At 63.8% G+C, this 54884-nt stretch carries 55 protein-coding genes and 1 tRNA gene (1 of these 56 running past the window's edge); 27 read left to right on the top strand and 29 right to left on the bottom strand.

Going from position 1 to position 54884, the window contains the following annotated elements; translation table 11 throughout:
* Together RUH75_RS07000 and RUH75_RS06995 are read right to left on the bottom strand one after the other, a co-directional pair.
* Positions 1-224, bottom strand: partial view of an ArsC family reductase gene (locus RUH75_RS07000; RefSeq protein WP_313803557.1) — the 5' portion only. 133 nt of this gene lie to the left of the window's left edge; the window shows 224 of its 357 coding nt (coding positions 1-224); its start codon is at positions 222-224; its stop codon lies off the left edge, out of view.
* Positions 225-241: 17 nt separating this feature from the next.
* Positions 242-622, bottom strand: a complete 381-nt coding sequence (locus RUH75_RS06995) for a RidA family protein (RefSeq protein ID WP_313803554.1) — start codon at positions 620-622, stop codon at positions 242-244.
* Between the two features lie 206 nt (positions 623-828).
* On the opposite strand from RUH75_RS06995, the gene RUH75_RS06990 reads away from it, so the two are divergent.
* Positions 829-1380, top strand: coding sequence for a thermonuclease family protein (locus RUH75_RS06990; RefSeq protein WP_313803551.1), 552 nt, complete (start codon positions 829-831; stop codon positions 1378-1380).
* Positions 1381-1417: 37 nt separating this feature from the next.
* Here RUH75_RS06990 and RUH75_RS06985 read toward each other — a convergent pair whose 3' ends face one another.
* The 8 genes from RUH75_RS06985 to RUH75_RS06950 all read right to left on the bottom strand — a co-directional run bounded on the left by RUH75_RS06985 (position 1418) and on the right by RUH75_RS06950 (position 6864).
* Positions 1418-1918 carry a glycine zipper 2TM domain-containing protein gene (locus RUH75_RS06985; protein WP_313803548.1) on the bottom strand — a complete coding sequence of 167 codons (501 nt, stop codon included), beginning with the start codon at positions 1916-1918 and terminating at the stop codon, positions 1418-1420.
* A 250-nt stretch (positions 1919-2168) separates the two neighbouring features.
* Positions 2169-2369: a hypothetical protein gene (locus tag RUH75_RS06980; protein WP_313803545.1), complete on the bottom strand. Its 201-nt coding sequence runs from the start codon at positions 2367-2369 to the stop codon at positions 2169-2171.
* 18 nt (positions 2370-2387) lie between these two features.
* Positions 2388-2642, bottom strand: coding sequence for a DUF2442 domain-containing protein (locus RUH75_RS06975; RefSeq protein WP_313803542.1), 255 nt, complete (start codon positions 2640-2642; stop codon positions 2388-2390).
* Positions 2626-2868 (bottom strand): DUF4160 domain-containing protein, encoded by a 243-nt coding sequence (locus RUH75_RS06970; RefSeq protein ID WP_313803539.1) that lies wholly within the window; start codon positions 2866-2868, stop codon positions 2626-2628. Before RUH75_RS06970 ends, RUH75_RS06975 begins: the two co-directional genes overlap by 17 nt.
* A gap of 3 nt (positions 2869-2871) precedes the next feature.
* Positions 2872-3291 (bottom strand): hypothetical protein, encoded by a 420-nt coding sequence (locus tag RUH75_RS06965; protein ID WP_313803536.1) that lies wholly within the window; start codon positions 3289-3291, stop codon positions 2872-2874.
* A gap of 231 nt (positions 3292-3522) precedes the next feature.
* Positions 3523-4578: a ribonucleotide-diphosphate reductase subunit beta gene (locus RUH75_RS06960; protein WP_313803533.1), complete on the bottom strand. Its 1056-nt coding sequence runs from the start codon at positions 4576-4578 to the stop codon at positions 3523-3525.
* 4 nt (positions 4579-4582) lie between these two features.
* Complete coding sequence (locus RUH75_RS06955) at positions 4583-4843, bottom strand: hypothetical protein (protein WP_313803530.1); 261 nt, start codon at positions 4841-4843, stop codon at positions 4583-4585.
* A gap of 83 nt (positions 4844-4926) precedes the next feature.
* Positions 4927-6864 (bottom strand): ribonucleoside-diphosphate reductase subunit alpha, encoded by a 1938-nt coding sequence (locus tag RUH75_RS06950; RefSeq protein ID WP_313803527.1) that lies wholly within the window; start codon positions 6862-6864, stop codon positions 4927-4929.
* A gap of 518 nt (positions 6865-7382) precedes the next feature.
* Between RUH75_RS06950 and RUH75_RS06945 the strand changes: the two genes are divergently transcribed.
* From RUH75_RS06945 to RUH75_RS06925, 5 genes are all read left to right on the top strand, one after another.
* Positions 7383-8030: a glutathione S-transferase family protein gene (locus tag RUH75_RS06945; protein ID WP_313803524.1), complete on the top strand. Its 648-nt coding sequence runs from the start codon at positions 7383-7385 to the stop codon at positions 8028-8030.
* A gap of 97 nt (positions 8031-8127) precedes the next feature.
* Complete coding sequence (locus RUH75_RS06940) at positions 8128-9648, top strand: fumarate hydratase (RefSeq protein ID WP_313803521.1); 1521 nt, start codon at positions 8128-8130, stop codon at positions 9646-9648.
* A gap of 185 nt (positions 9649-9833) precedes the next feature.
* Positions 9834-10244, top strand: coding sequence for an endonuclease domain-containing protein (locus tag RUH75_RS06935; protein WP_313803622.1), 411 nt, complete (start codon positions 9834-9836; stop codon positions 10242-10244).
* On the top strand, positions 10241-11155 hold the full coding sequence (locus RUH75_RS06930) for a DMT family transporter (protein ID WP_313803518.1): 915 nt from the start codon (positions 10241-10243) through the stop codon (positions 11153-11155). The genes RUH75_RS06935 and RUH75_RS06930 overlap by 4 nt, the downstream gene beginning before the upstream one ends.
* Positions 11156-11247: 92 nt before the next feature.
* Entirely contained in the window at positions 11248-12468 is a 1221-nt protein-coding gene (locus RUH75_RS06925) for an MBL fold metallo-hydrolase (RefSeq protein ID WP_313803619.1), read from the top strand.
* Between the two features lie 65 nt (positions 12469-12533).
* Here the strand turns inward: RUH75_RS06925 and RUH75_RS06920 are convergent, their stop codons facing one another.
* The 3 genes from RUH75_RS06920 to RUH75_RS06910 form a co-directional block, all read right to left on the bottom strand.
* Positions 12534-13001: a hypothetical protein gene (locus RUH75_RS06920; RefSeq protein ID WP_313803515.1), complete on the bottom strand. Its 468-nt coding sequence runs from the start codon at positions 12999-13001 to the stop codon at positions 12534-12536.
* A gap of 95 nt (positions 13002-13096) precedes the next feature.
* Entirely contained in the window at positions 13097-13594 is a 498-nt protein-coding gene (locus RUH75_RS06915; RefSeq protein ID WP_313803512.1) for a DUF3617 domain-containing protein, read from the bottom strand.
* A gap of 147 nt (positions 13595-13741) precedes the next feature.
* Positions 13742-14278, bottom strand: a complete 537-nt coding sequence (locus tag RUH75_RS06910; RefSeq protein WP_313803509.1) for a DUF3617 domain-containing protein — start codon at positions 14276-14278, stop codon at positions 13742-13744.
* A gap of 52 nt (positions 14279-14330) precedes the next feature.
* On the opposite strand from RUH75_RS06910, the gene uvrB reads away from it, so the two are divergent.
* Together uvrB and RUH75_RS06900 are read left to right on the top strand one after the other, a co-directional pair.
* Entirely contained in the window at positions 14331-16514 is a 2184-nt protein-coding gene (gene uvrB / locus RUH75_RS06905; RefSeq protein WP_313803506.1) for an excinuclease ABC subunit UvrB, read from the top strand.
* Between the two features lie 50 nt (positions 16515-16564).
* Entirely contained in the window at positions 16565-17224 is a 660-nt protein-coding gene (locus tag RUH75_RS06900) for a glutathione S-transferase family protein (RefSeq protein WP_313803503.1), read from the top strand.
* Here the strand turns inward: RUH75_RS06900 and RUH75_RS06895 are convergent.
* Positions 17218-17544 (bottom strand): hypothetical protein, encoded by a 327-nt coding sequence (locus RUH75_RS06895; RefSeq protein WP_409592332.1) that lies wholly within the window; start codon positions 17542-17544, stop codon positions 17218-17220. The two genes, RUH75_RS06900 and RUH75_RS06895, sit on opposite strands and share 7 nt — an antisense overlap.
* A gap of 20 nt (positions 17545-17564) precedes the next feature.
* Positions 17565-18506, bottom strand: coding sequence for a prolyl aminopeptidase (pip, locus tag RUH75_RS06890; RefSeq protein ID WP_313803500.1), 942 nt, complete (start codon positions 18504-18506; stop codon positions 17565-17567).
* Between the two features lie 128 nt (positions 18507-18634).
* Here pip and RUH75_RS06885 point away from each other — a divergent pair, with 128 nt between their 5' ends.
* The 3 genes from RUH75_RS06885 to RUH75_RS06875 all read left to right on the top strand — a co-directional run bounded on the left by RUH75_RS06885 (position 18635) and on the right by RUH75_RS06875 (position 22902).
* Positions 18635-19393: a methyltransferase domain-containing protein gene (locus RUH75_RS06885; protein WP_313803497.1), complete on the top strand. Its 759-nt coding sequence runs from the start codon at positions 18635-18637 to the stop codon at positions 19391-19393.
* 60 nt (positions 19394-19453) lie between these two features.
* A complete protein-coding gene (locus RUH75_RS06880) occupies positions 19454-20122 on the top strand; it encodes a 2OG-Fe(II) oxygenase (protein WP_313803494.1) in 669 nt (222 codons plus the stop codon).
* 107 nt (positions 20123-20229) lie between these two features.
* Complete coding sequence (locus RUH75_RS06875) at positions 20230-22902, top strand: TonB-dependent receptor (RefSeq protein ID WP_313803492.1); 2673 nt, start codon at positions 20230-20232, stop codon at positions 22900-22902.
* A gap of 46 nt (positions 22903-22948) precedes the next feature.
* Here RUH75_RS06875 and RUH75_RS06870 read toward each other — a convergent pair whose 3' ends face one another.
* Entirely contained in the window at positions 22949-25558 is a 2610-nt protein-coding gene (locus RUH75_RS06870; protein ID WP_313803490.1) for an EAL domain-containing protein, read from the bottom strand.
* A gap of 204 nt (positions 25559-25762) precedes the next feature.
* A complete protein-coding gene (gene dnaN / locus RUH75_RS06865; protein ID WP_313803488.1) occupies positions 25763-26875 on the bottom strand; it encodes a DNA polymerase III subunit beta in 1113 nt (370 codons plus the stop codon).
* 169 nt (positions 26876-27044) lie between these two features.
* Here dnaN and RUH75_RS06860 point away from each other — a divergent pair, with 169 nt between their 5' ends.
* The 3 genes from RUH75_RS06860 to RUH75_RS06850 all read left to right on the top strand — a co-directional run bounded on the left by RUH75_RS06860 (position 27045) and on the right by RUH75_RS06850 (position 29463).
* A complete protein-coding gene (locus RUH75_RS06860; RefSeq protein ID WP_313803486.1) occupies positions 27045-27536 on the top strand; it encodes a hypothetical protein in 492 nt (163 codons plus the stop codon).
* Between the two features lie 155 nt (positions 27537-27691).
* The gene (gene rlmN, locus RUH75_RS06855; protein ID WP_313803484.1) at positions 27692-28966 is read left to right on the top strand and encodes a 23S rRNA (adenine(2503)-C(2))-methyltransferase RlmN; all 1275 of its coding nucleotides are present in this window, start codon (positions 27692-27694) and stop codon (positions 28964-28966) included.
* A 71-nt stretch (positions 28967-29037) separates the two neighbouring features.
* Positions 29038-29463: a hypothetical protein gene (locus tag RUH75_RS06850; protein WP_313803482.1), complete on the top strand. Its 426-nt coding sequence runs from the start codon at positions 29038-29040 to the stop codon at positions 29461-29463.
* Between the two features lie 59 nt (positions 29464-29522).
* Here the strand turns inward: RUH75_RS06850 and RUH75_RS06845 are convergent, their stop codons facing one another.
* Positions 29523-30029: an outer membrane protein gene (locus RUH75_RS06845; protein ID WP_313803481.1), complete on the bottom strand. Its 507-nt coding sequence runs from the start codon at positions 30027-30029 to the stop codon at positions 29523-29525.
* A 301-nt stretch (positions 30030-30330) separates the two neighbouring features.
* Entirely contained in the window at positions 30331-30840 is a 510-nt protein-coding gene (locus RUH75_RS06840) for a porin family protein (protein WP_313803479.1), read from the bottom strand.
* A gap of 292 nt (positions 30841-31132) precedes the next feature.
* Between RUH75_RS06840 and RUH75_RS06835 the strand changes: the two genes are divergently transcribed.
* The 7 genes from RUH75_RS06835 to RUH75_RS06805 all read left to right on the top strand — a co-directional run bounded on the left by RUH75_RS06835 (position 31133) and on the right by RUH75_RS06805 (position 35967).
* Entirely contained in the window at positions 31133-31834 is a 702-nt protein-coding gene (locus RUH75_RS06835; RefSeq protein ID WP_313803477.1) for a cytochrome b/b6 domain-containing protein, read from the top strand.
* On the top strand, positions 31831-32583 hold the full coding sequence (locus RUH75_RS06830) for a molybdopterin-binding protein (protein WP_313803475.1): 753 nt from the start codon (positions 31831-31833) through the stop codon (positions 32581-32583). Before RUH75_RS06835 ends, RUH75_RS06830 begins: the two co-directional genes overlap by 4 nt.
* Before the next feature lie 32 nt (positions 32584-32615).
* On the top strand, positions 32616-33857 hold the full coding sequence (locus RUH75_RS06825; RefSeq protein ID WP_313803473.1) for a cyclopropane-fatty-acyl-phospholipid synthase family protein: 1242 nt from the start codon (positions 32616-32618) through the stop codon (positions 33855-33857).
* Between the two features lie 109 nt (positions 33858-33966).
* Positions 33967-34299 (top strand): hypothetical protein, encoded by a 333-nt coding sequence (locus tag RUH75_RS06820; protein ID WP_313803471.1) that lies wholly within the window; start codon positions 33967-33969, stop codon positions 34297-34299.
* Positions 34300-34374: 75 nt separating this feature from the next.
* Positions 34375-34797, top strand: a complete 423-nt coding sequence (locus RUH75_RS06815) for a DUF350 domain-containing protein (protein WP_313803469.1) — start codon at positions 34375-34377, stop codon at positions 34795-34797.
* A gap of 3 nt (positions 34798-34800) precedes the next feature.
* Positions 34801-35658, top strand: coding sequence for a serine protease (locus RUH75_RS06810; RefSeq protein WP_313803467.1), 858 nt, complete (start codon positions 34801-34803; stop codon positions 35656-35658).
* A 33-nt stretch (positions 35659-35691) separates the two neighbouring features.
* Positions 35692-35967 carry a DUF3297 family protein gene (locus RUH75_RS06805; RefSeq protein ID WP_313803465.1) on the top strand — a complete coding sequence of 92 codons (276 nt, stop codon included), beginning with the start codon at positions 35692-35694 and terminating at the stop codon, positions 35965-35967.
* Between the two features lie 20 nt (positions 35968-35987).
* On the opposite strand, the gene RUH75_RS06800 is transcribed toward RUH75_RS06805, so the two are convergent.
* From RUH75_RS06800 to RUH75_RS06785, 4 genes are all read right to left on the bottom strand, one after another.
* On the bottom strand, positions 35988-36659 hold the full coding sequence (locus RUH75_RS06800; RefSeq protein ID WP_313803463.1) for a CHAP domain-containing protein: 672 nt from the start codon (positions 36657-36659) through the stop codon (positions 35988-35990).
* A gap of 86 nt (positions 36660-36745) precedes the next feature.
* Complete coding sequence (locus RUH75_RS06795) at positions 36746-37276, bottom strand: CHAP domain-containing protein (protein ID WP_313803461.1); 531 nt, start codon at positions 37274-37276, stop codon at positions 36746-36748.
* Between the two features lie 107 nt (positions 37277-37383).
* Entirely contained in the window at positions 37384-38454 is a 1071-nt protein-coding gene (gene recF, locus RUH75_RS06790; protein ID WP_313803459.1) for a DNA replication/repair protein RecF, read from the bottom strand.
* A gap of 40 nt (positions 38455-38494) precedes the next feature.
* Positions 38495-38980 carry a hypothetical protein gene (locus tag RUH75_RS06785; protein ID WP_313803457.1) on the bottom strand — a complete coding sequence of 162 codons (486 nt, stop codon included), beginning with the start codon at positions 38978-38980 and terminating at the stop codon, positions 38495-38497.
* Between the two features lie 168 nt (positions 38981-39148).
* On the opposite strand from RUH75_RS06785, the gene RUH75_RS06780 reads away from it, so the two are divergent.
* Positions 39149-39679 (top strand): peroxiredoxin, encoded by a 531-nt coding sequence (locus RUH75_RS06780; protein WP_409592331.1) that lies wholly within the window; start codon positions 39149-39151, stop codon positions 39677-39679.
* Here RUH75_RS06780 and RUH75_RS06775 read toward each other — a convergent pair whose 3' ends face one another.
* Together RUH75_RS06775 and RUH75_RS06770 are read right to left on the bottom strand one after the other, a co-directional pair.
* The gene (locus tag RUH75_RS06775; RefSeq protein WP_313803453.1) at positions 39680-40621 is read right to left on the bottom strand and encodes a dienelactone hydrolase family protein; all 942 of its coding nucleotides are present in this window, start codon (positions 40619-40621) and stop codon (positions 39680-39682) included.
* A 77-nt stretch (positions 40622-40698) separates the two neighbouring features.
* The gene (locus RUH75_RS06770) at positions 40699-41094 is read right to left on the bottom strand and encodes a gamma-glutamylcyclotransferase family protein (RefSeq protein ID WP_313803451.1); all 396 of its coding nucleotides are present in this window, start codon (positions 41092-41094) and stop codon (positions 40699-40701) included.
* 305 nt (positions 41095-41399) lie between these two features.
* Here RUH75_RS06770 and RUH75_RS06765 point away from each other — a divergent pair, with 305 nt between their 5' ends.
* On the top strand, positions 41400-41585 hold the full coding sequence (locus tag RUH75_RS06765) for a PspC domain-containing protein (RefSeq protein WP_313803449.1): 186 nt from the start codon (positions 41400-41402) through the stop codon (positions 41583-41585).
* Positions 41586-41887: 302 nt separating this feature from the next.
* Here RUH75_RS06765 and RUH75_RS06760 read toward each other — a convergent pair whose 3' ends face one another.
* Positions 41888-42628 carry a DUF72 domain-containing protein gene (locus RUH75_RS06760; protein WP_313803447.1) on the bottom strand — a complete coding sequence of 247 codons (741 nt, stop codon included), beginning with the start codon at positions 42626-42628 and terminating at the stop codon, positions 41888-41890.
* 66 nt (positions 42629-42694) lie between these two features.
* Entirely contained in the window at positions 42695-43366 is a 672-nt protein-coding gene (locus tag RUH75_RS06755) for a peptidylprolyl isomerase (protein ID WP_313803613.1), read from the bottom strand.
* A 239-nt stretch (positions 43367-43605) separates the two neighbouring features.
* On the opposite strand from RUH75_RS06755, the gene RUH75_RS06750 reads away from it, so the two are divergent.
* Together RUH75_RS06750 and RUH75_RS06745 are read left to right on the top strand one after the other, a co-directional pair.
* Positions 43606-44643 carry an NAD-dependent epimerase/dehydratase family protein gene (locus tag RUH75_RS06750; protein ID WP_313803445.1) on the top strand — a complete coding sequence of 346 codons (1038 nt, stop codon included), beginning with the start codon at positions 43606-43608 and terminating at the stop codon, positions 44641-44643.
* Between the two features lie 39 nt (positions 44644-44682).
* Entirely contained in the window at positions 44683-46209 is a 1527-nt protein-coding gene (locus tag RUH75_RS06745) for a hypothetical protein (RefSeq protein WP_313803443.1), read from the top strand.
* Between the two features lie 203 nt (positions 46210-46412).
* On the opposite strand, the gene RUH75_RS06740 is transcribed toward RUH75_RS06745, so the two are convergent.
* Positions 46413-46488, bottom strand: a tRNA-Glu gene (locus RUH75_RS06740).
* A 120-nt stretch (positions 46489-46608) separates the two neighbouring features.
* Positions 46609-48375, bottom strand: coding sequence for a single-stranded-DNA-specific exonuclease RecJ (gene recJ, locus RUH75_RS06735; RefSeq protein WP_313803441.1), 1767 nt, complete (start codon positions 48373-48375; stop codon positions 46609-46611).
* Positions 48376-48513: 138 nt separating this feature from the next.
* Here recJ and RUH75_RS06730 point away from each other — a divergent pair, with 138 nt between their 5' ends.
* Together RUH75_RS06730 and RUH75_RS06725 are read left to right on the top strand one after the other, a co-directional pair.
* Positions 48514-50610, top strand: a complete 2097-nt coding sequence (locus RUH75_RS06730; RefSeq protein ID WP_313803439.1) for an autotransporter assembly complex protein TamA — start codon at positions 48514-48516, stop codon at positions 50608-50610.
* Positions 50610-54797, top strand: coding sequence for a translocation/assembly module TamB domain-containing protein (locus RUH75_RS06725; protein ID WP_313803437.1), 4188 nt, complete (start codon positions 50610-50612; stop codon positions 54795-54797). Before RUH75_RS06730 ends, RUH75_RS06725 begins: the two co-directional genes overlap by 1 nt.
* Positions 54798-54884: the final 87 nt, after the last annotated feature.

The following is a 54884-nucleotide window of genomic DNA, read 5'->3' as shown; positions in this document are numbered from 1 at the left end:
GCGTCGATATGCGCCTTGTCGCCGGCATCCAGTGCCTTGAAGGTCGTGCCGGAACGGTTGAGGATCGTCTCCCACCCATGTTCCTCGACCCAGCCGCGCAGCGCGGTTTCGTCGACGCCCGACACCTTGTAATCGTGGAAGCTGTAGGACTTGCCGCTATTGTCGAGGAAATTGCGCGCCTTCTTGATCGTGTCGCAATTCTTGATGCCGTACATGGTCAGCATGGCCGTGATCCCCCAAATTATCCGCGATATGCGGTGACTTCGATCTCGATCTTCATCTCCGGCTTGATGAGGCCGGTGACGACGCAGCTTGCCGCCGGGCGGATGTCTCCGAAAATCGGGGCGGTCGCTTCGCCCAGCACGTCCCAATAGGCCGCGTCGGTGATGTAATAGGTCACGCGGACCACGTCGGCGAAGGAGAAGCCGGCCTCTTCCAGCGCCTTGCCGATGACCTTCAGCGCGTTCCTGCCCTGGTCGACGACCGATTCAGGCATGGTCTTGGTTTCAGGATCGGTGCCGGTGGTGCCGGCGACGAAGCACCAGTCGCCCTGGACGAGAGCGCGCGAATAGCCGACCTGCGCCTCAAAAGGCGAGCCGGAGGAAATGAGCTGGCGGGGCATGAGGATTCCCTTTGTCAGATCGAAGAGAAATGGGGCGGAAAGGATCGTCGCGGCTCTTGCCCCGTTGGTGGCAAGCTGTCCAGCGCCTTTTGCTCGGCGGGAACGGCGCGGGCGGCTGAGCCGTTGGGTGGGGGAAGCAGCCGGGCCTGTCCTTGATCGGGGTCAAAACAGGAGACGGCACGGCAAAGTCCCGTTAAGGCCGCGTCATGAAATGGGACAGGCAATCGGAGCGGCGCCGCGTCCAGACGGCGTGGCGGGCAGAAGCGCGGCGGGGGCGGCGGAAAAAACCCGCTTTCGCGGTGCTGGTGCTGGGCGGCGTGCTGATCGGCGGCGGGCTGGGCTGGCTTGGGCCGGATTTGATGTGGCAGCTTTCCCGGCGGGAAGTGACGGCGCCGGTGGTCAGCGACACGCTCTCGGCACGGTTCGGTTTCTGTCACACGGGCGGTGGAACCAATTGCGTCGTGGACGGCGACACTTTCTGGTTCCACGGGGAAAGGGTGCGCGTGATGGATATCGACGCGCCCGAAACCCATGATCCGCGCTGCGCGGAGGAAGCCGCGCTGGGAGCAAGGGCGACGCGACGATTGCAACAGTTGATGAACGCAGGCCCCTTTTCACTGGAAAGCGGAGATCGGGACAGCGACCGTTACGGGCGAGCCCTGCGCGTGGTGACGCGGGGCGGGGATTCGCTGGGCGAGATGCTGGTCGCGGAGGGGCTGGCGCGCGAATGGGACGGGTCGCGGCATCCCTGGTGCTGAAGCGGAGGGAGGGGATTTCCCCTCCCCCTACTTTGCATCAACGGCAGCTGAGACTGCCGCGATCGATTTCGCGGCCGAGCAGCGCGCCGGCCCCGGCGCCGATCAGGACGCCCGCGGTGTTGGAATAGCCGCGGTCGAGCTGGCCGCCGAGCAGACCGCCCAGCGCCGCGCCGACGATCAGGCCGGTGGTGCCGTCCGAGCGGCGGCAATAATAGCGGTCGTCATAGCCGCGATAGATGCGCGTGCCGCGCGTCACGACAATCGGTTCATAGCCGCCGCGATAATAGCGGTCGGGGCGGTAATAGCGGCCATAGCGCCGGTCCGGGCGATTCCAGTCATAGCTGTAGATGACGCGGCCGGGGCGGCGCCAGCCTTCGTGGCGGCCATTGTCGTGGCGGCCGCCACGATCCCAGTCGCGATCGCGGTCATGGCCGCGACCCTGGGCCCAGGGCGGCGGATCGGCGGCGGCGGGGGCTGCGCCCAGCGCCACGGCGCCGAGCGAAAGCGCGGCGAAAGCCGTTTTCAGGGTGAACTTCATCAGATGCTCCCTTGGTTATGATGGGTGCAGAACATCCGAAGCCCCACAAACGTTGCATGAACGGAACAAAACGGTCCGTTCATCCGTCGGACAGGTGCGTGATTGTTGGATTTGGGTGACATAGGTGACACGATGCCATCACGAAGAAGCGCCGGGTTCCTGTTTGTCTGCCATGTCAAAGAGCCGCGCCGGGCATAGCGGGCTTTGGGGGCTGTAGGACAGGAAATAGGATCGGCCGGGGGCGGCTTTTCTAAAGGACGCTGTTGATGGCGGCTTTTTGCGGGTCGGCAGAGGTGTCGGGCGCGGAAGCGCTTCCCTGTCCTGTCGCCTTCTGGCTCTCGCCGTCGTCGGAGGCGCCGACGAACTGGATCGCCGTCAGGATCACCAGAATGGCCCAAAGCAGCGCCATCCAGCGGCTGGTGAAGAGGGAGGAAAGGCGGACGCCGAACATGGGTGGAGGATAAGCGGCTTATGCAGCTGCTTTGCGCGAGCGGGTCTGATCGCCACGGCCCGCAAGCAAGCCGGCGATGGAAATATCCTCGTCAATCTCCTCCCAATGAAGACCGGCCCGGCTGAGTTCGACCTGCGCACGCTGCTCTGGCAGCGCATGGAGCAGGCGGGGGAACCAGGCGAGCGGAACGCCGAGCGTACGGCCATCGTCAAGATCGACCCAGAAACTGTCTGCGTCGAAACGGACGGCAAGGGGTTCAGGAGAAGAAGTCATTCCAGGCGCTTTCTATCTCTTCGCGTTTTTCCTCTATAACATGGGAAAGCTGCGTAAGCACGTGCGCGGAGAAACCCCGGCTTTCGGCCACCGTCACATCGGGCCAGAGCCAGAATTTGGCGTTGTTCCTGTCCTTGCGCACATGGATATGCACCGGCTCGCGCGGATCGCCTTCGTTAGCGTAGAAGTGGAAGCGATAGCCGTTCCAGTCGAAGACCTTGGGCATGGATCAATCTACGCTTGATGGAAGTGACGACTCATTTTTGCGGATATCTCCCTGAAACTGTCTTGGAGAGGGCTCCAGATGAGAAATGTAACAACTCCCTTGCTGCCCCCAATCAAAATAGAGCCCGCCCATGTTTGAAGAAATGCTACTCGCTTCTGCCGGGCTTACATCCAATGTTTGGGACAGTAATTTTACGGGTTTTTTGTCACCAAGCAATGTCACGAACACATTCAGTTGATGGCTACCACTCTTAAAACGAAATTCCGAATTATCCGGAGGCAAAAGAAAATGGTGGTTTGTCACTACTCCAACATCACCGATGTGCAATCCGCTTCCTCTTACCAACCGATCTTCGCCATATACCCAGATGTTGAAGCTTTGTAGAGTTTCTTGCCTTGTGAGTGTAACAAACATGTTCTCCACGACCCGCCCCCGTTTCGAGTTGGAGATTAGCAAAGTCCGTAGAAAGATTTTCGGCCTGCCATTTGAACCTTCATAACGCGAACCGTCCGGTCCAAAGAAAATCACAGAGGGCCGAGTCATGCGTACCCGCCCCCTGCGAAAATAAGTCAGCCACAAGGTTATGGTAGATATTAAGAGCGCACTCCCCGAAATCCCTATCGCAACAAACGGGCTTGGCTCAAACACTCAAATTTACTCCGCCGCGATCCCCGCTGCCTTGAACATGTCCGGGTCGCCGCCCTCATCCGCATTGGCCGCGTCGCTGCTCTTGAGCTTGGTGCGGCGGTCGAAGGCATCCCACACATCGTTCCACTGGCCGCGCGTCGCTGCCTTCGAATATTCCGTCGCGCGGGTTTCGAAGAAATTGGCGTGCTCCACGCCGTTCAGCAGCGGGGTCAGCCAGGGGAGCGGATGCTCATCGATCATGTAGATCGGCTTCAGGCCCAGCTGGCCGAGGCGCCAGTCGGCGATGTAGCGGACATATTTCTTGATGTCCTTGGGCGTCATGCCCGGCACCGGGCCCATTTCGAAGACGAGGTCGATGAACGCATCCTCGATCCGCACCGTCTTCTGGCACATGTCCATAATGTCTTCCTTGACCGAAGCGGTCAGGCAGTCACGCTCCTTCACGAAGGCATGGAACAGGCGGATGATGCCTTCGCAGTGCAGCGTCTCGTCGCGGACCGACCAGCTGACGATCTGGCCCATGCCCTTCATCTTGTTGAAGCGCGGGAAGTTCATCAGCATGGCGAAGCTGGCGAAGAGCTGAAGCCCCTCGGTGAAGCCGCCGAACATGGCGAGCGTCTTGGCGATATCCTCGTCCGTGTCGACGCCGAAGGTCGCCAGATAATCGTGTTTGTCCTTCATCTCCTTATATTGCATGAAGGCCGAATATTCGGTTTCGGGCATGCCGATCGTGTCGAGCAGGTGGCTGTAGGCCGCGATATGGACCGTTTCCATGTTGCTGAACGCGGTCAGCATCATCTTGACCTCGGTCGGCTTGAACACGCGGCCGTATTTTTCGTGGTAGCAATCCTGCACTTCCACGTCGGCCTGGGTGAAGAAGCGGAAAATCTGGGTCAGCAGGTTGCGCTCATGGTCGCTCAGCTTCTGCGCCCAGTCGCGGCAATCCTCGCCCAGCGGCACTTCCTCCGGCAGCCAGTGGAGCTGCTGCTGGCGCTTCCAGAATTCATAGGCCCAGGGATATTCGAAGGGCTTGTAGACCTTGCTGGCTTGAAGAAGAGGCATGGCTTTACTCCGGCGCGATAATGTAGCCGCCCATGGCGAGAATGCCGATCAGGGCGACGAGAAATCCGAAACCGGTCAGGCCCCACGCATGGATGCGGGCCATGATCCGGTCGAAACTGTTGAGCGGAAGCGGATCGGCGCCCATCGCCTTGAAAATCACGGCTTCCGAGAGGGGAGCGCTGTCTCCGGCCTTGTGTCGCAGTTCCGATATGCCCTCAAGGACCATTACCAGACCCAAAACCGTCATCATGACAAAGGCCATCATCGCTCTTCTCCCCCTATTCGATCAGGGTACAGCCCCGATCGGTGGTTCCGGCAGGCGGGCGGGTCGCTCTGCCGGTGAGGCGATCACTGGCAGGCGAGACACTCGTCATAATCCGTGCTCCCGCCCCCGATCTCGAATTTGGGGGCGTCGATCGTGTTGTCGGCCTCCACCCCGCCCGCGAAGCCGGCGCGCTGCACCGATTTCGAGCGGAGATAGTAGAGCGACTTGATACCCAGTTCCCAGGCGCGGAAGTGGAGCATGAGCAGGTCCCATTTCTCCACGTCGGCCGGGATGAAGAGATTGAGCGACTGCGCCTGGTCGATGAAGGGCGTGCGGTCGGCGGCCAGTTCGAGCAGCCAGCGCTGGTCGATCTCGAAGCTGGTCTTGAACGTGTCCTTTTCTTCCTGGGTCAGGAATTCGAGATGCTGGACCGAGCCGCCCTTTTCCAGGATCGAGTTCCAGACGGCGGTGCTGTCCTTCGCCTTTTCGACCAGCAGCTTTTCCAGATAGGGATTCTTGACCGCGAAGCTGCCCGACAGCGTCTTGTGCGTGTAGATGTTCGCCGGGATCGGTTCGATACACGCGCTGGTGCCGCCGCAGATGATGCTGATCGACGCCGTCGGGGCAATCGCCATCTTGCAGCTGAAACGCTCCATCAAGCCCATGTCGGCGGCGTCCGGACACGGCCCGCGCTCGACCGCCAGCTGCATGGAGGCTTCGGCCGCCTTTTCGCTGATATGCTTGAAGATGCGCAGGTTCCAGCTTTTCGCCATCGCCCCTTCGAAGGGAAGGCCACGGGCCTGGAGGAATGAGTGGAAGCCCATCACCCCCAGGCCCACTGACCGTTCACGCGCCGCCGAATATTTCGCCCGCGCCATTTCGTCCGGCGCGCGGTCGATATAATCCTGCAACACATTGTCGAGGAAGCGCATGACGTCCTCGACGAAACGGGGGTCCTTGTTCCATTCGTCCCAGGTTTCCAGATTGAGGGACGAAAGGCAGCAGACCGCCGTCCGGTCATTGCCGAGATGGTCGCGACCCGTCGGCAGTGTGATTTCGGAACACAGGTTGGAAGTCGACACCTTGAGCCCGAGTTCGCGGTGATGCCGGGGCATGGTGCGGTTCACGGTGTCGTTGAAGACGATATAGGGTTCGCCGGTGGCGAGGCGGACCTCCACCAGTTTCTGGAACAGGGCGCGGGCGTTGACGCTGCCGCGCACCGACTGGTCCTTCGGGCTGCGCAGCGCGAATTCCTTGCCGTCGCGGACCGCTTCCATGAACTCGTCGGTCAGGAGGACGCCGTGGTGCAGGTTCAGCGCCTTGCGGTTGAAGTCGCCGGACGTCTTGCGGATTTCCAGGAACTCCTCGATCTCCGGATGGGAGATGTCGAGATAGCAGGCGGCCGAGCCACGGCGCAGCGAACCCTGGGAGATGGCGAGCGTCAGGCTGTCCATCACCCGGACGAAGGGGATGATGCCGCTGGTCTTGCCGTTCAAACCGACCGGCTCGCCAATGCCGCGGACATTGCCCCAATAGGTGCCGATGCCGCCGCCGCGCGAGGCGAGCCAGACATTCTCGTTCCAGGTGTTGACGATGCCTTCCAGGCTGTCGTCGACGCTGTTGAGGTAGCAGCTGATCGGCAGGCCGCGACCGGTGCCGCCGTTCGACAGGACGGGCGTGGCGGGCATGAACCAGAGGCGCGAGATATAGTCGTAGACGCGCTGGGCATGGTCGGCATCGTCGGCATAGGCGGCGGCGACGCGGGCGAACAGGTCCTGATAATCTTCGCCGGGCAGCAGATAGCGGTCCTTCAGCGTGTCCTTGCCGAATTCGGTCAGCAGCGCGTCGCGGCTGTTGTCGGTCTTAACGGGAAAGCGGCGCTCCTGGACGGTGGACGAGGATGCCGGCGCCGCAACCGCCTTGGCCGGGGCTTTCTTCTTGTCGGCCACTGCTTCCACCACTTCGTCAATCACGGTTGCCACGTCGCCTGCACCTACCTGTTCGCTATCCCGAAAATCCATAACGAGCCCCCGAATGTTCCTGTTCCGTTCGATTCGGTCAAGCCCTGCCGGCCGGGCCGACAATATAGCATCAACCGACCCGTGCCGGGGAGACGGAAATGGGTTTCCCGGACCGGATCGCAAGGGCAAAAACACCCTCCCTCCGGGAACCGGCCCGGTTGGCGCAATCACAATCTGTTGGGTAACCCCCGTTAACCCGATACAAGGGATAGTGCCACAGCTTCATTTGCTTGCAAGGGGGTAAATGACAGTTCGGGGACTCGGTTCGCCGCTGGCGCGACTCATTTCATCGGTGGTTCCGCACGTCGCATCGCAGCGACGCGCGGACTTTCCTTGGCTGCGGAAAAGGCAAGAGGAACAATTGCCGCTATAAAATAAATTTGGCTTGCCACGGAAATGCTTGAGCGCGGCGATTCAACCCATGGCGCTTCATGACGGCGGCATGACACGATATGGTGTGGGAAACGGCAAAAAGCCGATCCCGATCAACTTCAGGGGTCACAAGAAGAGGTGCCGACATGATTCTCTATTACCATCCCCTCTCCTCCTATTGCTGGAAGGCGTTGATCGCCCTTTACGAGAATAAGACGGCGTTCGAGCCGCGCCTGCTGGAAGACGCGGCCGTCGTGGAGGCCTGGAAGACGCTCTGGCCGATCGGGAAATTTCCAGTGTTGCGCGATGAGGCACGCGACCGGACGATCGCGGAAAGCAGCATCATCGTCGAATATCTCGGGCTGCACTGTCCGGGGCCGTTCCGCCCGATTCCCGAGGATGCCGATGCCGCGATCGAGGTGCGGCTGATGGACCGGCTGTTCGACAATTATGTGATGACGCCGATGCAGGCCATCGTCGGGGACCGGATTCGGCCGGAGGGCGTCGCGCGCGATCCCTATAGCGTGGGGGAAGCGCGGCGGATGCTGGGCAAGGCCTATGTGCTGCTGGAAGAGCGGATGGCGGGACGGCGCTGGGCGGCGGGGGACGACTTCACGCTGGCCGATTGCGCGGCGGCGCCGGCGCTGTTCTATGCCGACAGGATCGAACCGATGCGGAGCGGCTTTCCGGGGCTGGCCGCCTATATAGAGCGGCTGGAGGCGCGGGAGAGCTTTGCGCGGGTGCTCAGGGAGAAGGAGCCGTGGTGGCATATGTTCCCCTTTGCCAATGGGTAAGGGCGGCGCACTGGACTCCGGCCGCAATCCCTACTAGCCGCTCCCCTGCATGGAACCGCCGTGCAGGGCGGGCCACAAGATATAGGGACCAGGGTAGATGACCGTCATCAAGACCGCCGATCTGATCGAGAGCGTTGCCGATGCGCTCCAGTTCATCAGCTATTATCATCCGATGGATTATATCCGCGCGCTGGGCAAAGCCTATGACGCAGAGGCCAATCCGGCGGCCAAGGACGCCATCGCCCAGATCCTGACCAACAGCCGCATGTGCGCCGAAGGGCATCGCCCGATCTGTCAGGACACCGGCATCGTCAACGTCTTCGTCAAATGGGGCATGGACTGCCGCCTCGATGACAATAGCCGCTCGATGCAGGACGTGGTCGATGAGGGCGTGCGCAAGGCCTATCTGAACCCGGAAAACCGGCTGCGCGCGTCGATCCTGAAGGACCCCGCCTTCTCGCGCGTCAATACGAAGGACAACACGCCCTGCGTGCTGAATGTCGAGATGGTGCCGGGCAACAAGGTGATCGTCGACGTCGCGGCCAAGGGCGGCGGCAGCGAGAACAAGACCAAGTTCAAGATGATGAACCCGAGCGATTCGATCGTCGACTGGGTGCTGGAGATGATCCCGCAAATGGGCGCGGGCTGGTGCCCGCCCGGCATGCTGGGCATCGGCATTGGCGGCACGGCGGAAAAGGCCGTGGCGCTGGCCAAGGAATCGCTGATGGACCCCATCGACATGGGCGAGCTGAAGGCGCGCGGGCCGCAGAACGATATCGAGAAGCTGCGGATCGAGATTTTCGACAAGGTCAATGCGCTGGGCATCGGCGCGCAGGGTCTGGGCGGGCTTTCCACCATCCTCGACGTCAAGATCTACGACTATCCCTGCCATGCGGCGGGCAAGCCGGTGGCGATGATCCCCAATTGCGCGGCGACCCGCCATGCGCATTTCACGCTCGACGGGTCGGGTCCGGCCTATCTGGAGGCGCCGAAGATTTCCGAATGGCCGCAGGTGGACTGGAAGCCGAGCAAGGAAGCGATCCGGGTCGACCTCGACAATCTGACGCCGGAAGTGGTGCAGAGCTGGAAGCATGGCGACCGGCTGCTGCTGAACGGCAGGATGCTGACCGGGCGCGATGCGGCGCACAAGCGCATCCAGGACATGCTGGCGCGCGGCGAGGAACTGCCCGTCGATTTCAAGGGCCGCGTGATCTACTATGTCGGCCCGGTCGATCCGGTACGCGATGAAGTGGTGGGACCGGCCGGGCCGACCACCGCGACGCGCATGGACAAGTTCATGGACATGATGCTGGAGCAGGGCCTCGCCGCCTGCGTCGGCAAGGCCGAGCGCGGGCCGGCGGCGACGGACAGCATCGCCAGGCACAAGAGCGCTTACCTCATGGCGGTCGGCGGCGCGGCCTATCTGGTGGCGCGGGCGATCAAGGCGGCCAAGGTGGTCGGCTTCGAGGACCTGGGCATGGAAGCCATCTACGAGTTCGAGGTGCAGGACATGCCCGTCACCGTCGCCGTGGACAGCGAGGGGCAGAATGTCCACCGCCTCGCCCCGCTGGTGTGGCAGGAGAAGATCAGGAAAGAGCATCTGCTCGAAGGGGCGTAAGGGCCTGCCGCTAGAGCACGCTGCTTTAAATCCGACGCCTGCCGCGCACTCTAGTTCTTTGTTATCGCATCGTTTCAAGCGCAAAACCGGTTCCCGCTTTTGCGCACGATGCTCCAAATCCTCCCCATGCAGTGCATGGGGAGGGGGACCATTTGCATGACAAATGGTGGAGGGGAAAAGGCGCGATGCCTCCCATAAGAAAGACCGTTGCACAGGCGCGTGGCCTGCGGCGTACATTGACGCCACCCGAAATCGCCCTGTGGCAATGGCTACGAGGGCGGCCGGAGGGGCTGAAATTCCGGCGGCAGCATCCCGTTGGGTCCTATGTGCTGGATTTTTTCTGTGCCTCAGTGCGACTGGCGATCGAGATTGATGGTAGCCATCATGATGGCATGGAACAGATCACGCACGACCAGAGGCGCGATGCCTGGCTGCGCTCTCAAGGGATTCGGGTGCTGAGGATTAAAGCTGGCGATGTGCTCAGCGAGATCGACAGCGTGACGCGGTATATATTGGGCCAGTGTCACCCATTTCCCCTCCACCATCCTTCGGATGGTCCCCCTCCCCCCGCTACGCGCGGGGAGGATTTGAGATGACATTCCCGATCTGGTTGCCGGCTACCCTGCTGGCGGGGGCCACGCAGGCCTGGCGGACGGCGGTGCAGCGGCGGGTGAGCAAGGAGCTGTCGGTCAATGCGGCAGGGCTGGTGCGCTATCTATATGGCTTGCCTTTCACGCTGATGCTGCTCGGCGGGTATCGGCTGCTCCTTGCCGCGCCCCTGCCCTCCCCCAATCCGCTTTTCCTGCTATTCTGCGCGGCCGGCGGGCTGGCGCAGATCGTCGCCACCAATCTGCTCATCATGGCCTTTGCCCATCGCAACTTCGTCGTCGGCACCGCTTATTCCAAGACTGAGGCGGTGCAAGGCGCGATCCTGTCCTTTTTGTTGCTGGGAGAGCGTCTGCACCCGCTCGCCTGGGCAGGCATAGGCAGCGGCGTGGTCGGCGTGATGCTGCTGTCGACGGGCGGAAAGCGCATGGGGGCGGTGGATTTCCTGAAGGCGCTGGGACAGCCGGCGGCCTTGTGCGGGATCGCGTCCGGCTTCTTCTTCGCGCTGACGGCCATCGGCATCAGGCGGGCGACGCAGGAGGTGGGCGGCGGCGATCCGATATTGGCCGCGCTGATCGTGCTGGTGGTGACGGTCACGATGCAGACGGGGATGCAGGGCGGCTATCTGCTGCTGCGCGAGCCGGAACAAATGGATGGACTCTTCCGCAGCTGGCGCGTGTCGGGGCAGGTCGGGCTGCTATCCTCGCTGGGGTCGGCCTGCTGGTTCACCGGCTTTGCCACCGCGCCGGTCGCGCTGGTGCGGATCGTCGGCCAGATCGAGGTCGCCTTCACCCTGGGCTTTGGTCATTTCTATCTGGGCGAGCGGATGACGCGCAGCGAGGCGATGGGCCTGCTGCTGGTGGCCGGCGGAGTCGTGCTGGCGCTGATGGGGGCGCTGTAGCGACGGCCTGTTCAGTCTGCGATCCGGACAGGACCCTTGCCGCCGCAGCGATCCGCGCTATGTCCCTCCCCGTCATCATAGCGGGAGACGGCATGGGCCGCATCGTCGGGAAAATCGTGAAGGGTCTGGGCGTTGCGCTGCTGTTTCTGGTGGTCGCGCTGTGCCTGGCGGTCACCATTGTTCCACCCTTTCTGGATCGTATCTATTATCAGGGGCCGGTCAGCCGCCATTATGACGGCGCGCGCTTCTTCAATCCCGATGGCGAGATTCATTTTTCCGCGCCGCCGGGAAGCAGCCGGCGCGGCTTCATCGCGCGCTGGCTGATGGGACAGGACGATCGACCCGCCTGGCCTGACACCGTGGCCGTGAAGCCTTCGCGGCCGCCCGCCTTCGCCGCGCCACGCGGCATGGTGGCGACCTGGGTGGGGCATGCGACGGTGCTGGTGCAGGCGGCGGGGCTGAATATCCTGACCGATCCGATCTGGTCGGACCATGCCAGCCCCTTTCCGCCGCTGGGGCCCCGGCGCGTGGCGGAGCCGGGGGTGCGCTTCGACGATCTGCCGAAGATCGACCTCATCATCATCAGCCACAATCATTATGACCATATGGACATTCCCACGTTGAAAAGGCTGTGGGAACGGGATCGGCCGAAGATCATCACCAGCCTGGGCAATGACGCGATCCTGAAGGCCAACGGCATTCCGTCGACGGCGCTCGACTGGGGGCAGTCGGTAAGCGGGGCGGCGCTGAACGGGCTGGGCGGCGCCACGGTGATCCAGTGCGAAAATTACGAACATTGCCCGGATTATCGCGTTCATGTGCTGCGCAACCATCATTGGAGCAGCCGCTGGGGCACGGATCGCAGCCGGGCCTTGTGGTCGAGCTTCGTGATCAGCACGCGGGCGGGCAATGTCTTCTTTGCCGGCGATACCGGCGCGGGGGACATGGCATGGCCGGAGGAAGCGGCGCGGCTGGGGCCGATCAGACTGGCGATGATCCCGATCGGGGCGTTCCGTTTCTATCCGGGGCAGATGCAGTCGGACTCGCATATCGGGCCGGAACAGGCGGTGCAGGTGTTCGAGAAGCTGAAAGCATCGACCGCCATTCCCATCCATTGGGGGACGTTCCGGCTGTCCTATGAGAAATGGGGGACGCCGCCCGCCATGCTGGAGCTTTATCTGCGTTGCGAAGGGATTGCGCGGGAACGCTTCGCGCCGCTCAGGATCGGGCAGTCGATTGTGGTGCCGGGCTATTCGGCGGTGCCGCGGGGGGAAAAGCGTTGCGACCGGCGGGCGATTGCGCGGCTGGAATAGCAGGGCCTGGGCGACGGGTGGCGGTTGCGGCTGTTGGTCAGAGGCGGACCTTATAATCGCCCGTCCTAATGACCCGCCGCCAGCATGGCGCGATAATTGTCCACCGTCATCATGGCGAGATATTCGGCCTGCATCTCCTGCGTCAGCAGTTCCACCATCTGCCGTCCCTCGATCCACAGTTCGATGACGCCGAAGGCCCCGCCCCGCTTGCAATATCTGGCGGGCCAGCCTTCGCGGGTGGCGATGGCCAGCACCTCCTCCTCGCTCAGCACCGTGGCGATGGCGGCGTGGGTGGCGGTGTAGCCGGTCTGCTCCTTCGGATCACCGAAACCGCCGGCATCGTCCTCTTCCTCGCGCAGGATGGTGCCGAGCGGATAGACCTCTATCGCCGTGCCGCGATCGTCACCGGCCAGCGCGATCCAGCTGCCGGGGGTGACGGGCGGGAAGGGAAAGGCCTCCCCGCGCCAGAATTCTGCGATGACCTGCGCGACATGGCGCGGGTCCTGAGCCGCGATCGAGAGATGGAACAGCATGGGACGACTCCTCCATGGGAAGGAAATGCCGTCTCCGACCATCGCATGAATCGCAGCTCAGCGCATTTTCATTTCATCCCCTGCGATATCGCCGCTCAGGCCTTGGCGCATTCCCCGGCGCGCTTGCCGGTGACGTCATGGGTGGTCCGCAGCACGGGGCTGCCGCCCTCCGTCCTGGTCATGGTGCTGCCCAGCGTCAGCGTGTCGGCGGTGAAATTGCCCTCCAGAACGATTTCCGACGTGCCTTTGCCGGATGTGCAGGCAAGCGTCGCGATCAGCCGGCCCTTGCGGATCAGCTTGTCCTTATAGGTGCAATCCTTGCCTTCTTCGCCCGCCAGTGCATTGGCGTCGGGCACGCCGGCGGCGTCGACGGCGATGCAGGCCTTGTCCTCACTCACCTGCTTCAATGCGGCCTGATATTCGGCCGGGGTGACGGTGGGGGTGTTGTATCCGGTGGTCTTGCGGGTCAGCGTCCATTCGCCGGCCTTCATGAATATCGGTGCTTCGGCGGCTTCGGGCGCGGGTTCCGGCTTGCTGCCACAGGCGGCCAAGCCAAGAGCGAGCGGCAACGCCGCCAGCGCAACTTTCTGCATATCCTCTTCCCCTGTTCTCTGACTGGAACGCGGCGAGGCTCGCGCCAAGTCACGCAAAGAGCAAGAGGAATCTGAATCCGATCAACGCTTCCCATTCGTTGCGCTTGCCCAGCGCGCAGCCGCGAAGCCAGCACGCCGGGCTCTCATTCACTTGGCCGCGCAGGTCGATCCGATCCACTTGCCCGACGTCCTGGCCTTCATGCTCATGTTCATGCCGTTGGGGGCGCCGGTCATCTTCATGTCCATGTGCATTTCATAGCTTTCCGGCGCATAATCGCCGGACATGACGGCGTTCATCGTGCCGCCCTGCGATTTGCAGCTGATCTCGCCCTTCACCGAGCCGCCGCTGGCGTCGAAGCCCTTATAGGTGCAATCCTTGTTCTCCTGGCCTGAGAACATCTTGCCGCTGGGGTTGGCCGCTTCCTCCGGCGAGACGCAATATTTGATCGAGGTGCGGCTCATCATCTTCTTCATCTGTTCTTTCATCTGGGCGCCGCCGCCCGGCATATTGGGCATGTCGATGTCGACCAGCTCATAGGTCCCCTCCCACTGGCCGGGCTTGAGCTGGACCTTCTGGACTTCCTGCCTGACCTCCTCGCGGCTCTGCGGCTCGCTGGACTTTTTCTCGCCGCAGGCCGCCAGCAAAGCCGTTGCTCCCATCAGGCCCAGTACCGTTTTGCGCATGGATAATCCTCCCTGTTGCACCCCGCTTGGGCCGGGACCATATCAAGCGGCGATGACAATTCAAATCCGCACCACGCTGGACGAGCCGCAGACCGGCGACGGCTTCGTCCCCCACCGTCCCGCGCGCCCGGAAAAGAGCGAGGGCGGGCGACCGTTCAAGCTGGTGTCGGACTATGAACCGTCGGGCGACCAGCCGACCGCCATTGCCGAGCTGGTGGACACCGCGTTGCAAGGCGAGAAGGATCAGGTGCTGCTGGGCGTCACCGGCTCCGGCAAGACCTTCACCATGGCGAAGGTGATCGAGGCGTTGCAGCGGCCTGCCCTCATATTGGCGCCGAACAAGATTTTGGCTGCGCAGCTTTATGGGGAGTTCAAGAGCTTCTTCCCTGAGAATGCCGTCGAATATTTCGTCAGCTATTATGATTATTACCAGCCCGAAGCCTATGTGGCGCGGTCGGACACCTATATCGAGAAGGAGTCCAGCGTTAACGAGGCGATCGACCGGATGCGCCACTCTGCCACCCGCGCGCTGATGGAGCGGGACGATGTGCTGATCGTGGCATCGGTATCCTGCCTCTATGGCATCGGCTCGGTCGAGACTTATTCGGCCATGACCTTTGCGATGAAGAAGGGCCAGATCGAGGATCAGCGGGAGATCATCCGCAAGCTGGTCGCGCTCCAATATAAGCGCAACGACGCGGCCTTCGCGCGCGGCAATTTCCGGGTGAAGGGAGATAATCTGGAGATTTTCCCCTCCCACTATGAGGATACGGCATGGCGGGTCAGCTTCTTCGGCAATGAGATTGAGGAGATTGTCGAGTTCGATCCGCTGACAGGGAAGAAGATCGCATCGCTCGATTATGTGAAGGTCTTTCCCAACAGCCACCACGTCACGCCGGGGCCGACGCTCAAGCAGGCGATGGAGGCGATCCGCTTCGAACTGGCGGAGCGGCTGAAGGAACTGACCGGCGAAGGCAAGCTGCTGGAGGCCCAGCGGCTGGAGCAGCGGACCAATTTCGATCTGGAGATGATCGCGGCGACCGGCAGCTGCGCGGGGATCGAAAATTATTCGCGCTTCCTGACCGGCCGCCTGCCGGGCGAGCCGCCGCCGACTTTGTTCGAATATCTGCCCGAGAACGCGCTGCTGTTCGTGGACGAGAGCCACCAGACCGTGCCGCAGATCGGCGCGATGGCGCGGGGCGACCATCGGCGGAAGATCACGCTGGCCGAATATGGCTTCCGCCTGCCGAGTTGCATCGACAATCGGCCTTTGCGCTTCAACGAGTGGGACGCGATGCGGCCGCAGACGGTTTCCGTGTCAGCGACCCCCGGCCCCTGGGAGATGGAGCAGACCGGCGGCACCTTCTCCGAACAGGTCATCCGCCCGACCGGGCTCATCGACCCGCCGGTCGAGATCAAGCCGGTGGAGGATCAGGTGGACGACCTGATCAACGAATGCCGCAAGGTCGCTGCGCAGGGGTATCGCACGCTCGTCACCACGCTGACCAAGCGGATGGCGGAGGACCTGACCGAGTTCATGCATGAGGCGGGGATCAAGGTCCGCTACATGCACTCGGATGTCGAGACGCTGGAGCGTATCGAACTGATCCGCGACTTGCGGTTGGGCGTTTATGACGTGCTGATCGGCATCAACCTGCTGCGCGAGGGGCTGGATATTCCCGAATGCGGGCTGGTGGCGATATTGGATGCGGACAAGGAGGGTTTCCTGCGCTCCGAAACCTCACTGATCCAGACGATCGGGCGTGCGGCGCGCAACGTCGAGGGGCGGGTGATCCTCTATGCCGACCGCGTGACGGGCAGCATGGAGCGGGCGCTGGGCGAAACCTCGCGGCGGCGCGAGAAGCAGATGGAATATAATGCCGAACATGGCATCACGCCGCAGACGGTGAAGAAGAATATCAGCGACATCATCGCCCATGTCGCATCGAAGGATCAGGTGACGGTCGAGACGGGGCTGGAGGACCGGCCGCATCTCGTCGGGCACAATCTGCGCGCCTATATCGAGGATCTGGAGAAGAAGATGCGCGCGGCGGCGGCGGATCTGGAGTTCGAGGAAGCCGGGCGGATACGCGACGAGATCCGCAAGCTGGAGGCGGAGGAACTGGGCCTGCCCGCCGAGCAGCAGGTGGCGGCGCCAAGGGGACGCGCAACCGAAGGCAAGCCGGGGACGCGGAAATTGCGCTATGGAAAGGTGCAGAAGAAGTTCGGGCGGTAAACGCGCGGCATGTCTTCGCGACGCCGCCGTCCAACCATGGGAACGACAGCATGACCGTCACCATCAGCGTTTTCGAACAGTCCCCCGATCGCGGCAAGGGATTGGCGCGCGACATGCCGGTGCGATGGGCACTGGAGGAAGTGGGCTGTCCCTATGACGTCCGGCTCGTCTCGTTCGAGGCCATGAAGCAGGCGCCGCATCTGGCGCTGCACCCGTTCGGGCAGATTCCGACTTATGAGGAAGGCGATCTGCGGCTGTTCGAGTCAGGGGCCATCGTGTTGCATGTGGCGGAGCGCCACGCGGGCCTGTTGCCGGCGGACGGCGATAGCCGCGCCCGCGCGGTCGCGTGGATGTTCGCCGCGCTCAGCACCGTGGAGCCGCCGATCGTCGAGCGTTCCATGGCCATGCTGATGGAAAGCGGCAAGAGCTGGCATGCGCAGCGCCTGTCCATGCTGGACGATCGCGTCCGCCAGCGGTTGGGCGCCCTGTCCCGGCGGCTGGGCGATGCCGACTGGCTGGAGGGCGGGTTCAGCGCCGGGGACCTGATGATGGTGTCGGTGCTGCGCAGACTGGCCTCTTCTGGCCTGCTCGACGAATATCCGAACCTGTCGGCCTATGTCGCGCGCGGCGAGGCACGCCCCGCCTTCCAACGGGCGTTCGACGCCCAGTTGGCGATCTTCAACGCGCTTTCGCAGGGTTTCCCTCAATAGGTCCGGCTGGTGACGTTCGCGGTGCCGTCGGCCTGAATTTCGATCAGATGGGCGGTGCCATTGTCGCACTCGGCCTTCCAGCCGCGGATGCCGGGGCGGACTTCGGCACGTTCGGATGTTTTGACGCTGGGGCAAAGGGCGCCCGACGCCTTGATCGCCTTTTCCAGCACGCCATTGCGCAGCCCTTCATCCAGTTTGGCCACCTCGGCCGCGGCGCCCGTTTCGGGGGCAGGCCGAGGCCGGGGGGCAGGCGGGTTATCGTCGTTCTTGCCGCAGGACATCAGGCTGAAAACCGCCGCCAGCAGGATCGTCTTTCGCATTACAGGCCTTTCGAAGTTGCTCACGCCGCGAAGGCGTCGGTGGCGCGGATCAGGGCATCCAATATGCCCGGTTCGTTGAATGCGTGGCCCGCGCCTTCGATCATGTCGAACCGGGCTTGCGGCCAGGCACGGTGCAATGCCCATGCCGTCTCCGCAGGGCAGGCCATGTCGTAGCGGCCCTGCACGATCACGCCGGGAATGGCCGCCAGCTTGCCTGCGTCGCGGATCAACTGGCCTTCCTCCAGCCAGCCGCCATGGACGAAATAATGATTTTCGATGCGGGCGAAGGCGAGCGCGAAATCATCGGCCTCATGGGTGGCGGAGAGCGCTTCGTCAGGGAGCAGCCGGATGGTTTCACCTTCCCAGACGCTCCATGCCTTGGCGGCGGCGATCTGCCGCGCGCGGTCGCCGCCGGTCAGGATGCGGCGATAGGCGTGGAGCAGGTCGTCGCGCTCCGCCTCCGGAATCGGGGCGACGAACCGCTCCCATTTGTCGGGATAGATGCGGCTGGCGCCCTGCTGATAATACCAGTCGATCTCCTGTCTGCGGATGGTGAAGATGCCGCGCAGCACCAGTTCCGTCACGCGGTCGGGATGGGTCTGGGCATAGGCGAGCGCCAGCGTCGAACCCCAGCTGCCGCCGAAGACCAGCCATTGGTCGACGCCCACCATCTCCCGCAGGCGTTCGATATCCGCGACGAGGTGCCAGCTGGTGTTCGCCTCCAGTTCCGCATGGGGCGTCGAACGGCCACAGCCGCGCTGGTCGAAGAGCAGGACGTCGTAGCGCCGCGGATCGAACAGGCGGCGGTGATCGGGCGATATGCCGCCGCCGGGGCCGCCATGAAGGAAGACCGCGGGCTTGGCGCCCGGCGTGCCGGCACGTTCCCAATAGAGGCGGTGGCCGTGCCCCACGTCGAGATGGCCGGAGGCGAAGGGTTCGATCAATGGGTAGAGCGTGCGCATGGGCCAAGGTGTAGAAACTCTGGCGGGCAATGCAATCGACAGACGCGCGATCCGTTTCGACCAGCGACGCTTGAGCGGAGGCGAACGGCGGTGCATCTTCCCCCATATCCAAAACAGGAGGGTTTCCAATGCGTTCCGCCCTTGCTTTCTTTTGCGCCAGCCTCGCCCTTGCCGCCCCGCTCGCGGCTCAGGCAAAGGCGCCCGACTATGCCGCCGCCATCGCCGATCCCAAACGCCCGGCCGAGGCCAAGGCGCTGGATGAAGGGCGCAAGCCTATCGAAACGCTCGCCTTTCTGGGGCTGAGGCCCGGCATGAAAGCGGCCGATATCGTCACCGGATCGGGCTATTGGGCGGAGATCATGGCCAATGTCGTGGGGCCGAAGGGCAAGGTGACGGGCTTTGAACCCAGCCAGTTCACCAGCAAGCCCGAAGGCCAGCAGAAATGGCAGGCTCTTCAGGCGCGACGGCCGGAGGTACGGTGGGTCAGCTATCCGTTCGAGGGCTTTGCCGCGCCCGCGAACAGTTTCGACTTCACCATCCTCAACCTCAATTATCACGACCTCTACTCGCAATCGGAGAAGTTCGGCATTCCCTTCACCGATCCGGCGGCCTTCGTGAAAACCCTCTATGCCGCGACAAAGCCGGGCGGGGTCGTAGGCGTGATCGATCATGCCGGGCCGGCGGGCGACACGCGGGCCATCGTCGGCAAGCTGCACCGGATCGATCCGGCGGTGGTCAAGGCCGACTTCACCAAGGCCGGGTTCGTGCTCGACGGGGAAAGCCCGCTGCTCGCCAATCCGCAGGACGACCACAGCAAGAATGTGTTCGATCCGGCCGTTCGCGGCAAGACCGACCGCTTCCTGTTCCGTTTCCGCAAGCCGAAATAAGGGGTTTTGAGCGCAAGCGACGGGATGACAGGGTAGAGCGGCGGCGTCACTCTGGCGGGCATGGACCTGTCCGATCTCGATCGTCATGGCGCCGCGCGCCTGCCTGCCCTGCTTTCCCCCGATCAATGCGCGGAGCTGATCGCGCTGTGGGAACGACCCGGCCTCTTCCGCAAGGAGGTGGTGATGGCGCGGCATGGCTATGGCAGCGGGCGCTATCGCTATTTCGACTATCCCCTGCCCGCGCCGGTCGCGGCCTTGCGCGAAGCGCTTTACCCGGCGCTGGCAAGGCAAGCGAACCAGTGGGCGGCAATGCTGGGGAGCGGCGACATCCATCCCGCGCGCCATGCCGATTTCCTGAAGGCGGGCGCGCTCGGCGGGCAGGACAAGGCGACGCCGCTGCTGCTGCGCTATGAGGCGGGGGATTGGAACGCGCTGCATCAGGATGTCTATGGGCCGCATGTCTTTCCGTTGCAGGCGGCGATCCTGCTGTCCGCGCCGGAACGGGATTTCACCGGCGGCGCCTTCGTCCTGACCGAGCAGCGGCCGCGCATGCAGTCGCGGCCGGAGGTGGTGCCGCTCGCCCAGGGCGACGCGGTGGTCTTTCCGGTGCGGGAGCGGCCGGTGATCGGCGCCCGTGGGATACACCGGGTGCAGATGCGGCATGGCGTCAGCCGGCTGCTGTCGGGCGCGCGCTACACGCTGGGGATCATCTTTCATGATGCGGCATGATTTGGTCGATTACATTTTGCGACAAATCTTTATGGGGCTTGCCAGAATCTTGCGACAACTCCCCCCTAGAGGGGAGACTTCAGCATCTTGAATATTAGGGGTGAAAAGTGCGCCGTTCCTTCGCATGTCTGCTGTTTCCGTTGATGATGAGTGCGGCGCCGGGCGCGCTGATGGCGCAGACCGAGGAGCCCACCGGGCCTGCGGGGCAGATCGACGAGAGCGAGGAGATCGTCGTCACCGGCCAGCCCGAGCGCGGCGCGGTGGTCGGCAACATCAAACCGGAGCAGCAGCTTTCCCCCGCCGATGTCCGGGCGCTGGGCGTCACCTCCATAGCTGAGATGATCACCGAATTGTCGCCGCAGACCAACGGCACGCCGGTGATCCTGCTCAACGGCAAGCGGATTTCGAGTTTTTCGGAGATTCAGGACATTCCGTCCGAAGCGGTGGCACGGGTCGACATCCTGCCCGAACAGGTCGCGCTCAGCTATGGCTATGCGCCGACGCAGAAGGTGGTGAACATCGTACTGCGCCAGCGGTTCCGCGCCGAAACCGTGGACCTGCGCGCAGGCACGACGACGCAGGGCGGGCGCGACAACGGCTCGGTCGAAGGCGGGCTCTTGCGCATCCGGGGCGATAATCGCTTCACCCTCGACATGCAGTACAAGACCGCCGCTTCGCTGCTGGAAAGCGAGCGCGGGGTGGTGCCCAATGCACAGGGCGAAGTGGTCCGAACGCCATCGGGGCTGACCGCTTTCCTCGCCGGTCCCGACAGCGTGAGCGGTGCCGAACTGGCCCATCACCGCACGCTCAACCCGGCGACCGAAAGCTTCGCCACCAACGCCACGCTGGCCCGTGCGCTGGGCAAGGTGTCGATGACCATCAACGGGCGGCTGGAACTGTCGGAAAATGACAGCCTGCAAGGCTATCAGTCGGCGCGGCTGGGACTGCCGGCCGGCAATCCCTTCTCGCCCTTTGCGGAGGATGCCACGCTGACCCGCTATCTGCGCGATGCAGGCGAGTTGGGGCAGCAGATCAAGGGCACGACCGGCCATGTCGGCGTGACGCTGAACGGACTGTTGGGCGGTGGCTGGATATGGTCCTTCACGGGCAATGGCGATTATTCCAACACCCGCACCACGACCGATCGCGGCCTGTCGACGGGGGACATCCAGAGCGAGATCAATGCGGGCGGCAATCCCTTTGGCGGCTTTTCGTCCGACCTGCTCTCGACGCGGGTGATCGACCGGGCGAAGGCCGAGTCCCAGTCCGTGCAGGGCGACCTGCTGCTGTCGGGATCGCTGTTCGACCTGCCCGCGGGCGCGGTGACGACATCGATCCGCCTGGGCGGGTCGGCCAATGGCTTCGACAGCTGGTCGATCCGGTCGGGGGTGGAACGCGATTCAAGCTACAACCGGGAAATCGGCAGCGGCCAGATCAGCTTCGACTTGCCGATCACCAGCCGGTCGAAGGGCGTGCTGGGCGCGGTGGGCGATATCGGCGTCAATGTGAACGCGGCGGCGCAGCATTATTCCGATTTCGGCACGCTTTCGACTTTGGGCTACGGCCTGCGCTGGCGGCCGGTGCCGGCGGTCCAGCTGCTGATGTCCGCCAATCAGGATCGGGCGGCGCCGACGGGGACGCAGATCACCGATCCGCTGATTTCGACGCCGAACGTGTCGGTCTTCGACTATGCCACCGGTCAGACGGTGTTCGTGACGCAACTGAGCGGCGGCAATGCGAGCCTTAAGGAAAGCGTGCGCGATCAGTTTCGCCTCAGTGCCAATATCAAGCCGTTCGAAAAGCCCAATCTGACGCTGACGGCCACCTATACCAACAGCCGGACGAGCAATCCGATCTCCGCCTTTCCGACGCCGACCCCGGCGATCGAGGCGGCCTTCCCCCAGCGTTTCCTGCGCGACGAGGACGGCAATCTGGTGCAGATCGACGCGCGGCCCGTCAACTATCTGCGATCACAGAGCGAGCAGTTGCGCTGGGGCTTCGACCTTTCCATCCCGCTCAAGTCGCATATCCAGAAGGTGGTGGAGGCCTGGCGCGCGGCGGGCGCCAAGCCCGAGGAACGGCCCAAGGAATTGCAGGACCTGCGCGGCCTGTTCGGCAATCGCGGGCCGGGCGGGGGTCAGGGCGGTCAGTCTCCTCAGGGCCAGGAAGGGGGCGACCGGCCGCGTGGCGACGGGGAACAGGGTGGCAACCCCGGCTTTGGCGGCGGCCAGCGGGGCGGCGGCTTTGGCGGGCGGGGTGGCTTTGGCGGCGGCGGGCGTGGTCCCGGCGGTGGCGGCGGGCGGCTGAGCTTCAGCCTGTATCACACCTGGCATTTCACCGAGAGCATCCTGATCGCGCCGGGCGCGCCGGAACTCGACCTGCTGAATGGCGACGCCACCGGATCGTCGGGCGGACAGCCGCGACATGAGCTGAATGCGCGCATGGGCTATACCAATAACGGTCTGGGCGCGCGGCTCAGCGTCGATTGGGAGAGCGGAACCCATGTCGACGGCGCGCTCGGCGGGGCGTCGCGGCTGGATTTCGGCAGCCTGGCGACGGTGGACCTGCGGCTCTTCGCCAATCTGGGACAAATGCCTGCGCTGGTGAAGGCCCATTCCTTCCTGCGCGGGGCGCGGGTGTCGATCGGCATCGACAATCTCTTCAACCAGCGGCGCAGCGTGACCGATGCAACGGGGGCAACGCCGGTGCGCTACCAGCCGGGCTATCTCGACCCGTTGGGACGGGCGGTGACGATCAGCTTCCGCAAGCTGTTCTTCTGAAGGATGTTGGGCAGCCCCGCCTGATCCCGTGCCTGCGCGCGACGCTTCAGGACGCCAGCGACCGGGGTATCGCGCGAAGATTGCCGGGATTGATCGACTGGGTGAATTCCACGCCCAGTCGATCGTCCTTGGACCAGCGCGCAATGGCATTGACGGTCTGGTTCTCGCCCAGTTCGATCGCGAACAGCGTGCCTTCGGGAACGTTCCACAACCCTTCCAGCTGCGCGCCGGTGGCCGAGATATTGCGGATGCGGCCGGTGTAGACATGGCCGTCATGGTGCACCGATACCGTGCGCAGCATGGTCTTGCGTTCCGGGCGGCTCGACTGGAAGCCCTGGAGCGTGGCGATACCGCCATGGAGGTGCAGCTGGACCAGCACATCCGCCGCCGGCAAGGGTCGCCCATAGACATAGCCCTGAATATGGCTGCATCCCAATTGCCGGATCAGCGCCAGTTCGTCCTGCGTTTCCGCCCCTTCCGCCGTGGTGTCCATGCCCAGCGCTTCGGCCAGGCTGACGATCGCCTTGATGATCGCGCTGTTACGGCTGCCCTTGATCGCGGCGCCGCGCACGAAGCTCTGGTCGATCTTGATCTTGTCGAACGGCGCCTTCTTCAGATAGCCGAGCGAGGAATAGCCGGTGCCGAAATCGTCAAGCGCCAGCCGCACACCCAACGCCTTCAGCCGCGTGAACATCGATTCCGTGCCGTCATCATCGTTCAGGAACACGCTTTCGGTGATTTCCAGCTCCAGCCGCGTCGGCGCCAGACCGGATGCGGCGAGCGCGTTCATGACGATGGAGGGCAGGCCCGGATTGGCGAACTGGATCGGCGAGACATTGACCGCGACGCGCACCCCCTCTGCCCATTGCGCTGCATCGTGGCAGGCGGTGCGCAATACCCATTCGCCGATCGGGCCGATCAGTCCGCTATCCTCCGCAATCGGCACGAACAGGCTGGGGGAGATCGCGCCGCGCACCGGATGCTGCCAGCGCAGCAGCGCTTCATAGCCGGTGATCTGCTCCGTCCTGGAGGAAACGACGGGCTGGTAGACGAGGTGCAGGCCGTTTTCGACCAGCGCCTTGCGCAGATCCTCCTCCAACTGGCGGCGATCCTCGGCATCGGCGTGCATTTCGGGCGAATAGAAGCGGTAGACGCCGCGCCCGTCGCCCTTGGCCGCATAGAGGGCGAGATCGGCGTTGCGGATCAACGCGTCGGCGGTGACCCCGTCCTGCGGGCAGAAGGAAATGCCGATCGATACGCCGATGACGACCGCCGTGCCCTCCACCGTATAGGGTTGCGAGACGTCGGTGATGATCGCGCGCGCCAGATGATCCAGCGTGATCTTGTCGGGGCGGCCGGGCAGCAGGATCTTGAATTCGTCGCCGCCCTGACGGCCGACCAGCCCCTTGTCCCCGACCACGCGCTGGATGCGCTGGCTGACCTGCCGCAGCAGCGCGTCGCCCGCCGGATGGCCAAGCGTGTCGTTCACCGTCTTGAACCGGTCCAGGTCCAGCATCATCAGCGTGCAGTCGCGAGGGCATCCGTTCCTGCCCGCCACCGCCTGCTCCAGCGAGCGCATCATCTGCACCCGGTTGGCAAGGCCGGTCAGCGAGTCATATTGCGCGAGCCGCGTCACTTCCGCCTGGCTGCGACGCATTTCGGTAAGGTCGGTGCCGCTGCCCCGAAAGCCGTGGAACTGGCCGAATTCGTTGAACACCGGCTGGCCGGAGATCGACCACCAGCGCTCGTCCTTCGCCATGGCGGCGCGGATCGGAATATCGGCAAAGCCGGTGCGTGCCGACAGATGGAAGCCAAGCGTGCGTTCGCCATCGCCATCCTGCCGGTCGCCGGGGCGAATGATCTCCGTGATGGGGCGGCCGATCAGCGCCTCGCTGCTGAGGTCAAGCGTGTGCGCCAGCGTGTCGGATATATAGGCGATGCAGCCCTGACGATCGGTTTCCCAGAACCAGCCGCGACCCGATTGCTCATATTCATGCAGCAACCGGTCCGAGCGCTGGGCGCGCAGGTCGCGCCGGTAGAAGGCAATGGCACGATTCATGTCCTGCGTAGCCTGGCGCAGCGCGGCGACCAGCATCACCGCGATGCAGCTGATCAGCAGACCAAACTGCGCGAAATCCGCGCCGTGCAGCACGGAGGCGATCAACAGGCCGCAAAAATAGCTGACGCCCAGCAATCGCCGGTCGCCGAAGATCGACACCGCCATCAGCGCGACAGCCATTTCCGCCGCCAGATTGCGCGATACGGCCCCGGCGATCAGCAAGGGTCCCAGCATCAGGCTGAAGCTGAGGCCCGACAGCAGGACCATCGGCAGCATCAGCCATTTCTGATGATGCGGTCGCAGACGCTGAAACCGCGCGCCGCGCGGCGCGACGATCGCAATGCCGTCGATCAGCAGCATAAGGGACAGCGCCATGGCATGGCCGGCATTGCCCTCTTCGTAAAAGGGCACGTGCAGCAGGGCGGTGATGCATAGCTTGCCCAGCAGCACCAGCGGCCAGAGCCGGGCGATATGGACGAACGTACCGGAGATCCAGGACATATCGACCACCGCCCCGCCCTCGACCAGGCCGAGAGCGGCGACGAGGTCCGTTCGTCGCGATTGCAATTCCGCCAGATTCGCGCGCAAGAAAGCCATGCACTCTGCGTAACGAGAAGATATTGAAAGAAACTTACTGGGATTGGAGGGAGGTAGCAGCCCCAAAACCGTCATCCCAGCGAAGGCTGGGATCTCAGGCGGGAGCGCACGACCTGGCCGCACGAGATCCCAGCCTTCGCTGGGATGACGGATGTTACTGACGTTTGCTTCTGGTCAACCGTCGCCGTTAGCGACGCCCCCCCCTTACACCCGCATCGGCATCAGAACATAGAGCGCCGGGCTGCGATCGTCCTCGCGGATCAGCGTCGGCGCAGCCGCGTCGGCCAAGTGCAGTTCAACCAGATCGCTGTCGATCTGGTTCAATATGTCGAGCAGATAGCGGGCGTTGAATCCGATGTCGAAGCCCTCGCCCTGAAAGGCGCCGGGCACCTCTTCGGCCGCCGTGCCGTTTTCGGGGCTGGTGACCGACAGGGTGATCTTGTCGCGGTCCAGCGTCATCTTGACCGCGCGGGTCTTTTCGGTGGCGATGGTGGCGACGCGGTCCACCCCTTCCTCGAAGCTGCGCGGGTCGATCTTGAGCAGCTTGTCGTTCGCGGTCGGGATGACGCGGCTATAATCCGGGAAGGTGCCGTCGATCAGCTTGCTGGTCAGGATCGCGCTGCCCAAGCCGAAGCGGATCTTGCTGGCGGAGAGGGTGATCTGAACCGAACCCTCGACCTCGTCGAGCAGCTTGCGCAGTTCGCCAATGCATTTGCGCGGAATGATGATGCCCGGCATGCCGTCGGCGCCGTCCGGACGCGGCACGGTGACGCGGGCGAGGCGGTGGCCGTCGGTCGCGGCGGCCTTCAGCACCGGCTGGCCCTCATCCGAGACGTGGAAATAGATGCCGTTCAGATAATAGCGCGTCTCTTCGGTCGAGATGGCGAAGCGCGTCTTGTCGATGATCTGCTTCAGCGTTTCGGCCGGCAGTTCGAAGCTGGTCGGCAGGTCGCCTTCCGCGATCACCGGAAAATCGTCGCGCGGCAGGGTCGACAGGTTGAAGCGGGCGCGGCCGGCCTGGATCAGCATCTTCCCCTCGGCCGCGTGGAGCGACACCTGGCTGCCTTCGGGCAGCTTGCGGGCGATGTCGAACAGGGTGTGGGCGGAGATGGTGGTCGCGCCGGGCTGTTCCACCTGCGCGGAGACGCTTTCGACGATCTGGAGGTCGAGGTCGGTCGCCATCAGCTTGATCGCGCCGTCCGCCGACGCCTCGATCAACACGTTGGACAGGATCGGAATCGTATTGCGCCGCTCAACCACCGACTGGACATGGCTGAGGCTCTTGAGGAGCGTTGCGCGTTCGATGGTGGCCTTCATGTCCCTGTTTCGTCCGTTCTTTTCTGCCGATGGCCCGGATGCGGTCGAATCCGGGCGACAATGATGGATGGTCCTTCATAGCCACTGTGGCGGCCCCTGCAAGCGCTGCATGGCGGTTTCATTACGGCCAAGGGTTGCAAAAGGGGACAGGGTGCGCTTTGCCGGGGGAATGAGACGCGCTTTGGGCATCGCCCTTCCCCTTCTGATGATCGGCGCGCCGTTCGCGACCGGGGCGCAGGCGCGGGATTCGCTGGGGGTTTTCGAGGCCTGGGGGGCGTTTCGCGATCCGGCCAGCCCACGCTGCTATGCCATTGCCATGCCGGTCGCGGCGAAGTCCGGCGGCTTTGCGGCGGTCGGCAGCTGGCCGCGTCAGTCGGTGCGCGGGCAGGTGCATTTCCGCTTGAGCCGGATGCGCGCGGATGAGGCCGCGGTCATTCTGAATGTGGGGGACCGGCGCTTCACGCTGGTGGCGGGGCAGGTCGATGCCTGGGCGCCGGACATGCGCACGGATGCGGCGATCATCGCGGCGATGCGATCCGCGACCAGCATGAGCGTGCAGACGCGGGACGCGCGCGGACGGGGTTTTGCGGATACCTATGCGCTGCGCGGGGCGGCGACGGCGATCGATGCGGCGGCGCTGGGGTGCGCAAAGATGCGGTGAATTTTCAGCACTCCGTGTTCCTGCGAAGGCAGGAACCCAGTTCGGACGGCGGGACTAGGCTCCTGCCTTTGCAGGAGCACGTGGTTTCATCAGGTGACGGCATTGAAGAATCCCGCCGCTTTAAAATTCCCGGAAAATCGGCTATGGGCGGGGCCATGCAGACAGCCGCCAACCCCTTGATGCCGATTCCCGGCGCTATCGATCCTGTGCCCGTGCCCCGCGCGGTGACGCCCCGCGAGGATGGGCGCGTCGACCTGATGGGGCTGTCGCGCCCGCAGATCAAGGGGGCGCTGGAGGAAGCCGGGCTGGATCAGAAGCAGGCGAAACTGCGTTCGAAACAGCTGTTTCACTGGCTCTATCATCGCGGCGAGACGGATTTCGACGCCATGACCGATCTGGCCAAGCCGATGCGCGGCTGGATGGCGGAGCGCTTCGTTGTCGGTCGCCCGCAGGTGGTCGAGGCGCAGGTGTCGAGCGACGGCACGCGCAAATGGCTGCTGCGGTCCGACGACGGGCAGGATTATGAGATGGTGTTCATCCCGGATGCGGACCGGGGGACGCTGTGCGTGTCGAGTCAGGTCGGTTGCACATTGAATTGCCGTTTCTGCCATACCGGCACGATGCGGCTGGTGCGCAATCTGACGCCGGGCGAGATTGTCGGGCAGGTCATGCTGGCGCGCGACGCGCTGGGGGAATGGCCCAAGGGCAATATGAGCTCTGGTAATGGGGCTTCGGCCAATGATGATGAGGCGGACGACGCGTCGCAATATAGCCCCGACGGGCGGATGCTGACCAACATCGTGATGATGGGCATGGGCGAGCCGCTTTATAATTTCGATCATGTGCGCGATGCGCTGAAGGTCGTGATGGATGGGGATGGCCTCGCTTTGTCGAAGCGGCGGATCACGCTGTCGACCTCGGGCGTGGTGCCGATGATGGCACGGGCCGGGGAAGAGATCGGCGTCAACCTCGCCGTGTCGCTCCATGCCGTGACCAAGGATGTGCGCGACGAGTTGGTGCCGCTCAACAGGAAATATGGCATCGAGGAGCTGTTGCAGGCCTGCGCTGACTATCCGGGCGCGAACAATGCGCGGCGCATCACCTTTGAATATGTGATGATCAGGGACAAGAATGACAGCGACGAGGATGCGCGGGAGTTGGTACGCCTGCTGCGTCACTATAAGCTGCCCGCCAAGGTCAATCTGATCCCGTTCAATCCCTGGCCGGGCACGGATTACGAATGTTCGACGCCCGAGCGGATCAGGCGCTTTTCCGACATCGTGTTCGAGGGCGGGATTTCCGCGCCGGTGCGCACGCCGCGCGGGCGGGACATCATGGCGGCCTGCGGGCAGCTCAAATCCGCGAGCGAGAAGAAGAGCCGGGCGGAGCTGGATCGGCTGGCGGCGGAGAAGCAAGCGGCGCTTGGGTAGCGCGCGGCGGAGTTTCGCGTTGGTGAAAGCCCCGTCAGCGATGGCGGGGTTTTTCTTTTGGAGCGGGTCGGATGACGGATCAGGAGATTGAGCGGATCGCGCTGGGCTTTTGCGCACGGACGCTGTCCAAGCAGGAGTGGACGCATCGGGCGCATTTTTCGACGGCATTGTGGCTGATGCTGCGGCGGCCGGATGTGGCGCCGGAACGCGACATGCCCGAGATGATCCGCGCCTATAATGAGAGCGTCGGCGGCGTGAACAGCGACAGCGCGGGCTATCATGAGACGATCACCGTGGCTTCGCTAAAGGCGGCGCGGGCAGTGTTGGCGGGGTTGCCGGGCGGGATTTCACCGGCGGAGGCTTTTGCGGCGTTGATGCGGTCGCCCATGGCCGACAAGGATTGGCTGTTTGTCCATTGGTCGCGGGAGCGGCTGATGTCGGCGGACGCGCGCCGCGCCTGGGTGGAGCCGGATCTGAAGCCCCTCCCCTGGACCTGAGGCAAAGAAAAAGGGCGGCCCCGAAGGACCGCCCTTTCCTTGATTCCGTCCGAGAGGGATCAGAAACGGAAGCCGATGCCCACGACGCCGGCGTCGCGGCCGCCCAGATCGTCTTCATATTCGGTGCGCTGATATTCGGCCGAGATGTAGGTGTTGCCGGTCACGGCGAATTCCAGGCCACCGCCGAAACGCACGCCTTCATAATTGACGTTGGTGCCGGCGAATTCGAAGCGGGTGTCGGCATAGCCGACCTTGCCGAACGCCAGGACGCGCGGGGTCACGACATAGCCGAGACGAACCGAAGCGGCCAGATCACGGCTGACGTCAACGCCGCCTTCTTCAACGGTCGAATCGTTGAACGACACTTCCGGGCCGAAGGTGATGCGGGGAGCGACGGCCAGATCGTAGCCGGTCGACACGCCATAAGCGAAACCGTCTTCGCCGCCGATCTTGTCGTAGCCCAGCGTCACGCCCGCGCGCGGACCGGTGAAGGGCGCAGCATCCTGAGCGAAAGCGGGAGCGGAAACGGCGGCAGCAGCAAGGGCTGCGAAAATCACAGTCTTCATAAAATCCTCATATCATGAGCAACATCCGACCCAAGAATAGGGCAGGTGTTTTCTTTCGTCTTACGGGTGGCGTTACGGTTTTATTTTATCATCACCTTTCGGAATGCCGATTTTATTCGGTTATCCTCCCGTCCTGCACGCAGCGATATGCATCGCTGACGGCGCGCATATGTAACCTGATTGCCATTGTTGCAATATGGATATGAACTTAATTGATGGGTGCAGCTTTTTCGCAACAGTTCCAATGAGAAAGGGCGATCCACATGGGGACCGCCCTTTCTTCCGTAACGCGGCCCTCGCTTTAGAAGCGAAAACCGACGCCGACAACGCCGGCATCGCGGCCGCCGACATTATTTTCATATTCGGTGCGCTGATATTCGGCCGAGATATAGGTGCGCGGGCTGACCGCATATTCCAGACCGCCGCCGTAGCGCACGCCTTCCAGCGTGTCATGGCCGCCGGCGCTATATTCAAAGCGGCTGTTGGCATAGCCGACCTTGCCGAAAGCCAGGACCTGCGGGGTCACGACATAACCGGCGCGCAGCGACGCGGCGAGATCACGGCTGGCATGAACGCCGGTAGTGTCGGTGGTGGAATCGCCGAAGGAGACTTCCGGGCCGACGGTGACGCGCGGGGTCACGGCCAGGTCGTAGCCGGTGGTCACGCCATAGCTGAAGCCCTTGTCGCCCTGGAACTTGTCAAAGCCCGCCGTAATCCCGGCGCGTGGCCCAGTAAAAGGCGCAGCATCCTGAGCAAAAGCAGGGACAGTGAAGGAGGCAGCAGCAATCGCCGCGAAAATCGCAGTCTTCATGATATTCCTCATATATTATTCGATACCCTGATCCGGGTGAGATTTATCTATGTTCTCAATCGGTTTTTAAAAGAGACTTATCTGATAAAAATTTTATCTCATCCCTCTTGCAACATCAGAGCATCGATCCATACGAACTTAGCTATGTCAGGCACTTTACTTCGTGCCGGACAAGCGCGCTTATGGACCCGCAAGCTGGCTGGTACATGAACGGAAACATGAAATCGGGTTCATGTGCGTAACGGAGCCGTCTTTTTTTGACGATTATGGTGCAAAAGGGTAACAGGTGCAGATGGATAGCGCCCTGCCAAAGCCCGGATCGGTGCTGCGCCACAGCCTGCCGGTGCGGCTGTGGCATTGGCTGAACGCGGTGCTGCTCTATGTGCTGTTCACCAGTGGCCTCGGCATCTTCAATGCGCATCCCAGGCTCTATTGGGGGCAATATGGCGCGAATTTCGACCATCCCTGGCTGAAGCTGGAGCGGTTCGGCAGCTGGTTCACCTTGCCTGCGCATTATAATCTGGCCATGGCGCGCCATTGGCATCTGACTGCCGCGCCGGTCTTCGCCTTTGCGCTGCTGGGCTATATGATGTGGGGCCTGTTCGGGCACCATATCCGGCGCGACCTTGCCTTTCGGCGGGGCGAGCTGGCGCCGCGCCATGTCTGGCAGGATATCCGGGATCATGCGCGGCTGCGCTTTCCGACCGGAGAGGCCGCGTTGCGCTATAATGTGCTTCAGAAGGCAAGCTATATCGGCGTGATCTTCATCCTGCTGCCGCTGGCGATCCTGACGGGGCTCACCATGTCGCCGGGGATGAACGCCGCCTGGCCGTGGCTGGTCGACCTGTTCGGCGGGCGGCAGTCGGCACGGTCGATCCATTTCATCACGGCCTTCGCGCTGGTCGCCTTTTTCCTGGTGCATATGCTGATGGTGCTGCTGGCCGGGCCGGTGAACGAAATCCGGTCGATCGTCACCGGGCGGAAGAAGTCATGAGCCTGATCCTCGATCGCCGGACGCTGGTGCTGGGGGCGGCGGCGACGCTGGCGGGGTGCGACCGGCTGGCCAGCAATGAGGCGGTGCGGAAGGCCCTGTTTTCCGCCGAAAATTTCCACCAATGGGCGCAGCGCAGCCTGATGGCCCGCGACGCGCTGGCGCAGGAGTTCCGGCCCGACCAGATTTCGCCCTTCTTCCGGCCCAATGGCACCGCCAATCCCGATACGCCGGAATACAGGGCCTTGTGGCGCAATGATTTCGCCGGATGGCGGCTGGAGGTCGGCGGGCTGGTCGATCGGCCGCTGTCCCTGTCGCTGGCGCAACTCCGCGCCCTGCCCCATCGCGAGCAGATCACGCGGCATGACTGCGTGGAGGGGTGGAGCGCGATCGGCAAATGGCGCGGCGTGCCGTTGAAACGGGTCCTCGACGCGGCGCGGCTGCGGGATCGGGCGCGCTATATCGTCTTCCATTGCGCCGACGATATGGGCGGCGGACGCGGCTATTATGAGAGCATCGACCTGGTGGACGCCTTTCACCCGCAGACCATATTGGCTTTCGCGCTCAACGACGAGCCGCTCAGGGTGGCCAATGGGGCGCCGCTGCGGCTGCGGGTGGAGCGGCAGCTGGGCTACAAGCAGGCGAAATATCTGATGCGGATTGAAGCGGTTACAAGTCTGGACGGGGTTCAGGGCGGCAAGGGCGGCTATTGGGAGGACCATGCCGGTTATGACTGGTATGCGGGCATTTGACGCGGGCGGACTGACCTGACAGGTTGCGCGCCATGAGAATTTTCGATCGGGTCATCAAGCGGCTGGTCACGCGCGGTCAGCTTGGCATCTTCTATCATGACGGCAGGAAGATCACGGTCGGGACACCCGAGCCGGGCTTTCCATCGCTGGCGTTGAAATTCCACGATGCGCGGGTGCCGTTCGACATCGTCAAGGACCCGCGGCTCGGCATGGCCGAGGCCTTTATCGATGGGCGGGTCACGATCGAGGGCGGCGGGATCATGGAGCTGATCTCGCTGATCCGCATGAACAATGCGTGGGAAACGGGCCGGTCGATCAGCGATCTGGGTTCGCTGAAGCGCGGGTTCAAGGCGATCAGGCGGACGCTCTGGGCGGCCAATCACCGGGCACGGTCCAAGGCCAATGTGGCGCATCATTATGATCTGTCGGGGGCGCTTTATGCGCTGTTTCTCGATCGGGACCGGCAATATAGCTGCGCCTATTTCCCCGATGCCGACAATGAAACGGGCATCAGCCTGGAGCAGGCGCAGGAAGACAAGAAGGCGCATATCGCCGCCAAGCTGCATCTGAAACCGGGCATGAAGGTGCTGGACATCGGCTGCGGCTGGGGCGGCATGGCGCTGTATCTGCACCGCACCTGTGGGGTGGACGTGACCGGCATCACCCTGTCGGAGGAGCAGTTGAAGGTCGCACGGCAGCGGGCGGAGGAAGCGGGCGTGGCCGACCATGTGCGCTTCGAACTGATCGACTATCGCGACATAGCGGGGCCGTTCGACCGGATCGTGTCGGTCGGCATGTTCGAACATGTCGGGACCACGGATTACCGCACCTTCTACAACAAGTGCCGCGAGTTGCTGACGAACGATGGCGTGATGCTGATCCACACCATCGGCCGGATCGACGGGCCGGGCATCACCGACGCCTTCACCCGGAAATATATCTTCCCCGGCGGCTATATTCCCGCTTTGTCGGAGATGATCCAGGGCAGCGAGGGCACGCGGCTGATGGTGACGGACGTGGAGGTGCTGCGCCTCCATTACGGGCTCACCATCCGCGAATGGTACAGGCGGACGCTGGCGAACAGGGCGGATATCGTCGCACTGTATGACGAGCGGTTCTTTCGGCTCTGGACCTTCTATCTGGCGGGCGCGGCGACCGTGTTCGAACATGGCGGGATGGTGAATTATCAGGTCCAATATGCGCGCGATCGCCGTTCTCTGCCGATTACGCGCGACTATATGCTGGAAGCGGAAAGCGCTTTGCGAGGCCGCTGATTAACCATGAATATCGGCTGACAGGGTCGTTCCCGGACGGTTCAGTCAGGCGGGTGCATCTTTCCTCCATGACCTCGGGTGACGGGGTGCATGTTGAGGAGAGACGGACATGAACATCTTGTGGAAGGGCGCGACGGCCCTGGGGTTGGCGATCACCGCCATGGGCGTGAGCGCGGCCCCTGCACAGGCGCAATATTATGGCGGCTATGATTATGGCTATCGCGACGGCTATCGCGGCGATCGCTATGACGACCGGCGCTGGGATGACCGGCGCGACTGGCGGGATGGTGACTGGCGGGATGGCGACTGGCGGGATCATGACCGCCGAAACTGGCGCGGGGACCGGCGTTACTGGCGTGGGCATCACCGCCAGCGTTGCTGGACGGAGTGGCGCTATAATCACTATCGCGACCGGCGCGTGAAGGTGCGGATCTGTAACTAAGCCGAAAAGATCCTCCCCATCGAAAGATGGGGAGGATTTATTGAATCAGCGCCCGATTTGCGGCATTTTCATTGCATGACCGATCCGATGCCCGTCATTCAGAGCCTGCTATCGGGCCTGCCCATCTTCCTGCTGCATCTGTCCTGCGCGACGCTGGCCTGGATGGCGGCGCTGGCGCTGTACATGTGGATCACCCCGCATGACGAATTCGCGCTGATCCGGGCGGGCAATGATGCGGCGGCGATCTCGCTGGGCGGGGCGGCGATCGGGCTGGCGATCCCGCTGGGCTTTTGCCTCGCCGGGTCGGTCAATGTCTGGGACATCATGATCTGGGGCAGCGTGACGCTGATCCTGCAACTCATCGCCTTTCGCGTCGTCGATTATCTGCTGGGCTCCCTGCCCGCCCGGATCGAGGCCAATGAACGGTCCGCTGCGATTTTCCTGGCCATGATGAAGGTCGCGATCGCCTGCCTCACCGGCGCGGCGGTGGCGGGCTGATCCGTGGCGGGGCGGCACCTCGGCTGTCTGCCCGGCCTGCTCGGCATCATCCTCGCGCTGCTGTGGATCAGCGAGGTCACCAAGCCGACGCCGCTGCATGTCGAGGCGTTCGACCCACGCTCCCCCCGGCGCCCGATGCCGCAATGGAGCGATGAGAGTTTCGTGATAGAGGAACGGGCCGAAGCCCCCGCCGACAGCATGGGCACGACCTTCGCGGTGGATCGCGGGGGAGCATGGCTGACCGCCGAGCATGTCACCCATGGCTGCACTCGCGTCGGCATCGAGCAGGGCGGCTTTGCCCGGCCGGTGTCGCGGCTGGTCGAAAGCCGGGAGGCGGATGCCGCCCTCGTGCGCGGAGGGGTGGCGAGCGACCATGCCCTGCCGCTGTCCGACCGCATGCCGCCGCCCGGCTCCGTGGGCTATCATATGGGCTTTCCGGCGGGCCATCCGACGCTGGTGATATCGGAACTGATCGGCGCCGCCCGCGCCCGGCGGGGCATAGGGGAAGAGACGCAGCCCGTGCTCGCCTGGGCCGAACATGCGCGGATACCGATGGGCGATGGCACGCTGTCGGGGATCAGCGGCGGCCCCGTCTTTGCCGAGGACGGTCATGTCGTAGGCGTCAACAGTGCCGCCACCGACCGGCGCGGACGCATATTGACCACCGCGCCCGATGCCATGATGCGGCTGGTCGACGCCAGCCGTGCCGTCAGCGATCGGCCGGTCGCCTATCCGTTTCTGGACCTGGCCGATGCGAAGGCGCGCTTTGAAGCCTGGCTGGCACAAGGGGTCATCCGACGCATCTTCTGCGATGTCGACGACACGCCAGGACGGTTGACGGCGGGCCGGCCTAAAGGGTAGGTCGCGCGCCAGATTGACAGGATTTGGACCATCATGAGCGACACGCCCCCCGACCGGCTTTCCACCAACCCGAAAAGCCCCCATTTCGATATCGACGTGCTTCAGCGCGGCATCGGCATCCGTTTCAAGGATCGCGTGCGCAATGATGTCGAGGAATATTGCATTTCCGAAGGCTGGATTCGCGTGGCGGCGGGGAAGACCCGCGATCGTCATGGGCAACCGCTGACGCTCAAGCTGTCGGGACCGGTGGAAGCCTGGTTCGAGAATCCGGCGGAGGGTGCCGAGGAAGCTGCCGAGAAGAGCGAGTAAGCTTTCGCACCCGTTGCGCTTCAACGTAGCGTAGCGTCGCGCTTCACCTCGGCGATGACGTCCCCCAGCGAGCGGGTGGACGGTGTGGCATCGGTAAAGCGTATCGCGCGCAGGTCCATGGCCAGACGCGGCTGGTTGCCGGCGGCCTTGCGCCGGGGCGCGGCATCCTCCTCCGGATCGTCCTTCACCCCATCCATGCTCGCAAAGCGGGTACTGCCGCCCAGCGCCGGATCGGGCCGGAAATCGTGTAATTGCGGCTTGTCCGGATAGATGAAGCCGAAGGTCGGATTGCTGCGCGCGCCCATCTGGTTCGTCGGGCTGTGCCAGACGCGCACTTCGCTCCAGTCGCCCGCGTCGGAGACATCGACCGCCAGCACATCCTCCTCGATCGCGCCGGGCGCGGACCAGTTGGCGTGCCGGATCAGCACGCGACGATCGTCCAGCACCCTGCTGACCACCGCGACATGGCCGAGCACCATTGGGCCGACCGGGCGAAAGGCCAGCACGGCGCCTTTGCGGGGCATGTGACCGCGCCTGTAGTGATTTTCCGCCTGGTCCCACCAGGTCAGCGCGTCGCCATAGATCTGAACGCCGGACACGATGCGCGCATAGGGCACGCATTGCAGCACGGTCGCGCTTAGCGCAGGCGTCGTCGTCAGGCCGAGCAGCAACAGAGCCGCCCAGCGCCTCATTCCCAATTTCATGCGACCCCAAAAGCGTCAGAATCGCCCCACCGCCGATAAGACTAGGCGGCAGCCCTTAGGAACTGGTTAAAATGTCAGAAAGCACCGCGGGCAGAATCGCCGCCAGCGGTCGCGCGATCGGCCATGGCGATCTGCACCGGCATGTCGCCGGCCTTATGCGCGTAGATGAAGCCCCTGGCGTGATTGGAACGCAGGCCCAGATCACCGATCGGGCCGTACCAGACGCGCACGTCGGTCCAGTCATTGTTCGGCGACACGTCAACGGCGCGGACATTGCGCTCAATACCGCCGCGATAGGACCAGTTGGCATGGGTCAGCAGCACTTCGCGATCGCTGACCACCTTGCTGACCATGGCGACATGGCCAACCGGCATGGAACGGCTGGCGGCGAAGGCAAGAACGGCGCCGACGCGCGGTTCATGACCGCGATCGTAATGACCCTCGGCCTGACCCCACCAGGTGTTGGCGTTGCCGTACAGTTCGATGCCGGAGACTTGGCGGGCGAAGGGCGCGCACTGGAGAATGCCAGCAGCGGCCGGGGTCGTGATCAGGGCGCCAAGTGCGAGCGTTGCCGCTGCGACAAAAGCGCGAAAACCACCGATCATGTAATGCGACCCCCGACTTCTTTTTAAGAACTAACCCCGTGAAAATGCTTAGGGCAGACGCCGGACGCGTTGAAAAGCAACGAGCGACGAGTCGTTGTTGCGGCGCGTCAACCTGCGGAACGAAAGGCGTGGCCCGCCGTTACCGTGAACCGCGTGGAATGGATTAAACCACTGAAAAGACTGTATTCTGTTCCCGTCATCCAGACCTGACTGCCGGTTTCGCGCAGCCGTTCGAACAATGCGGCCCGTCGCGACGGGTCGAGATGAGCCGCCACTTCATCGAGCAGCAGCACCGGCGGCTGGCCGCGATGGGCCGTGACCAGCGCGGCATGGGCAAGCAGGATGGAGAGCAGCAGCGCCTTCTGCTCGCCGGTCGAACAAAGGGCGGCGGGCTGCGCCTTGGCGGCATGGGTGACGGCCAGATCCTGCCGGTGCGGACCGGACAGGGTTCGTCCGGCGGCAGCATCGCGGCGGCGTTCGCGGGCGAGGCGATGGCCGAGCGGTTCCTCGCTGCCCCCCTCCCCTTCGATCGTCAGCAGCGGGCGGGCGAAGGGATGGTCGGGCTGTCCGCCCAGCGCATCGCCTAGCCGCGTGACCAGATCGGCACGGGCCGCGGCGAGCATCGCGCCATGGTCCTCCATTTGCGCTTCGAGCGCGCTCAACCAGGAGGGGTCGGCACTGGACAGGTCGCTCAGCAACCGGTTGCGCGCCCGCATGGCTGCCTCATACCTGCCGCTATGCACGGCATGGTCGGGATGGAGCGCCAGCGTCAGCCGATCCAGAAACCGCCGCCGCCCGCCGGGGCTGTCCATGAACAGCCGGTCCATGGCGGGCGTCAGCCAGACGATCGAGAGATGATCCGCCAGCGCATTGGCGGAGGAGGACGCCCCGCCGATCCGCACCTGCCGCCGGTCGGGCGCGGAAGCGAGCACGCCCGTCCCCAGCATGACCCCGTCCACTTCCGCCGCTATGCCGAAGCCGCCCGCCCCGTCCTGCCGCACCATGTCGCGCAAGGCCGCGCCACGCAGGCCCCGGCCGGGCGCCAGCATCGACACGGCTTCCAGGATATTGGTCTTTCCCGCGCCATTTTCGCCGGTCAGTACGATGAAGGCATGATCGGGCACGATCAGCGCGTCCGCATGGTTGCGGAAATCGCTCAAGGTAAGACGGCCGATCATGGGGTGGCTCTAGCGGCACCGGCGGCAATGGGAAAGCGGTTCAGCTACAGCGTTTGCGCGTCACCGCCCGGCCATCGTCAATCACCGTCAATTCCCGCCCGCTGGCTGACGGGCGCAGTTCCAGCGTCCTGTTCCAGCTCTGCCCCTCCCCGGTGAAGGCCGCATCGACGCGGATGCGACCATCGGGGCCGTGGGACACCCCGGTCGCCTTGCCTTCGCTTTCCAGGAAAACCAGGCTGGTGGAGGTGATCGTCAGCTCCAGCTCTGCTGCGCGGTCGGCACAGCTTTCGTCAAGGCCGGTCCACCGTCCCTGAATGCTGGCGGGAATGGTCGAGCCGACCGGTGTTTCAGACGGCGGAATGTCAGGGACCGGCTCAACGGCCCGGATGCTGTTTTCGCCCTGCGGCCCTTCACGCGCTTCCGGCACGCCCTGATCGATGATGTTGGTGGCGATCCCGGATTGGTCGTCCTGCCTGTCCCCGCAGCCGGCAAGGACAAGCAGCGGCAGGAGAATCATCGCGCGCATGAAAGAAAAACCGGTTTTCCGCCAATGAGTTCCGGTCCTGGCGCCATGTTCGTTCATCCTTGCCGCACTCCGCCCGTTCCAAGAAGCCATAGACCATTGCCCGCGGACTTGCATACAGTGCAACCTGCGGGCATCCAAAGGGCCACCTGTTTGAAGAGGAAGCCGATGATGAAAAGTCTGAAGATCGCCCTCGCACTTGCCGCCGCCACCGGAGCGAGCGGCGCCATGGCGGCGCTGGCCGTGGGCGCGAAAGCCCCCGATTTCACCACGCGCGGCGCGCTGGCGGGCAAGACCTTCACCTTGACGCTGTCGCACCAGCTGAAGCGCGGGCCGGTGGTGCTCTATTTCTTCCCCAAGGCTTTCACGCCGGGCTGCTCCGCCGAGGCGCGCGAATTCGCCGAGCATATCGAGGATTTCAGGAAGGCCGGCGCGACGGTGATCGGCATGTCGGCCGATCCGGTGGACGATCTGATCGCCTTCTCCACCAAGGAATGCGCGGGCAAGTTCGCCGTCGCCTCAGCCGGGCCGGCGATCGTGTCGGGCTATGACGTGGCGCTGAAAATGCGGCCGGGCATGACCGACCGCACATCCTATGTCATCGCGCCCAGCGGCCGCATCGCCTTCGTCCATAGCGAGATGAACTATGCCGGCCATGTGAAGAGCACGCTGGCCGCCGTCGAGGCGATGAAGCAGAAGTAACTACTTCACATATTTGCCGAACCAGCCGAGCGTCGCCTGCCAGGCGGCCTTGGCCGCGGCTTCATCATAGCTCGGGCGATAGTCGGCCATGAAGCCATGATCGGCGCCGGGATAGACGGTGATCGCGTCGGGCGGTGATTTCCCCGCGATCTTCAACGCAGCCTGCATCTTCTCGACGTCGGCGACCGGGATGCCCTTGTCGAGCGCGCCATATTGGCCAAGCACCGGTGCCTTGAGCGCGCTCACCTGTTCGATGACGTTCAGCGGCTGCAATTCGGTCCTGTCGCTGATCAGGCGGCCATAAAAGGCGACGCCCGCGTCCAGCTCCGCGCTATGGGCGGCATAGAGCCACACGACCCGCCCACCCCAGCAGAAGCCGGTAATGCCGCGCCGCCTGCCATCGCCGCCATGGCTGCCCGCCCAGCCATAGGTCGCGTCGATATCCTTCAGCACCTGCGCATCGGACGCCTTGGAAACGATAGTGGCGATCAATTGCTTGAAATCCGCCACTTTGGTTGCATCGCCATGGCGCGCGAACAGGTCCGGCGCGATGGCATAATAGCCCGCCTTGGCGAAGCGACGGCATATGTCGCGTATCCACTCATGCACGCCGAAAATCTCATGCACGACGACGATGACCGGCGCGCTTCTGGCATGGGCAGGGCGAGCGACGAATGCAGGCATGACGAAGCCGTCGCTTGCCCTGATCGCCACCGCCTCCTCCTTCAGTCCTTCGCCCGATGTCTGGACGGCGCTGCTGGAAACAGGGCGGCAGGCGGCGGCGAAACCGGCGGCGAAGGCACCGCCGACCAGCAGCTTGCGCCGGTCAAGGCCGGTCGAGTCGATCCAGTTGCGGTCGTCAGGCAGACGTTCGGGGGGCAGGCGTTCGGGGGGCAGGCGTTCGGGGGGCAGGCGTTCGGGCTGATCCTGCGTGTCGGTCATGCGCGTCTCTCCTCAAGTCATGGAGCGAAGCTAGAATGATTTCGAGCCAGATGGAAACGCCAGTTCGGCGAAGCCAATCATCGGGCGAGGAAATCACCGTTCTCGATCCGCGCCAGCGCGCCGACGTCCCGATTATAAATATAGGCCCATGCCTCGACCGGGCCATTTTCGCCCCGCACCGTCAGCCGTTCGCGGCGATATTCGTGCGGATCGGGGAAATGTTCGGCACATTCCTCATGCTCGTCCAGAATGGCGAGGATCGCGATAGCATCGGGCAGCGCGAACAGGTCGCCCACCACCCTTTCCGATCCGCCCGGCACGAAGGCAGGATAGCCGTCGACTTGATAAAGCCTGCCCTGCGCGGTCGCCCCGCCAAGGTGGCGCGCCACGCTCCTGATCCAACCCGCCATCGCCCCGTCGAAACCGGGGCGGAGCGTGCCGTAGACGAAAAGAAGCGAATCCTTGACGGGCATATTCCCCACTTGCAGCAAATTTGACCAACTTAAGGGAATTTTTGCGGATGAAATTGCACCCCACCCCGCAAAAACGCCCGAAAACGCGCGCAGAATGAAATTGGCACGGCTCCTGCAATCTTCACGGCATCACGGCCGGATGGTCCGGCCCCGCCACTTTCAGGGAGTAACGCCATGTTCATCACCAAGCTTCAAAACGCCGCCTTCGCCCTTGCCGGCGCGCTGCTGATCGCCAGCCTCTTCATCGGGGCCGCCGTCCCGATCACGCCGATCGCCTGATATCCCATTCCAACAAGGCCAGATTCATGAACAACAGCTTCACCCTCGACCGTCGCAATGGCAAGATCATGGGCGTGTGCGCCGGGCTTTCCAATCGCTCCGGACTGGATGTCACGCTGATCCGCATCGCGCTTGTGCTGCTGACATTGTGCGCGCTGGGGCCGGTCGGGGTCGTTGCCTATCTGCTGGCCGGCTGGCTGGCAGAAGGTTAAAGGTCAACGAAAATAAAAAAGCCGCCCTTGGATATATCCGGGGCGGCTTTTTTGATGTCCGTCAATGACGCTATGGTCGGGAGCATGTCGCGCTCAGGCAAACAGCACCGAATAGAAGGTCAGCATCTGCGCGCCAACCGCAACCATGAGGGCAACGCCCTGAACCGTGTGTCGCATATCGTTCGTCCTGCAAGTTGTTCTTTTATGTCTGCCTTGTCGGCGAGAGGGTCTATGCGCCCGACATGAAACAGTAACAATCGCAAAGGACGACTTCGCAGTTGCAGCAAATGCAACAGTCGCTGTTACCGCAAAGCCACGATCAGCGCTTGCGCGGCGGCGGGCGCGCGGACCTTGGCGCCGCTGATGAAGAAGACATAGGCATCGCCCTGCGCGCCATGACCGCGGGCCATGGCGGCCCAATGGGCGATCTGGTCGGGCGAATAGCCGGTCGGTTCCTCTGCCCGCGTGCGCATCAGCCGGGCGTAGGAAAAGCCGACATCATGGCCACGAAGCGCGGGATATTCGGGGTGATCGGCATGGACGACCGCTACCCCGGCATCCCGCGCCAGGTCGAAGAACAGGGGGTCATCGAAGCTGTCATGCCGCACCTCCAGCGCGTGGCGCAGGGATATGCCGTCAACTTGGGCGGGCAGCAGCTTGAGAAAGGCGCCAAAGTCCTCCGCATCGAATGTCTTGGTGGGCATGAACTGCCAGAGGATGGGACCAAGCCGGTCACCGAGTTCCGTCAGTCCCTGATTGACGAATTTCGCGATCGAATCACCAGCTTCCGCGAGGACACGGCGGTTGGTGCAGAAACGCGAAGCCTTGACCGCGAACTGGAAGCCATCCGGCACCATTTTGGCCCAGCCGGCAAAGGTCGCCGGCTTTTGCGTGCTGTAATAGGTCGCGTTGATCTCGGTCGCGGTCAGATGCGCGCCGACATAGGCCAGTTCGTCCTTCTGCCGCAGCCCTTCGGGGTAGAAGGTGCCGCGCCATGGTTCGAAAACCCAACCGCCGATCCCGACCCTGATCTTTCCGCTCATGCTGCGCTCTCCTCTTGCGGGGCATCCTGATGGGGAATGACGGTCAGGGCCAGAGCCAAAACCCGATCAGCGCGCCGGTTTCCGGTTGAGGCCGAGCAGCCACGGCTTGACCCCACGCGTCGCATGCGGCGTGCCGTCCAGCCGTTTCGCGCGAATGATGGCGATGGGCCGGATGATCATCTGCCCCCGCATCGGCCCCGATCCGCAACAGGTCGGCACGGCGAGGATTTTCTTCACCACATCCATGCCCCCGACCACATGGCCGAAGGCGGCATAGCCGATATAATCGCCTCGCGCATCCATGTTCGGCGTCGGCCCGATGGTGATGAAGAAATTGCCCATGGCCGAATTGGCGCGGTTGGGCCGCGCCATGGAGAGCGTCGCGTCGAGATGCCTGAGCCCTGTCCGCGTCGTCGGCTCATGCCTGATCGGCGGCAGGGAGCGGCGCGCATCGGTATCGATGCCGCCCTGGATCAGCCCGAGCTTCGGATCGCTCTTCCGCCGCGCCGCGCGGTAGAAGGTTACGCCGTCGAAGCGGCCATCATCCACATAGGTCAGGAAATTGGCGGCGGTCAGCGGTGCCCGGCGATTGTCGGTCGCAACGATGATCGTGCCGACCGAGGTTTCGATCGCGACGCGGGTATAGCCGGGCGTCGGCCGGTTGGCGGGCTGCGCAAAGGCGGAACCGGGTAAAAGGGCAAGCAACAGGGCAAGGCAACACAGGGCAGCAGGACGCATCGGCAAGAAAGTACGCTCTCGAAGATAAGGATGTGTCGCCAAGGCTAGAGCGCCTGCGCGCATGGTGCAACCACGCGACAGGCACCCAGGGAAAGGGGAGTATGGGACGCATCCCTCCCCCAACCCAAACATTGCATGAAGAGCTTCGGCAAAATAGCGCTTCCCTGTGCATCTGGTTCATTATCAGGGAATTATTAACCATCGTTTCCTAGTCAGTTGCCTTGACGGTGGAGGTGGGGATGGCGACTATTTTGGTTACGGGGGGATCGGGCTTCTTCGGGACCCTTTTGATCAGGCAATTGCTGGATGACGGCCATAAGGTCGGCAGCATCGATCTTCTGCCCAACACGATCGTTCATCCGCATCTTCGCTCTGTAGTCGGCGATATTCGGAACCGGGCCGACCTGGACATATTGTTTGATGATTGCAGGCCCGATGCCGTGGTCCATTGCGCAGCGCTGCTGGCGCACGGTTCCATATCGGACAAGGAACTCTGGTCGTCCAATGTCGACGGAACGCGGGAGCTGGCCGAAGCGACGGCGGCAGCGGGCGTTCGCAAGCTGGTCAATCTATCGAGCAATTGTCTTTGGGGTCAGGGATTCCATCGCCCCGTAACGGAAGAAGACGAACCTGCCCCCTGCGAACTTTATGGCCATAGCAAATGGGAAGCGGAACGCATTCTCCATGCTCGGCAAAACAGCTTCGCCACAACCACGATACGATCTCCGACCATCATCGACGAGGGGCGGTTGGGCCTGCTCGCCATCCTGTTCGAATTCATTGCGGACGGGAAAAGGGTCTGGACGGTGGGCAAGGGCGACAACCGCTATCAGTTCATCTACGCGGCGGACCTGATCGATGCAATCATGCGGGCCTTGGGGCAGGATCGTTCGCATATCTTCGGCATCGGGTCCGATGCCGTATCGACGATGCGCGAAACCTTTCAACACGTCATCGATGCCAGCGGCAGCCGCTCCCGACTGGGGACGCTCCCCAAACTGCCGGCCATCGCCGCCATGAAGCTTGCCCATCATCTGGGCATTTCGCCGCTTGGCCCCTATCATTATCGAATGATCGCATCGTCCTTCGTCTTCGATACGAGCAGGATCAAGGCGGAGCTGGGCTGGCAACCCACGCTGACGAACCGCGAGATGCTGCTGCGGGCCTATGATTATTATCAGAGAAACCGCAGGGAAATCGCAGGGCGCAACGGCGTATCCGCGCATCGCCAGGCTTCAGCGATGGGTGTCATACGCATCCTGAAATGGGTGTCCTGAGCTTCGCCCGCGATGGCGCTCGCCCTGGATGGTCGCTCCGTGACCGCACGCACGAAAATGGCGGTCATTGGATGGCAATGGCCGTTGCTGACCCTTTACGCCGTCTGGATTCTCTATGTCGGCCATCATCATGAGCCTTGGTTCGATGAAGCGCAGGCATGGTTGCTCGCGCGCGACAGCACTCTCTGGCAATTGCTTGCAGAACGCGTCCGCTATGAAGGAAGTCCCGGCCTCTGGCATCTGATCCTCTGGACCCTCATTCGCTGCGGCCTTCCCTACGAAGCATTGTACCTCGTTCCGGCGATCTTCGCGCTCTCAGGCGTCGCGCTGCTGTTCTGGCGCGCGCCTTTCCCTCCATGGGTCCGGATATTGATCGCCTCCTCCTATTTCTTCGCCTATCAATATGCGATCGTCGCGCGCAGCTATTCGGTCGACCTGCTGCTGGTCCCGCTCGCTGCCTTATGGTTCGCTGATCGAACCGACCGACCGGTTCGCTATGCCGTCGTGATCGGCCTGATGGCCAATCTCAATGCGCACGGATTTCTGGCCGCGGGGCTTCTTGGCCTGGAACTTCTATGGCGCTTGACCAATGGTTCACGGCTGCCCGGCGCGAAGGGCGGGGCGGCGTTGTTCATCGCCGGCACGCTTGGGCTCCTTGCACTGGTCACGGCCTGGCAACCTGCGGACAATGGATTTCTGCCTGCCATACGCGACCAGCCGGTTTACATCGGCATGGAGTTCGTCCGTAACGCATTCGTCGACGGAAACCTGCCTTTCGGAACAGGCCGGTCGGACCTGTTCGAACTTGTCCTGGGGCTTGAGGCATCGATACTGCTCCTGATGCCGTCCGTCGGTCTTGTCCGCGCTGCTGGTCATGGCATTTTTTCGCTGGCAATACTGACTGTTCTCGTCAGCTTTTCCATATTGACCTATGCCAGTGCCTGGCATGGCGGCTTCCTGTTCCTTTTCTGGATATTCCTGCTGTGGATCAGTTGGCCAACCATGGTTTCCGTCCCGGCACGCCGTTGGCAGTTGGCAACGATTGCCATCGTCTGTGCCTGGCAGGGGGAACAAACTCTCCAGACAGGTCTGTGGGACGTCGGGCATGTCTTTTCGCCAGGTCAGCAAGCCGCCACGATCATTGCAGGCTATCGCTCCGCTCATCCCGATGGGCGCATTGCGACTTATGGTTTCAAGACATTTGCGGTCCAGCCCTGGTTGAACGCCAATCCTTTCGCCAACTATCATGATGGCGCAGGAAAACCTGCCTATCTGAACTGGAAGAAGTCCGAGCCGTGGAAGCCGTTCGGCGCGAGCCGGGAATGGGTTGCCATATTGCGCAGTCATCCCGACCTGATCGTGGCATCGACCTCCCTGCAGAATGGCCGAAGAGATCAGTTGATGACCTATGCCTGCAAGGCAGGCTACGGCATCAGCGCGGCATTGCCGGGCGCCATGATGTGGCGAGGGCGCTTGGTACAGGATGATAGCATATTGATGCTGACAAAGGGCTCGGACGGCGGTTGCATCGGTTCACGCGCCCCCGGATTAAGTCCGGGGGTCTGAATTCACCAAAAGGGATGCTCCACCTTCGTACAACCGATGAGGGGAGCGAGCATCAATCATTTTCCCGTCAACGCAGCGAGGCAGGCGATCGGCAGGGCCAGCTGTTCCACAGCCATGCGCGGGAAACCGCTGAACAGCGCCGTTATATACCCGATCAAACATGTCATGCGTTCAATTCAAGGAGTTCCAACCCCTTGAATTATTGGTGACCCCTACGGGAATCGAACCCGTGTTTCAGCCGTGAAAGGGCCGCGTCCTAGACCGCTAGACGAAGGGGCCACAGGCAGTTCCGCGTGGCGGCGCTGCGAAGCGAGGCGGGCATTAGGCGGTGGCTCGGAAACGGTCAACCCCCTTTTCGTCATGAAAATGACGCGGAGCAAAAATTTGCCGATCGGCTCCTCAATCGGCCCAGGCGGCATCCTCCAGATGCAGTTCGGCGGCGGGGCGCGGGCCCCAATCGTCGATCTTCGCCCGCCCCGCGATCCACAGCCGCCGGTCACGGGGGGCGCCGAGAATCGCCTGGCCGAGTTCGGATTCAGCCTGGCGGAAGGCGATGGTTTTGATCGAGCGGCCATCGTCGCCCGCCATGATCGCGCGCAAATGGCCATTGCCGACCACGTCCGCCTTGATGACCCGCATCGGGCCGGAAGCGATCAGGGGCGCCGGCCAACCCGCGCCATAGGGTCCGCCCGCATCGATGGCGGCGACGAAATCCGGATTGACCCCCGCCGGGGCCAGCACCGCATCGATCAGCAAGGCGCGGTCGTCGCGCGCCCTGGCGACGGCGCTGGAAAGCCGCTCGTCCAGAAAGTCGGCCAGCGCATCCACCCTGTCCGCCGCGACCGTCAGGCCCGCCGCCATGGCGTGGCCGCCGCCCGCGACCAGCAGGCCGCTATCCTTCGCCGCCAGCACCGCCGCGCCCAGATCGACGCCGGAAATCGAGCGGCCCGATCCCTTGCCGGTGCCTTCCTCGTCAATGGCGACGACAATGGCGGGGCGGCCCGCCTTTTCCTTGATGCGCCCGGCCACGATGCCGATCACGCCCGGATGCCAGCCCACGCCGGATATCAAAGCCACCGCCCGGTTGCCCTGCGCGGTGAGCAGTTCCTCCGCCTCGGCCTGCACCGTCGCCTCGATCGCGCGGCGTTCTTCATTGAGCTGGTCGAGTTCAGCGGCAATCTTCGCCGCCTCCGCCGGGTCCTGGGTGGTGAGCAGCCGCACACCCAGATCCGCCTTGCCCACGCGCCCGCCTGCATTGATGCGCGGCCCAAGCGCAAAGCCCAGATCGTGGCAAAGCGGCGCCCGCGTCAGGCGGCTGGCGTCGATCAGCGCGGAAAGGCCGATATTGCGGCGCTTCGCCATGATCTTGAGGCCCTGCGCCACGAAGGCGCGGTTAAGGCCCTTCAGCTGCGCCACATCCGCCACCGTCCCAAGCGCGACGATATCGAGCAGCTCCATCAATGGCGGTTCGGATCGCTGAGCGAACCAGTTGCGTTTGCGCAGCACGCGGATCAGCGCCGCGCCAAGCAGGAACGCCACGCCCACCGCCGCCAGATGACCATGGGCAGCGGCTTCCTCCGCTTCATCGAGGCGGTTGGGGTTCACCAGCGCCAGCGCTTCGGGCAAGGCGGCGGCGCATTTATGATGGTCGACCACCACCACGTCGACGCCTGCCGCCTTCGCTTGCGCCAGCGCTTCGAAAGCCTGCGCGCCGCAGTCGACGGTGACGATCAAGCTCGCGCCTTCGCCCGCCAGCCGCACCAGCGCTTCGCCCGACGGGCCATAGCCCTCCATCAGCCGGTCGGGAATATAGGGCCGCGCCACGAGGCCCAGGTCGCGCAGCAGCCGGATCAGCAGCGCCGCGCTGGTTGCGCCATCCACGTCATAATCGCCGAAGATGCGTACATCCTCTTGGGCAACGACCGCATCGGCCAGCCGTTCGGCGGCGGCGTCCATGTCGCGGAACAGGCTGGGGTCGGGCATGAAATGGCGGATGGTCGGATTGCGATGCGCCTCCACCGCGTCACGCGGGCAGCCGCGCGCCAGCAACAGTTGCGTCACCAGATCATCGGGCCGATAGCCCGGATCGCGTCCATCCGCATTGCCGCCGCGCCACCGCCAGGGCTGGCCAAGGATCGAACGGGTGATGTTGAGCGCAAAGGTCATGTCCTTGCGTCTAGACCGGTTGCGATTCGGAGGGAAGCGCCTGCCGTCATGACGCGGGCGGAACCGAAGCAACCGCCTGCGCGTATTGGCTGTTCTCGCCGGCAATGGGCGCGGGACAAAAGGGGCAAAGCGGTTTCCATGGGTTCAAGGCAGGCGAAGCGGGTTCGGCGAGCCTTGGGTCTGATGATGATGGCGGCTTCTCCCTTCCCTCTGATGGCGCAAACGCCCCCGCCTCCCGCCCAGCAGGAGGAACCGATCCTGCCGGACAGCGAGTTCGAGGCGCGGCTCCCCAAGGCGGGCGAGGCGCCGCCAAACAGCAGCGCCCCGTTGCCGTCGATCGATGAATGGATCGACCAGCAGATGCCGCAGCCGAGTGCGGCGCAGGAACTGCCGCCTGCGGTCGAGCCTCAGGAGAACCATGAACTGGCGCAGCCGCTGCCGCCGCTCGATAGCGTGCAAGTACCGCTACAGGTCGCGACCGATACCAATCCCGACGAGAAGACCGAAGCGGTCCGTTATTCGGTGGCGATCGAAGGCTTCGGCAAGATCGGGCTGGAGGATGAATTTCGCGGCTCCTCTTCGCTGGTCGGCGGCAAGGGCAAGGCCGACACCGCCGCGATGCTTCAGGCCCGCGCCCATGAGGATGAAGCGCTGGCCGTGCGGCTGCTTCATTCGGAGGGTTATTATGACGCCACCGCCCTCGCCTCGCTGGATCAGGCTGGCGACGGGACGCTGAAGGCGGTCGTCTCGGTCACGCCGGGCAAGCGCTACAGGATCGGGGATATCGTCATCCATGCCGGGCCGACGGTGCCGCCGGGCCTGATCCGCGACAGCCTGCCGCTCAGGACGGGCGACTATATCATCGCCGCGGCGGTCGAGGGGGCAGAGGCCAATGTCGGCGTCAGGCTGCCGGAAAATGGCTATGCCTTCGCCAGGGTCGGACAGCGTGACATATTGCTCGATCCCGCGACGGCGACGGGCGACTATACGCTGCCGGTCGAAACGGGACCGCGCGGATCGTTCCGGGGGATCACGACCACGGGGGGGAAGCAGGCCTTTGGCGCAGACCATATGAAGGTCATCAGCCGCTTCAGGCCGGGCGAGCTGTATGACAGCCGCAAGGTCGATGATCTGCGCCGGGCGCTGGTGGCGACGGGGCTGTTTTCCAGCATCGCGGTCGATCCGGTCCACACCAGTCAGCCCGACCCGGACGGCACCGAATATGTCGACCTGAATGTCGCGCAGGAGGCGGGCAAGCCGCGCACGCTGGCCGGCGAGCTGGGCTATGGCACGGGTCAGGGCTTCCGCGCCGAGGGGACGTGGACCCATCGCAACCTCTTTCCGCCCGAAGGCGCGGTGATCGCCAGCATCATCGCGGGGACGCAGGAGCAGGGCGTTTCGGGCACCTTCCGCCGATCCAATGCGGGCAGGCGCGACAGGACATTCCAGACCGGGATCAGCCTCAACCACCAGAATTACGACGCCTATGAGGCCTATACGGCGGGCCTCAATGTCGGCTGGTCGCGGCAGTCGACGCCGATCTTCCAGAAGCGCTGGACCTACAGTTATGGCGCGGAAGTGCTGCTGACCAACGAACAGGTGGTGGTCGATCCGGCGACGGCGGACAAGGCGCGGCGGACCTATTTCATCGGCGGCCTGCCGGTGCAGCTGGGCTATGACCGCTCCAACGATCTGCTCAATCCGACCCAGGGTTTCCGCGCCAACCTGCGCGCGGAGCCGGAAGGATCTCTGCACGGCAGTTTCTCGCCCTATATCCGCGCGACCTTCGGCCTGACGGGCTATTATCCGCTGTCCGGCGCGCTGGTCATCGCCGGGCGAGCGCGTGTCGGCACGATCAGCGGCGTGGCGCGCGACGATGTGGCGCCGTCACGCCGCATCTATGCCGGCGGCGGCGGGTCCGTGCGCGGCTATGGCTATCAGGAACTGGGGCCGAAGGACGCGAACAACGATCCGATCGGCGGCCGATCCGTCAATGAATTCGCGGTCGAGGGCCGCTACCGCTTCGGCGACTATGGCGTGGTCGCCTTCGTCGATGCGGGTCAGGTCTATGAAAGTTCCATGCCGCAATTTTCCAACATCCGTTACGGTGCCGGTGTCGGCGGCCGTTTCTACACCAATTTCGGCCCCTTCCGCGCGGACATCGCCATGCCGATCAACCGGCAGCCGGGCGAATCGAAGTTCGCCCTCTATATCGGCATCGGGCAGGCATTCTGATGGCCGGAGAAACCGTGATCGTCCGCGAAAGGCGCGCCCTCTGGCAAAGGATCACCCTCGCGGTGGTCGCGCTGGTCGCGGCGCTTGCCGTGCTGGCCGCCGGGCTGCTGCTGTTCCTCAACACCCAGCCGGGCAAGACATTCCTCATCCGCCAGATCGCCGCGCTCAAGCTGGAGTCCGGCATGGCGATCGAGGTCGGCCGGATCGACGGGTCGATCTATGACGACATGACCATCCGCAATCTGGTGCTGCGCGACCCCAAGGGGATTTTCGCGGTCAGCCCGGAAGTGCATGTGGTGTGGAACCCCTTCCGCTACATCAACAACCATATTTCGGTGCGGCTGCTGGAAAGCCCGCTGGTGGTGCTGGCGCGCAGCCCGCAGTTCAACGTCACCCGGACCGACCCCAATGCCCCGATCCTGCCCGACCTCGACATCGACGTCGACCGGCTGAAGATCGCCAGATTCCTCGTCGCCAGGCCAGTGATCGGGCAAAAGCGGGAGATCGCCATTGATGGCGTGACGCATATCGCGGACGGCCGTGCGATCCTGTCCGCCAATGCTGTGGTGGACAGCGGCGACCGGTTGCAGGCCAGCCTTGATGCGGTCCCCGCGCAGAACCGCCTTGCCATGAAAGGCATATTGACCGCGCCCAAAAATGGCGTGATCGCGGCGATGAGCGGACTGTCCGATGGCTTCACCGCGATGCTGGATGGCAAGGGGACATGGCAGGCCTGGGGTGGCCGCGTGATCGCGACCTCGGCCAGGGGCGAGCTGGCGAACATCGCGCTCGCCGCCCGCGACGGCAATTTCACTGCCAAAGGTCCGGTGCGGCCGGGACTGGTCTTTGCCGGAACGGTCGACCGGCTGACGATGCCGCAACTGGATGTCGACCTGCTCGCGGGCCTCAATGAGCGGCGGGTGAACCTGAAAGGATCGCTGAAATCCCCTGCGCTTTCCGCCACGGCGAACGGCCTGATCGACCTTGGCAAGAGCAGGTTCGGCGCGCTTCGGATCGACGCGGCTTTGCTCACCCCCGGCGCGATCATGGAGAAGGTGAAGGGTCGCGATGTCCGCGCCTCCATCATCCTCGACGGGCCGATGGCGACGCCCTTCATCGACTATGACGTCACGGCGAAGCAGCTCGCCTTCGACGCCACCGGCATCGAGAATCTGAAGGCCAGCGGGCGCGCGGTGATCGATGCCGACCGCATCCGCATTCCCGTCAGTGCCACCGCCAGCCGCGTGACCGGCCTTAATGCGGCGGCGGGCGGCCTGCTGCACAATCTGCGGGTGAAGGGTGACTTCGCCTATGCGGCGGGCAAGCTGATCAGCGACAATCTGAAGATCGACAGCGATCGGGTGGACGCCACCGCCATCATTCTCGCGGACCTCGACAACGCCATTTATCGCGGCGCGCTGAAGGGCCGGGTCAATGATTACAAGATCGACGGCGTCGGCATCGTCAACCTCACCACCGATGTGCATCTGGTGCCGGGACCACGGGGCGGCTTCGGCCTCGACGGCAAGTTCGGCGTCCGCACGGCGCGTTGGGAAAATGCCTCGGTCCGCGATTTCCTAGGCGGCAATGCGGTCATGTCCGGGCGCATCGGCATGACGCCGGAGGGCAGGTTCACCCTCGCCGGCCTGAAGGGCGCGGCGCCCGATTTTCAGGTGCATTCGGGATCGGGCAGCTATGACACGGACGGCGCGATCAGCTTCGATGCCGCCGCTACGTCCCGCCGATATGGACCGCTGGCCCTCACCGTGCGCGGCACGATGGAGCGCCCGCAGGCCGTGCTGCGCGCCGCCCGGCCCAATGTCGGCGTGCAACTGCATGACGTGGTGGCGAAGCTCCATGGCGAGGCCGCAGGCTATCGGCTCGAAGCCACGGGCGGGTCGCCCTATGGCCCCTTCTTCGCCAATCTGCTGATCCGCACCGCGAAAGGCCCGCTGACCATCGACATTAGCAAAGCGCGCTTCGCCGGGGTCGACATGAACGGCCGCGTGCAACAGAGCGCCGCCGGTCCCTTTACCGGGCAACTGGCGATGAACGGCTCCGGTATCAATGGCGGGGTCAGGCTGGCGGCGGTAGGCAGGGCGCAGGGCGCGCAACTCAATGCCACCGCCAGCAACGCGAAACTGCCGGGCGAGGCCGATGTGGTGATCGGCCGGGCGCTGCTCACCGCGAACATGGTGATGACCGACCAGCCACAGATCACCGCCGACCTGCAAATGGCGAACGCGGCCTATGGCGATTATATCGTCCGCAAGGTGCGCGGGCGGATCGACTATCAGGGCGGACACGGCCGGGCGCAGCTGGTCGCGGACGGATCGACCGGCGCGCCCTTCTCCATCGCGATGAACGCCGCGCTGCGCCCCACCCTCTATGCCGTCGCGCTGGAGGGCAAGGCGAGCAACATCCCCTTCCGCTTCGCCCAGCCCGCCATCATCCGCATCGAGAAATCGGGCTATCGCCTCGAACCCGCGACCTTGGTGCTGCCGCAGGGCCGGGTCGACCTGGCGGGCCGCTTCAGCCAGCAGACGGCGGTGCAGGCGCGGTTCAAGGATTTCGACCTTGCCATTCTCAACATGGCAACGCCGGGGCTGGGCGTCAGCGGCAAGGCCACCGGCACGCTGGACTTCGCGCAAAATGGCCACGCCTTCCCGACCGCGACCACGCGGCTTGCGATCAGCGACTTCCGCCGCTCCAGCCTGACCGCCGTGTCCGACCCGGTGTCGATGGCGATCGAGGGCAAGCTGTCCGGCGCGGGCGGTGACATGCGCGGCCTGATCCGGCGCGGCAATGCGACGCTGGGCCGCTTCATCGCGACGCTGGCGCCGCCGGGACCGGGGGCGAGTTGGAGCGAGCGACTGCAATCCGCGCCCCTGGGCGGCGGCATCCGCTATGCCGGGCCGGCGGATGTGCTCTTCTCCTTTGCCGGGTTGAAGGGGCAGCAATTGACCGGCCCGATCGCCGTAGCCGCCGATTTCAACGGGCGGCTGACCGCGCCGCGCCTGAACGGCCTCGTCCGCGCCAATGCACTGACTTATGAGAATGAGACTTTCGGCACCCGCGTCACCCAGATGCGGCTCGATGGGCGCTTCACCCATGACCGGCTCGATCTGCGCGACTTTTCCGGCCGCGCGGGCGACGGCACGGTGCAGGCGAGTGGCACCATCGGGCTGGCAGCGGAAAGCGGCTATCCCATGGACATCGCCGTGAAACTGGACCGCGCCCGGCTGGCCCGTAGCGAAGCCATCACCAGCGTCGTCAGCGGCACGCTCCACATCAGCAACAGCCCCGCCAATGGCGGCCTGATCAAGGGTGACCTGTGGCTCCCCGAAACCCGCTATCGCGTCGCCTGGCAGGGCGGCACCGATATCCGCCAGCTCACCGGCGTGCGACGCAAGGGGGAAGGCACCGACCTGCTCGACCAGCGCCTCGCCGCGCGTCAGGCAGCGGCCAGACCCACGGCATGGAAACTCGACGTCCGCATCCGCGCTGATAATGAGGTCTATGTGACCGGCATGGGCCTCGATTCCGAATGGAAGACGAACATGCGCGTCACCGGCACCGCCACCGATCCGCGCGTGATCGGCAAGATCGAGGTGATCCGGGGCCGCTACAGCTTTTCGGGCCATCAGTTCGATCTGGAGCAGGGCGTCATCAGCTTCAACGGGCCGATGCTGAACCCGACGCTGGCGATCCGCGCCGAAACGAAGATCAGCGAGGTGACGGCGGGCATAGCGGTCGGCGGCACGGCGCAGCGGCCCGACATCGCCTTCGTGTCCACCCCGACACTGCCGCAGGACGAGATATTGGCGCGCATCCTGTTCGGGGACAATGTGGCGAACCTGTCCGCGACGCAGGCGATCCAGCTGGCCGCCGCGCTCAATGGGCTGCGCGGCGGTGGTGGCGGGCTCAATCCGATGGGCAAGCTGCAAAATGCCTCCGGCGTCGACCGCATCGGCATCGTCAGCGGCGATGAAGCGACCGGGCGCGGCACCTCATTGGCGGTCGGGCAGCATATCTCCAACAATATCTATGTGGAGGTGATCACCGACCCCAAGGGCTTTACCGCCACCCAGCTGGAAATCTCCCTGTCCAGGACGCTCAGCCTGCTGTCGAAGACCGGCACCAATGCGGGATCGTCAGCCAATCTGCGCTATTCGAAGGATTATTGAGCGCGGAGCAAAGGCGGTTATGGGTGGAAGGCGGACGGTCGGCTTAGCTGAGCATTCCTTGAAGCGCACCGTGTTCCTGCGCAGGCA

The sequence above is a fragment of the Sphingobium sp. genome, from assembly GCF_032153725.1.
Lineage (GTDB): Bacteria > Pseudomonadota > Alphaproteobacteria > Sphingomonadales > Sphingomonadaceae > Sphingobium.
The sequence above is the reverse complement of the archived record's forward strand: the minus strand, read 5'-3'. Positions and strand labels throughout refer to the sequence as shown.

What these genes read in the sequence shown, in the direction of transcription:
- RUH75_RS06775 (WP_313803453.1), bottom strand. Translation starts at nt 40,621, where the DNA reads ATGACCGACACGCAGGATCAGCCCGAACGCCTGCCCCCCGAACGCCTG.
- RUH75_RS06730 (WP_313803439.1), top strand. Translation starts at nt 48,514, where the DNA reads ATGGGTTCAAGGCAGGCGAAGCGGGTTCGGCGAGCCTTGGGTCTGATG.
- RUH75_RS06910 (WP_313803509.1), bottom strand. Translation starts at nt 14,278, where the DNA reads ATGCGCAAAACGGTACTGGGCCTGATGGGAGCAACGGCTTTGCTGGCG.
- RUH75_RS06995 (WP_313803554.1), bottom strand. Translation starts at nt 622, where the DNA reads ATGCCCCGCCAGCTCATTTCCTCCGGCTCGCCTTTTGAGGCGCAGGTC.
- RUH75_RS06925 (WP_313803619.1), top strand. Translation starts at nt 11,248, where the DNA reads ATGGGCCGCATCGTCGGGAAAATCGTGAAGGGTCTGGGCGTTGCGCTG.
- RUH75_RS06945 (WP_313803524.1), top strand. Translation starts at nt 7,383, where the DNA reads ATGATTCTCTATTACCATCCCCTCTCCTCCTATTGCTGGAAGGCGTTG.
- RUH75_RS06870 (WP_313803490.1), bottom strand. Translation starts at nt 25,558, where the DNA reads ATGGCTTTCTTGCGCGCGAATCTGGCGGAATTGCAATCGCGACGAACG.
- RUH75_RS06805 (WP_313803465.1), top strand. Translation starts at nt 35,692, where the DNA reads ATGAGCGACACGCCCCCCGACCGGCTTTCCACCAACCCGAAAAGCCCC.
- RUH75_RS06725 (WP_313803437.1), top strand. Translation starts at nt 50,610, where the DNA reads ATGGCCGGAGAAACCGTGATCGTCCGCGAAAGGCGCGCCCTCTGGCAA.
- RUH75_RS06755 (WP_313803613.1), bottom strand. Translation starts at nt 43,366, where the DNA reads ATGCGTCCTGCTGCCCTGTGTTGCCTTGCCCTGTTGCTTGCCCTTTTA.
- RUH75_RS06975 (WP_313803542.1), bottom strand. Translation starts at nt 2,642, where the DNA reads ATGACTTCTTCTCCTGAACCCCTTGCCGTCCGTTTCGACGCAGACAGT.
- RUH75_RS06785 (WP_313803457.1), bottom strand. Translation starts at nt 38,980, where the DNA reads ATGCGCGCGATGATTCTCCTGCCGCTGCTTGTCCTTGCCGGCTGCGGG.
- RUH75_RS06955 (WP_313803530.1), bottom strand. Translation starts at nt 4,843, where the DNA reads ATGATGGCCTTTGTCATGATGACGGTTTTGGGTCTGGTAATGGTCCTT.
- recF (WP_313803459.1), bottom strand. Translation starts at nt 38,454, where the DNA reads ATGATCGGCCGTCTTACCTTGAGCGATTTCCGCAACCATGCGGACGCG.
- RUH75_RS06780 (WP_409592331.1), top strand. Translation starts at nt 39,149, where the DNA reads ATGAAAAGTCTGAAGATCGCCCTCGCACTTGCCGCCGCCACCGGAGCG.
- RUH75_RS06900 (WP_313803503.1), top strand. Translation starts at nt 16,565, where the DNA reads ATGACCGTCACCATCAGCGTTTTCGAACAGTCCCCCGATCGCGGCAAG.
- RUH75_RS06835 (WP_313803477.1), top strand. Translation starts at nt 31,133, where the DNA reads ATGGATAGCGCCCTGCCAAAGCCCGGATCGGTGCTGCGCCACAGCCTG.
- RUH75_RS06820 (WP_313803471.1), top strand. Translation starts at nt 33,967, where the DNA reads ATGAACATCTTGTGGAAGGGCGCGACGGCCCTGGGGTTGGCGATCACC.
- RUH75_RS06795 (WP_313803461.1), bottom strand. Translation starts at nt 37,276, where the DNA reads ATGATCGGTGGTTTTCGCGCTTTTGTCGCAGCGGCAACGCTCGCACTT.
- rlmN (WP_313803484.1), top strand. Translation starts at nt 27,692, where the DNA reads ATGCAGACAGCCGCCAACCCCTTGATGCCGATTCCCGGCGCTATCGAT.
- RUH75_RS06880 (WP_313803494.1), top strand. Translation starts at nt 19,454, where the DNA reads ATGGACCTGTCCGATCTCGATCGTCATGGCGCCGCGCGCCTGCCTGCC.
- RUH75_RS06860 (WP_313803486.1), top strand. Translation starts at nt 27,045, where the DNA reads ATGAGACGCGCTTTGGGCATCGCCCTTCCCCTTCTGATGATCGGCGCG.
- RUH75_RS06940 (WP_313803521.1), top strand. Translation starts at nt 8,128, where the DNA reads ATGACCGTCATCAAGACCGCCGATCTGATCGAGAGCGTTGCCGATGCG.
- RUH75_RS06750 (WP_313803445.1), top strand. Translation starts at nt 43,606, where the DNA reads ATGGCGACTATTTTGGTTACGGGGGGATCGGGCTTCTTCGGGACCCTT.
- RUH75_RS06885 (WP_313803497.1), top strand. Translation starts at nt 18,635, where the DNA reads ATGCGTTCCGCCCTTGCTTTCTTTTGCGCCAGCCTCGCCCTTGCCGCC.
- RUH75_RS06935 (WP_313803622.1), top strand. Translation starts at nt 9,834, where the DNA reads ATGCCTCCCATAAGAAAGACCGTTGCACAGGCGCGTGGCCTGCGGCGT.
- pip (WP_313803500.1), bottom strand. Translation starts at nt 18,506, where the DNA reads ATGCGCACGCTCTACCCATTGATCGAACCCTTCGCCTCCGGCCATCTC.
- RUH75_RS06850 (WP_313803482.1), top strand. Translation starts at nt 29,038, where the DNA reads ATGACGGATCAGGAGATTGAGCGGATCGCGCTGGGCTTTTGCGCACGG.
- RUH75_RS06765 (WP_313803449.1), top strand. Translation starts at nt 41,400, where the DNA reads ATGAACAACAGCTTCACCCTCGACCGTCGCAATGGCAAGATCATGGGC.
- RUH75_RS06985 (WP_313803548.1), bottom strand. Translation starts at nt 1,918, where the DNA reads ATGAAGTTCACCCTGAAAACGGCTTTCGCCGCGCTTTCGCTCGGCGCC.
- RUH75_RS06920 (WP_313803515.1), bottom strand. Translation starts at nt 13,001, where the DNA reads ATGCTGTTCCATCTCTCGATCGCGGCTCAGGACCCGCGCCATGTCGCG.
- RUH75_RS06950 (WP_313803527.1), bottom strand. Translation starts at nt 6,864, where the DNA reads ATGGATTTTCGGGATAGCGAACAGGTAGGTGCAGGCGACGTGGCAACC.
- RUH75_RS06830 (WP_313803475.1), top strand. Translation starts at nt 31,831, where the DNA reads ATGAGCCTGATCCTCGATCGCCGGACGCTGGTGCTGGGGGCGGCGGCG.
- RUH75_RS06970 (WP_313803539.1), bottom strand. Translation starts at nt 2,868, where the DNA reads ATGCCCAAGGTCTTCGACTGGAACGGCTATCGCTTCCACTTCTACGCT.
- RUH75_RS06815 (WP_313803469.1), top strand. Translation starts at nt 34,375, where the DNA reads ATGACCGATCCGATGCCCGTCATTCAGAGCCTGCTATCGGGCCTGCCC.
- RUH75_RS06930 (WP_313803518.1), top strand. Translation starts at nt 10,241, where the DNA reads ATGACATTCCCGATCTGGTTGCCGGCTACCCTGCTGGCGGGGGCCACG.
- recJ (WP_313803441.1), bottom strand. Translation starts at nt 48,375, where the DNA reads ATGACCTTTGCGCTCAACATCACCCGTTCGATCCTTGGCCAGCCCTGG.
- RUH75_RS06915 (WP_313803512.1), bottom strand. Translation starts at nt 13,594, where the DNA reads ATGCAGAAAGTTGCGCTGGCGGCGTTGCCGCTCGCTCTTGGCTTGGCC.
- RUH75_RS06770 (WP_313803451.1), bottom strand. Translation starts at nt 41,094, where the DNA reads ATGCCCGTCAAGGATTCGCTTCTTTTCGTCTACGGCACGCTCCGCCCC.
- RUH75_RS06840 (WP_313803479.1), bottom strand. Translation starts at nt 30,840, where the DNA reads ATGAAGACTGCGATTTTCGCGGCGATTGCTGCTGCCTCCTTCACTGTC.
- RUH75_RS06825 (WP_313803473.1), top strand. Translation starts at nt 32,616, where the DNA reads ATGAGAATTTTCGATCGGGTCATCAAGCGGCTGGTCACGCGCGGTCAG.
- dnaN (WP_313803488.1), bottom strand. Translation starts at nt 26,875, where the DNA reads ATGAAGGCCACCATCGAACGCGCAACGCTCCTCAAGAGCCTCAGCCAT.
- RUH75_RS06845 (WP_313803481.1), bottom strand. Translation starts at nt 30,029, where the DNA reads ATGAAGACTGTGATTTTCGCAGCCCTTGCTGCTGCCGCCGTTTCCGCT.
- RUH75_RS06960 (WP_313803533.1), bottom strand. Translation starts at nt 4,578, where the DNA reads ATGCCTCTTCTTCAAGCCAGCAAGGTCTACAAGCCCTTCGAATATCCC.
- uvrB (WP_313803506.1), top strand. Translation starts at nt 14,331, where the DNA reads ATGACAATTCAAATCCGCACCACGCTGGACGAGCCGCAGACCGGCGAC.
- RUH75_RS06895 (WP_409592332.1), bottom strand. Translation starts at nt 17,544, where the DNA reads ATGCGAAAGACGATCCTGCTGGCGGCGGTTTTCAGCCTGATGTCCTGC.
- RUH75_RS06980 (WP_313803545.1), bottom strand. Translation starts at nt 2,369, where the DNA reads ATGTTCGGCGTCCGCCTTTCCTCCCTCTTCACCAGCCGCTGGATGGCG.
- RUH75_RS06800 (WP_313803463.1), bottom strand. Translation starts at nt 36,659, where the DNA reads ATGAGGCGCTGGGCGGCTCTGTTGCTGCTCGGCCTGACGACGACGCCT.
- RUH75_RS06760 (WP_313803447.1), bottom strand. Translation starts at nt 42,628, where the DNA reads ATGAGCGGAAAGATCAGGGTCGGGATCGGCGGTTGGGTTTTCGAACCA.
- RUH75_RS06990 (WP_313803551.1), top strand. Translation starts at nt 829, where the DNA reads ATGAAATGGGACAGGCAATCGGAGCGGCGCCGCGTCCAGACGGCGTGG.